The organism is Chelativorans salis, assembly GCF_025336525.1.
Taxonomy (GTDB): Bacteria; Pseudomonadota; Alphaproteobacteria; order Rhizobiales; family Rhizobiaceae; genus Chelativorans; species Chelativorans salis.
Map to the genome: position 1 here is coordinate 226982 of NZ_JAOCZP010000006.1, position 43500 is coordinate 270481.

The 43500-nt window shown below is 63.2% G+C and carries 41 protein-coding genes (1 of these 41 running past the window's edge); 21 read left to right on the forward strand and 20 right to left on the reverse strand.

Annotated features, from left to right (window positions below; all coding sequences use genetic code 11):
• Both N5A92_RS19475 and N5A92_RS19480 read left to right on the forward strand, forming a co-directional pair.
• A protein-coding gene (locus tag N5A92_RS19475) for an amino acid ABC transporter permease (protein WP_260905592.1) crosses the window boundary here: on the forward strand, positions 1 to 232 show its final stretch. It extends 449 nt beyond the left edge of the window; the window shows 232 of its 681 coding nt (coding positions 450-681); the start codon falls outside the window, past its left edge; its stop codon occupies positions 230 to 232.
• The gene (locus tag N5A92_RS19480) at positions 229 to 987 is read left to right on the forward strand and encodes an amino acid ABC transporter ATP-binding protein (RefSeq protein WP_260905593.1); all 759 of its coding nucleotides are present in this window, start codon (positions 229 to 231) and stop codon (positions 985 to 987) included. The genes N5A92_RS19475 and N5A92_RS19480 overlap by 4 nt, the downstream gene beginning before the upstream one ends.
• An 80-nt stretch (positions 988 to 1067) precedes the next feature.
• Here the strand turns inward: N5A92_RS19480 and N5A92_RS19485 are convergent, their stop codons facing one another.
• Positions 1068 to 2138: an aldo/keto reductase gene (locus tag N5A92_RS19485; protein ID WP_260905594.1), complete on the reverse strand. Its 1071-nt coding sequence runs from the start codon at positions 2136 to 2138 to the stop codon at positions 1068 to 1070.
• Between the two features lie 95 nt (positions 2139 to 2233).
• On the opposite strand from N5A92_RS19485, the gene N5A92_RS19490 reads away from it, so the two are divergent.
• The 4 genes from N5A92_RS19490 (at position 2234) to N5A92_RS19505 (ending at position 5164) form a co-directional block, all read left to right on the forward strand.
• Positions 2234 to 3136, forward strand: a complete 903-nt coding sequence (locus N5A92_RS19490; RefSeq protein WP_260905595.1) for a LysR family transcriptional regulator — start codon at positions 2234 to 2236, stop codon at positions 3134 to 3136.
• Positions 3137 to 3442: 306 nt separating this feature from the next.
• A complete protein-coding gene (locus N5A92_RS19495; RefSeq protein WP_260905596.1) occupies positions 3443 to 3691 on the forward strand; it encodes a helix-turn-helix domain-containing protein in 249 nt (82 codons plus the stop codon).
• 415 nt (positions 3692 to 4106) lie between these two features.
• Entirely contained in the window at positions 4107 to 4436 is a 330-nt protein-coding gene (locus tag N5A92_RS19500; RefSeq protein ID WP_260905666.1) for a hypothetical protein, read from the forward strand.
• A 98-nt stretch (positions 4437 to 4534) separates the two neighbouring features.
• Entirely contained in the window at positions 4535 to 5164 is a 630-nt protein-coding gene (locus tag N5A92_RS19505) for a glutathione S-transferase family protein (RefSeq protein WP_260905597.1), read from the forward strand.
• 76 nt (positions 5165 to 5240) lie between these two features.
• On the opposite strand, the gene N5A92_RS19510 is transcribed toward N5A92_RS19505, so the two are convergent.
• The 4 genes from N5A92_RS19510 to N5A92_RS19525 form a co-directional block, all read right to left on the reverse strand.
• A complete protein-coding gene (locus tag N5A92_RS19510) occupies positions 5241 to 7205 on the reverse strand; it encodes a TRAP transporter permease (RefSeq protein ID WP_260905598.1) in 1965 nt (654 codons plus the stop codon).
• A gap of 105 nt (positions 7206 to 7310) precedes the next feature.
• The gene (locus N5A92_RS19515; protein ID WP_260905600.1) at positions 7311 to 8255 is read right to left on the reverse strand and encodes a TAXI family TRAP transporter solute-binding subunit; all 945 of its coding nucleotides are present in this window, start codon (positions 8253 to 8255) and stop codon (positions 7311 to 7313) included.
• Positions 8256 to 8300: 45 nt separating this feature from the next.
• The gene (locus tag N5A92_RS19520; protein ID WP_260905602.1) at positions 8301 to 9377 is read right to left on the reverse strand and encodes an Ldh family oxidoreductase; all 1077 of its coding nucleotides are present in this window, start codon (positions 9375 to 9377) and stop codon (positions 8301 to 8303) included.
• Positions 9378 to 9560: 183 nt separating this feature from the next.
• Positions 9561 to 10391 carry an alpha/beta hydrolase gene (locus tag N5A92_RS19525; RefSeq protein WP_260905604.1) on the reverse strand — a complete coding sequence of 277 codons (831 nt, stop codon included), beginning with the start codon at positions 10389 to 10391 and terminating at the stop codon, positions 9561 to 9563.
• Between the two features lie 217 nt (positions 10392 to 10608).
• Between N5A92_RS19525 and N5A92_RS19530 the strand changes: the two genes are divergently transcribed.
• The 7 genes from N5A92_RS19530 to N5A92_RS19560 all read left to right on the forward strand — a co-directional run bounded on the left by N5A92_RS19530 (position 10609) and on the right by N5A92_RS19560 (position 17690).
• Entirely contained in the window at positions 10609 to 12234 is a 1626-nt protein-coding gene (locus tag N5A92_RS19530; RefSeq protein ID WP_260905605.1) for an AMP-binding protein, read from the forward strand.
• Positions 12231 to 13067 (forward strand): tryptophan 2,3-dioxygenase, encoded by an 837-nt coding sequence (gene kynA, locus N5A92_RS19535; protein WP_260905606.1) that lies wholly within the window; start codon positions 12231 to 12233, stop codon positions 13065 to 13067. The genes N5A92_RS19530 and kynA overlap by 4 nt, the downstream gene beginning before the upstream one ends.
• A 47-nt stretch (positions 13068 to 13114) precedes the next feature.
• Positions 13115 to 14254 carry an ABC transporter substrate-binding protein gene (locus tag N5A92_RS19540; protein WP_260905607.1) on the forward strand — a complete coding sequence of 380 codons (1140 nt, stop codon included), beginning with the start codon at positions 13115 to 13117 and terminating at the stop codon, positions 14252 to 14254.
• Between the two features lie 110 nt (positions 14255 to 14364).
• On the forward strand, positions 14365 to 15285 hold the full coding sequence (locus N5A92_RS19545) for a branched-chain amino acid ABC transporter permease (RefSeq protein ID WP_260905608.1): 921 nt from the start codon (positions 14365 to 14367) through the stop codon (positions 15283 to 15285).
• Positions 15282 to 16265, forward strand: coding sequence for a branched-chain amino acid ABC transporter permease (locus tag N5A92_RS19550; RefSeq protein WP_260905609.1), 984 nt, complete (start codon positions 15282 to 15284; stop codon positions 16263 to 16265). The genes N5A92_RS19545 and N5A92_RS19550 overlap by 4 nt, the downstream gene beginning before the upstream one ends.
• Positions 16258 to 17007, forward strand: coding sequence for an ABC transporter ATP-binding protein (locus tag N5A92_RS19555; protein WP_260905610.1), 750 nt, complete (start codon positions 16258 to 16260; stop codon positions 17005 to 17007). The genes N5A92_RS19550 and N5A92_RS19555 overlap by 8 nt, the downstream gene beginning before the upstream one ends.
• Entirely contained in the window at positions 17004 to 17690 is a 687-nt protein-coding gene (locus N5A92_RS19560) for an ABC transporter ATP-binding protein (protein ID WP_260905611.1), read from the forward strand. Before N5A92_RS19555 ends, N5A92_RS19560 begins: the two co-directional genes overlap by 4 nt.
• Before the next feature lie 9 nt (positions 17691 to 17699).
• Here N5A92_RS19560 and kynU read toward each other — a convergent pair whose 3' ends face one another.
• The 8 genes from kynU to N5A92_RS19600 are packed head-to-tail and all read right to left on the reverse strand — an operon-like array spanning position 17700 to position 26868.
• Complete coding sequence (kynU, locus tag N5A92_RS19565) at positions 17700 to 18947, reverse strand: kynureninase (protein WP_260905612.1); 1248 nt, start codon at positions 18945 to 18947, stop codon at positions 17700 to 17702.
• Positions 18944 to 20929, reverse strand: coding sequence for a 3-hydroxyacyl-CoA dehydrogenase NAD-binding domain-containing protein (locus N5A92_RS19570; protein WP_260905613.1), 1986 nt, complete (start codon positions 20927 to 20929; stop codon positions 18944 to 18946). The genes kynU and N5A92_RS19570 overlap by 4 nt, the downstream gene beginning before the upstream one ends.
• Before the next feature lie 6 nt (positions 20930 to 20935).
• Positions 20936 to 21331, reverse strand: a complete 396-nt coding sequence (locus N5A92_RS19575; protein WP_260905615.1) for a RidA family protein — start codon at positions 21329 to 21331, stop codon at positions 20936 to 20938.
• A gap of 48 nt (positions 21332 to 21379) precedes the next feature.
• A complete protein-coding gene (locus N5A92_RS19580; protein WP_260905617.1) occupies positions 21380 to 22528 on the reverse strand; it encodes an acyl-CoA dehydrogenase family protein in 1149 nt (382 codons plus the stop codon).
• Positions 22528 to 23331, reverse strand: coding sequence for an enoyl-CoA hydratase family protein (locus N5A92_RS19585; RefSeq protein WP_260905665.1), 804 nt, complete (start codon positions 23329 to 23331; stop codon positions 22528 to 22530). The genes N5A92_RS19580 and N5A92_RS19585 overlap by 1 nt, the downstream gene beginning before the upstream one ends.
• Before the next feature lie 11 nt (positions 23332 to 23342).
• Positions 23343 to 23819 carry a MarR family winged helix-turn-helix transcriptional regulator gene (locus tag N5A92_RS19590; RefSeq protein WP_260905618.1) on the reverse strand — a complete coding sequence of 159 codons (477 nt, stop codon included), beginning with the start codon at positions 23817 to 23819 and terminating at the stop codon, positions 23343 to 23345.
• Entirely contained in the window at positions 23813 to 24577 is a 765-nt protein-coding gene (locus N5A92_RS19595) for an SDR family NAD(P)-dependent oxidoreductase (RefSeq protein WP_260905619.1), read from the reverse strand. The genes N5A92_RS19590 and N5A92_RS19595 overlap by 7 nt, the downstream gene beginning before the upstream one ends.
• Positions 24577 to 26868, reverse strand: a complete 2292-nt coding sequence (locus N5A92_RS19600) for a bifunctional salicylyl-CoA 5-hydroxylase/oxidoreductase (RefSeq protein WP_260905620.1) — start codon at positions 26866 to 26868, stop codon at positions 24577 to 24579. The genes N5A92_RS19595 and N5A92_RS19600 overlap by 1 nt, the downstream gene beginning before the upstream one ends.
• 361 nt (positions 26869 to 27229) lie before the next feature.
• Between N5A92_RS19600 and N5A92_RS19605 the strand changes: the two genes are divergently transcribed.
• Both N5A92_RS19605 and N5A92_RS19610 read left to right on the forward strand, forming a co-directional pair.
• Positions 27230 to 27637: a DoxX family protein gene (locus tag N5A92_RS19605; protein ID WP_260905621.1), complete on the forward strand. Its 408-nt coding sequence runs from the start codon at positions 27230 to 27232 to the stop codon at positions 27635 to 27637.
• Positions 27638 to 27801: 164 nt separating this feature from the next.
• Positions 27802 to 28734: a shikimate dehydrogenase gene (locus tag N5A92_RS19610; RefSeq protein WP_260905622.1), complete on the forward strand. Its 933-nt coding sequence runs from the start codon at positions 27802 to 27804 to the stop codon at positions 28732 to 28734.
• Positions 28735 to 28755: 21 nt separating this feature from the next.
• On the opposite strand, the gene N5A92_RS19615 is transcribed toward N5A92_RS19610, so the two are convergent.
• From N5A92_RS19615 to N5A92_RS19645, 7 genes are all read right to left on the reverse strand, one after another.
• Positions 28756 to 29643: an amidohydrolase family protein gene (locus N5A92_RS19615; protein WP_260905623.1), complete on the reverse strand. Its 888-nt coding sequence runs from the start codon at positions 29641 to 29643 to the stop codon at positions 28756 to 28758.
• Positions 29644 to 29659: 16 nt separating this feature from the next.
• Positions 29660 to 30673, reverse strand: coding sequence for a xanthine dehydrogenase family protein molybdopterin-binding subunit (locus tag N5A92_RS27305; protein WP_313958437.1), 1014 nt, complete (start codon positions 30671 to 30673; stop codon positions 29660 to 29662).
• A 3-nt stretch (positions 30674 to 30676) separates the two neighbouring features.
• Positions 30677 to 32044, reverse strand: a complete 1368-nt coding sequence (locus tag N5A92_RS27310; protein WP_313958438.1) for a xanthine dehydrogenase family protein molybdopterin-binding subunit — start codon at positions 32042 to 32044, stop codon at positions 30677 to 30679.
• An 11-nt stretch (positions 32045 to 32055) separates the two neighbouring features.
• The gene (locus tag N5A92_RS19630; protein ID WP_260905624.1) at positions 32056 to 32538 is read right to left on the reverse strand and encodes a (2Fe-2S)-binding protein; all 483 of its coding nucleotides are present in this window, start codon (positions 32536 to 32538) and stop codon (positions 32056 to 32058) included.
• A gap of 45 nt (positions 32539 to 32583) precedes the next feature.
• Positions 32584 to 33381 carry an FAD binding domain-containing protein gene (locus tag N5A92_RS19635; protein WP_260905625.1) on the reverse strand — a complete coding sequence of 266 codons (798 nt, stop codon included), beginning with the start codon at positions 33379 to 33381 and terminating at the stop codon, positions 32584 to 32586.
• Between the two features lie 15 nt (positions 33382 to 33396).
• Positions 33397 to 33837 carry an SRPBCC family protein gene (locus N5A92_RS19640; protein ID WP_260905626.1) on the reverse strand — a complete coding sequence of 147 codons (441 nt, stop codon included), beginning with the start codon at positions 33835 to 33837 and terminating at the stop codon, positions 33397 to 33399.
• Between the two features lie 116 nt (positions 33838 to 33953).
• Entirely contained in the window at positions 33954 to 34784 is an 831-nt protein-coding gene (locus N5A92_RS19645; protein ID WP_260905628.1) for a helix-turn-helix transcriptional regulator, read from the reverse strand.
• A gap of 271 nt (positions 34785 to 35055) precedes the next feature.
• Between N5A92_RS19645 and N5A92_RS19650 the strand changes: the two genes are divergently transcribed.
• The 6 genes from N5A92_RS19650 (at position 35056) to N5A92_RS19675 (ending at position 43047) form a co-directional block, all read left to right on the forward strand.
• Positions 35056 to 36555 carry an efflux RND transporter periplasmic adaptor subunit gene (locus N5A92_RS19650; protein ID WP_260905630.1) on the forward strand — a complete coding sequence of 500 codons (1500 nt, stop codon included), beginning with the start codon at positions 35056 to 35058 and terminating at the stop codon, positions 36553 to 36555.
• The gene (locus N5A92_RS19655) at positions 36552 to 39719 is read left to right on the forward strand and encodes an efflux RND transporter permease subunit (protein ID WP_260905632.1); all 3168 of its coding nucleotides are present in this window, start codon (positions 36552 to 36554) and stop codon (positions 39717 to 39719) included. Before N5A92_RS19650 ends, N5A92_RS19655 begins: the two co-directional genes overlap by 4 nt.
• A 154-nt stretch (positions 39720 to 39873) precedes the next feature.
• Positions 39874 to 40116 carry a type II toxin-antitoxin system VapB family antitoxin gene (locus N5A92_RS19660; RefSeq protein WP_252409693.1) on the forward strand — a complete coding sequence of 81 codons (243 nt, stop codon included), beginning with the start codon at positions 39874 to 39876 and terminating at the stop codon, positions 40114 to 40116.
• On the forward strand, positions 40116 to 40568 hold the full coding sequence (locus N5A92_RS19665; protein WP_260905635.1) for a type II toxin-antitoxin system VapC family toxin: 453 nt from the start codon (positions 40116 to 40118) through the stop codon (positions 40566 to 40568). The genes N5A92_RS19660 and N5A92_RS19665 overlap by 1 nt, the downstream gene beginning before the upstream one ends.
• Positions 40569 to 40989: 421 nt before the next feature.
• Complete coding sequence (locus N5A92_RS19670) at positions 40990 to 41850, forward strand: tyrosine-type recombinase/integrase (RefSeq protein WP_260905637.1); 861 nt, start codon at positions 40990 to 40992, stop codon at positions 41848 to 41850.
• Positions 41851 to 41862: 12 nt separating this feature from the next.
• Positions 41863 to 43047 (forward strand): IS91 family transposase, encoded by a 1185-nt coding sequence (locus tag N5A92_RS19675; protein WP_260905639.1) that lies wholly within the window; start codon positions 41863 to 41865, stop codon positions 43045 to 43047.
• Positions 43048 to 43500 lie beyond the last annotated feature (453 nt).

Below are 43500 nucleotides of genomic sequence, written 5' to 3' on the forward strand. Positions count from 1 at the left end.
GTCGAACACCTTCATCTCCCTGGTGAAGGATACCTCGCTGGCTGCCGCCATTACCGTGCCGGAGCTGTTCCAGGCCGCGCAACGCATCGTGGCAACGACGTATGAACCGCTGATCCTCTACATCGAGGCAGCACTGATCTATCTCCTGATGAGTTCTGTACTGTCGCAGCTCCAGGTGCGTCTCGAACAGCGTCTCGGTCGCTATGGTGGTTTTCTGGAGGCGCGGGCATGATCGAGCTCACCGACATCGAGAAGCGCTTCGGCGACAATCTCGTCCTGAAGGGCGTCAACCTGCGGATTCCGGAAGGCTCCGTCACGGCCCTGATCGGCCCCTCCGGCGGTGGCAAGAGCACACTGCTTCGCTGCATCAACCTTCTCGAGATCCCAACCTCCGGAAAAATTCGTGTTGGTGAAGAGACGCTTGAATTCCACCCCGGGATGAAGCTTGGCTGGAGGGACATAAGACGGCTGCGTAGCCAGACCGGCATGGTCTTCCAGAATTTCCAGCTGTTCCCGCATCGCACCGCGATCGAGAATGTGATGGAGGGGCTGGTCGCCGTTCTCAAATGGCCGAAGGCGAAGGCGCGGGAGCGCGGCCTGGAGCTCCTTGAGAAGGTCGGCCTCGCACACAAGGCCGACGCATGGCCGGCGACGCTCTCGGGTGGTCAACAGCAGCGCGTGGCCATCGCCCGCGCGCTCGCACTTTCGCCGCGGGTCCTCTTGTGCGACGAACCGACCTCCGCACTTGATCCGGAACTTGCCGGCGAGGTTGTGGAGGTCCTGACCCAGCTCGCGCGCGAGGGAACGACCATGGTGATCGCCACCCACGACCTGCGTCTCGCCTCGCGCATCGCCCAGCAGGCCGCCTTCCTCGATGCCGGCTCAATTGTCGAGATCGGTTCCGCACAGCACATCTTCTCCAATCCTGAACGCGAACGCACCAAACGCTTCGTGGCGACGCTGCTGCAGGATGCGAATGGGCAGTAGCTGCCGGCTCCGCAGCTCATCGTTTCAAGCGCTCCTGCGTGGCCGGTTGGATGGAGTATCAGCCGGTTAACCGAACGGCCTCATCGCGCCGCAATCTTCACGTCGCCGAACGTGACGTTTCGCGTCATCGGCCGTGCCAGAAACTCATGCGGAAAACCGAGGTCGATCGCGCTCACGTCGTCCAAGCGGGCTCGCTGATCGTCGGTCAACGTCACGTCAAGGGCGCCAAGGTTGTCCTCGAGCTGCGCCAAGGTCCGCACGCCCATGATCGGAGCCGCGACCGTCGGATTGAGAAGTGTCCAGGCGAGCGCCACCTGTGACGGGGACTTGCCGGCCTCGGTGGCGATTGCCTTAACCACATCCGCAACTGCCAGGCCACGTTCGCTGAGCGCGCCATTGGCGGCAGCAACGTTCTTGCGCGTACCAACGGCGGAAGCACTGCCGGTGCCGATTTTAAGGTCAGCTTTGCTGTATTTGCCCGTCAAAACACCACTGGCAAGCGGCGACCAGGGTATCACGCCAAGCCCCATCTCACGCGCCATGGGAACGAGGTCACGCTCCACAGTTCGCTCAATGAGGCTATACTCAATCTGCAGCGCGATAAGCGGCGCCCAGCCGCGCAGGTCGGCGATCGCCTGCATGCGCGAAATCTGCCAGGCCGGCGCGTCGGATATGCCGACATAGACGATCTTCCCCGCGCTGATGAGATCATCCATAGCACGCAATATCTCCTCTACCGGCGTCGTGAAATCCCACAAGTGAAGGTACAGAAGGTCGATGTAGTCGGTCTTCAGGCGTTCCAGGCTTTCTTCTACCGAGCGCACCATGCTCTTGCGGTGGTTGCCGCCGGAATTGGGATCACCGGGCCGAGAGGGCAGCGTATACTTCGTGGCGATCACCAGCCCATCGCGCTTCCCTTTCGCGAATTCGCCGATGAAGCGTTCCGACGTGCCGTTCGTGTATTGGTTGGCCGTGTCGATGAAATTGCCGCCACGACCGACATAGGCGTCGAAGATGCGGCGCGCTTCGTGCTCGTCGGCACCCCAGCCCCAATCGGTTCCGAAGGTCATCGCGCCGAGTGAAAGGGGGGAGATCCGGAGGCCGGAGCGGCCGAGAAGGCGATAGGTGTCCAAGGAAAGGGATATGGTCATGGTTATCTCCGGTTATCGAGACCGGCAAGATGCCATATTGCATTCGTTTGAAAATGCGCCATTATCTGCATTAGCTATGAAGAAACAGAAATAGAATGCGCGGTAGCGATTATGCCGAGTTGAGGGCCTTCGCCGCCGTGGTCGAGCATGGCAGCTTCGCTCGCGCAGCCGCCCATCTCAGCATGTCCCCCTCGGCTTTGAGCCAAACCATTCGCCGTCTGGAAGAGCGGCTCGGAATTAGACTGCTCAACCGAACGACTCGCAGCGTGGTACCAAGCGAAGCCGGAGAGCGCTTCCTCGACCGCCTCCTACCTGCATTCGCGGATCTCGACGCAGCCGTTGCGGAACTTCGCAGCCTGCGCGATGTCCCATCGGGTCTGCTGCGGATAAATACAACCCGCATCGCCGCAATGCATTATCTCGCGCCGATGATCGGTCCGTTCCTGGGCAGCTATCCGGAGATAACGCTCGATATCGTCATCGACGACAAGCTGGTCGACATCGTCGCAAGCCGTTTCGACGCCGGTATCCGGCTCGGCGAGAAGGTGGAGAAAGACATGATCGCCGTCCGGATCAGCGGCGAGCTAAGGCAGGTGGCGGTGGCAGCACCTTCCTATCTTGACCGTTTCGGCGCGCCCGCCACGCCACACGATCTGCGGCACCATCGGTGCATCAACTTCCGCTGGCCGACCGACTTCAGCCTCTATCGCTGGGAGTTCGAGCGCGACGGTGAGGAGCTGGAGGTGGCTGTAGAGGGTCCCCTTATCGTGAACGAGCCGGAGATGGTGACGTCCGCCGTCCTCGATGGCGTCGGCATCGCTTATCTTTTCACTCATCAGGTCGAATTCCTGATAGCAGCCGGGAAGCTGGTGCATCTGCTAAAGGAGTGGTCGCCGGCCTTCCCGGGCTTCTATCTATACTACCCAAGTCGCCGGCAGATGGCTCCGCCGTTGCGCGCCTTTCTGGATTTTGTTCGAAAGGCTGCAGCCGCCAGCTAGCTGCGAGCTGATCCGGGCATACAGTTGACGGCTTCAGCGGGCATCCGTCTTTGGCTAGAGGCAACACGCTGGACCAACTTCACTTGATCGACTAATAGTCGATAACCATATAAGGTGGTGCCGCACCTGTTATCGTAGGGCGGCAATCTTTTTAGTTGGGGTCCGTTCGGGCCGTTTGTCATCCGACACCTACACTGGCCAAGACTGCGTACGCGCTCGTGTCAGGCCGCGCTTAAACGATAGATCGCCGATGGTGCGGAAGAGTTTTCCGCCACTGGCTGATACTTCGATTTTTCGGAGGGACGTATGAACGATATTACCAAGATCCAACTTCCTGACGCCGTTCTTGCGGCCATGTCTGAAGGAAAGCACATCATCCGCGCCTACCGTGAATTTCTGGGGTATTCGGTCGAAGAGCTGGCCGTGGCTTGTGGCCTTTCAATCGAAGAAATTGACAACATCGAGGCTGGCCGCAGATACGACAAAGGCTACCGGGAAAGGATCGCCAGATCCCTGTCGTTGCCTGAAAATACGTTTTCGGTGGATGCGGCCTGAGGGAGTTTCAGGATCAACCGATCGATCGGACCAGAAGCACGGTGATGCAGGCACTATGCCGGATCCACAGCGTTCGCCGTTGTGCGCGGCTGTAACATTGCCAATGGAAACCGGGGCCTCGAAACGGCTGAGCTTCCCGCGATCGCAACAATCTTTTTGGAATTAACCAATCTCGAATGTGGGAACATTCGCTCGGTAAGCGCGTTTTATAATCGCTTCGCAAGAAAGGAGCGCTGTTAGGACACTGATCTCAGGATCAGTACCTCAGCCTCCAGACTTGCGGAGAAGGCGGGGCCGCGTCAGTCAATGACGTGGCCTCGCGCCTTTTTCCACCCTCCTCCCGGCGGAACCGTTCAGCCCTAAACCTGTTAAGCGGAAGAGAGAATGTCACGCCAATCGCGGGACAGAGCTGTCTATGCCTCATAAGTCAAAGATCACTACGGGCGCGAACGATCGGCCGGTCGATGAGACGGTCGCACAGACCGGAGCCGGTCTACCTGACGACACATCCAAGCAGATGGACGTCGATCAACGGCAGGTCGATGAGACACGCGAGGTTCTCGAAAAGGGTCGGAAGAGCCGGCCTGGCGCCGAATCAGAAAACCCGGAGACGGTGCCGGAAGGCACGCCTGGTGCTGGTGAGAACATCTGTCGGCAGTGCGAAGGAGCCGGATTGATCAAGGGAATGACCTGTCCAGACTGTCGCGGCACCGGCAAGGTCATTACGCCTGTGGGCGGGGCATGACGCTAAGCGGACGCTTGGTGCCTAAAATGATATGAGGGACAAGTCGGCTATGAACTGGCCGCGCTTCCCATTCTACGGCAGCAAGGGTCTGATGCTCAATGATCGATCTCTACACCTGGACGACACCGAACGGCCGCAAGGTCTCCATCGCGCTTGAAGAGATGGGCCTCGATTACGCGGTTCATCCCGTCGACATTGGCGACCGCCAGCAGTTCGAGCCCGACTTCCTCGAGGTCTCACCCAACAACAAGATCCCCGCCATCGTCGACCGTGATAATGGTCTCAGTCTGATGGAATCAGGCGCGATCCTCCTCTACCTGGCCGAAAAGACCGGACTGCTGATGCCGCGTGAGGGGGTGGGTAGGCTCAAGACGATCGAGTGGTTGATGTGGCAAATGGGCGGATTCGGTCCGATGCTCGGCCAAGCCCATCAATATCTGAAATTCAATCGAGGCAAGGCTCCCTTTGCGGAGGAGCGATTTGCCAAAGAGGCACGCCGTCTGTACGGCGTGCTCGATCGGCAGCTCGGCAGGGAGGGCTTCGTCGCCGGCGACTATTCGATTGCCGACATCGCGATATGGCCGTGGGTGTCACGCTACCAGTGGCAGGATATTGCACTTGGCGAGTTTCCGCAGGTGAAGCGCTGGTATTTAGAGATCGCCGCGCGGGAGCCCGTGGCAAAAGGATACCACGTTCCCAAATTCACGCAGGACATCCCAATGCCCTGAGCATGCCCGCTGCGCAGCCAGTGCGGGCTTTTTTGCCCCGCTGGTCGGCGCAAAGGCATACCGCCGGCATTAAGCGTCATGGATCCGGCAGTTTCCGCGGCGGATGCGCAGCCGGAGCTTGGAAAATGTCTGCCGGGTCGATCGGGGCGGCGGTGGGCGCCTCGACTGGCCCCAGATGTGGTTTGCCACCCCCGGCCTCCAGCCGCACCGCTGCCGGCCAGCGCAGATTGATCAATAGTGCCGCCATGCCCAGGGCCAGCCCCGAAAGGTCGGTCCAGACTCCGGGCTTGATCAACGTGAATGCCGCGGCGATGAACAAAATCCGCGTCAACACGTTTGCCGGCTTCACGAAAAAGCCGCTCAATCCGCCAGCGAGCAACGCGACACCCGCGGTCGCCGTAACGGCGGTCAGAGCGATCACGTGCCATTCGCCGATGAGAAGCAGCGACGGCCCGAAAACGAACATGAAGGGAATAATGTAGCCCGTCAGCCCAAGCTTCACCGCTGCCCAGCTCGTCGCCCAGACGGCGGAGCGGCTGATGCCGCAAGCTGCATAGACCGCGATCGCCACTGGTGGCGTGATCGCGGACAGGATTGCGAAATAGAAGACGAACATATGTGCCGCTTCGACAGGGATGCCCAGGCGCACGAGCGCCGGCACCAGCAGCGCGACCTGGACGATATATGCAGGGGTCGTGGGCATGCCCATGCCGAGTATGATCCCCGCCACCATTGTCAGGATGAGCGCCGGCAACAGCAGGTCCTGGGCCGCCGCCCGCACTACGCCGGTGAAAGTGAGGCCGAGGCCGGTCTGGGCAATGACGCCGATCACGATACCCGCGGAGGCGCACGAAAGGGCGACGATGACCGAATTGATGGCGCCTGCTTCGAGACCGTCGATAACCCTGGCGATGGTGAGTTCGCCGCGTGTCGTGCTGCGCATGAGTACGACGGGCACGATCGAAAAGATGCCCATGAGAGCGGAGTACGGCGCCGAGAACCCGGACATCAGCGTGCCGATGATGATTGCCAGCGGCAGGAAAAGATGGCCACGCTCCCTGAGCACCTGGCCGACTCGCGGAAGGTCGGCCTTGGGCAATCCCTGTAGCCCCTGCTTGCGGGCCTCGAAATGCACTGCAAGGAAGACGGCGAGATAATAAAGCAGCGCTGGCAACAGCGCAAAAGCGGCCACGTTGAGATAACTCGTTCCCAAAAACTCGGCCATCACGAAGGCGGCGGCGCCCATGATCGGCGGCATGATCTGGCCGCCCGTGGAGGCGACCGCCTCGACCGCCCCGGCAAAGGGAGCGGGATAACCGATCCTCTTCATCAGGGGAATTGTGAACGTTCCGGTCGTCATCACATTGGCGACAGCCGAGCCCGATACGGATCCGAACAGGCCAGAGGTCACCACCGCAACCTTGGCTGGGCCGCCGGCCCGGTGTCCCGTCAGGGCCAGGGCAAAATCCATGAAGAGCTTGCCGATACCCAGCCGCTCGGCCAGGGCGCCGAAAATGACGAACAGCACCACATAGGTCGCCGAGACCTGCGCAGGGATGCCGAACAGCGCATCGGTCGTCATGTACTGGTATTCGAGGAGGCGGACGATGCGGGTGTTGGTGAAGAAGATCTGATAGCCGAGGAAAGCAAGCGCCGTGAGCGGCAGGATCGGCCCGATCGCGCGGCGCGTGGCCTCCAGCACGACGATGATCATCAGCACGGCGAACGCCTGATCGGTGGCCGAGACCGGCCCAACATAGGCCATGCGGGTGTTGAAGTAGGTCTGTTCGATAATCGGATAGGCCGAGGCGGCCACCGAGACGACGAGAAAAAGCCAGTCCAGGAGACCTGGTGCCTTGCCCTGGCGCGAGCGCAGGATTGGCAAGGAAAGATAGGCAAGAACCAGGGCAAAGCCGAAATGGGTCGCGCGCAGGGTGAACGCGTTCGGGGGCCCGAAATATGCCACGTAGAGGTGGAACAGGCTCATGGTCACGGCCACGACCGTAATCAGCCGCTTCAGCCAGAACTCGTAGCGAATCATCGCGTGCTCCGATGGCTAGGCGATCATGCCGGCAAACGGCAATGTTCTAGGCAGGCAGGAAAGGTTGGGGGCAGCCGCAGTTGGCTGCCCCCTTGGCACGCGCTTCTACTGCGCAACTCCGTTGGCCGCGTAGAATGCCTTGGCGCCTTCATGCATCGGCACGCCCACATCCTGCGCCATCTTTTCGAGGGACATGTCTTTCATGGCCGAGGCAATGGTGGCGAGGTCGGAACGGTTCTCCCACATCTGGGTGAGCAAGCCCTCGACGATCTGCGCGTCAAGATCGCAACGTGCAATGACATGGGTCGCGTAGCCGACCGTAACGACATCCTCGTCCTGCTTGGGATATGTTCCGGCCGGAATGGTGATCGAGGTGTAGCCCGGATTGATCTCCTTCCTCATCTTGTCGATGAATTCCGGCTCGAGAGGCACCAGCTTGATGGCGGTGCTGTTTGCCAGGTCCATGATGGCCGAGGACGGGATGGTCGTGCCGAGCGCGAAGACCTCGGAATTGTTGTCTTGCATCAGGGCAACACCATCCGAATACGACACGAAATCGACGGCTTTCAGATCCTCATATGAGAGATCCGCCGCCTGCAGCACAGCCCTCGTTACCTGCTCTGCCGTGTTGCCGACGGGCTGGGTATTCAGCCGCTTTCCTGCAAAGTCATCGACCGACTCGATGCCGCTGTCTGCGGTGACGACCATCTGGAAATATTGCGGATAAAGGGTCGCCACGTTGCAGACATTGTCGGCTTTGCCCTCGAAGGGCTCGCGCCCCTCGATGGCATCCACTGTGGAAATGGAATTGCCAAATCCCAGATCGGCATCGCCGTTCTGCACGCCCTGTACATTCGCCACACCGCCACCTGGCAGGACCTGTATCGAGACGCCGAGCGCTTCGGACGCCATACCCTGAATGGCGCCTCCCAGAGGATACCAGGCACCGCCTTGCGGGCCGGTCATCATTCGCAACTGCTGCGCTTGCGCCGGCACGGCAACCGCCGCCCCGGCTGTGACCAGCGCGAGTGTCAGGATGATCTTTCGCATTCCTCATTCCTCCCTTGTCAAATCAGTCGTTCAAAAAACCTTCATTCACGTCGATGCGCGCTCCTCCTTCAGTAGAAATGCAGCGTTCGCCTGCTCGGCAATGCCACGCAGTTGCTCGGCAAGCTTCGCAGGCAAGGGAATGCCGTGAGAGAGGCGCTCGGCCTCGCAGGCATATTCGGGATCGCCGGCGACCATGACCGGACGCGCGGGGTTGGCCGGCGGCGTCTGCCGGAGCGCGTCGGTCATCCGGTCGAGATCCGCCTCGAATTCGGCGCGCGAGCCGCGCATCATCGCCGGATCGAGCGCCAAGACGAAGTGCCCGACATCGTGCCGCTTGCCAGGCTTGCCGCGCAGTGGCGTCAACGCCGCGCCGGACAGCACGCTCGAGAGCACTTCGACCATGGCCGCAAGACCGTAGCCCTTGTGACCGCCGAGCGGGACGAGAAGCGTGTCAAGCAGCGCCAAGTTCGGATCGCGCTGGGGCGAGCCCTCGCGCGTCAGAGCCCAGCCTTCGGGGATGTCCGTTTCGGCGCGCTGCGCCAGCTTCAACTTGCCGATCGCTGCAGTAGAGGTCGCCATATCGAGCAGGAACGGCTTTCCGCGGGCGGAAGGCGCCGCGAATGCAATGGGATTGGTGCCCAGTCGAGGCTCAAGGCCTCCGGTCGGCACGATTGCCGCACGCCATACGGACGAGGTCGAGATGCCGATCAGACCTTGTTCGGCCAGGCGGCGCACATAAACGCCTGCCGCGCCATAGTGATTGGAGTTGCGGATCGCCACGGCGGCGATACCGAATTTTTCGGCCCGCTCCGCCGCCAACTCGACCGCCATCATCCCCGGAACCTGTCCGAACCCGGCATCGCCGTCGATCAGAGCCACCGCCGCCCGGTCATGCACAACGCTGATGATCGGGGTCGCCGTCGCACCACCGTCTTGGATCTGCTGGTGATAGAGCGGGAGCAGAGCCATCCCATGCGAGTCGATGCCCATCAGGTCCGCGGCACCAAGTACGTCTGCCGTTACCTGCGCGTGAGCATCGCTCATGCGCCAGGCGCGCAGGATTTCCAACATCTGGCGCCGCCAGAGCGCGGCTGCGACGTATGGGCCGAGTTCGGGTCGCATGCCGTTTCCTCGGGCGGTTCTGGCGCGGCCCCTGCCATGCGGCCGACCGCTTGATCATCAGCGCATCATGAAGGCGCCTAACTTGTCAAGCACACCGACACTATTGGCTCAACCGCCTCCTCTCCTGGCTCAACCATTGATCCTGAGCGCAAAGCCAATTCCGGAGCGCTCGCGGGAGTGGCTCTACTCTGCCAGAAGACACCGAATGAGAGGGTGGCGTGGATCTGTGAGACCGTCGATGACGGTGAAATGGTGACGGTCGGGCTCCACCACCGCTGAGGTGATCGCGCCGAGGCCCGTCCACACGTTTGCCAGAAGCTCGTTCTGGCGCAGGAATTCGGCACGCTCGTTCCCGCCCACCCAGCAGGTGACGCGCGCGCCTTCCATCGGGCGCAGCAGCGCCGGACTTTCGGCCCCTGCCTCCGCTTCGTCGATAAGGAGCTCTGCATTCATGGTCGTGCGCATCAGCGGGCGCAGATCGTGCACGCCGGAAATCGAGACGACACGGCGGATGCGTTCCCGGACGGGAGACGCAAGCGGCGTGGTGGCTGAAACCATGCGGCCGACGAGGTGACCGCCTGCCGAGTGCCCCGTCAGCATCAGCGGACCCTCGACCATGGCCGCGGCCGCTTCGATGGCGGCGGATACCTCCCGCACGATGCCGCCGATACGGACTTCCGGGCAGAGCGTGTAGGACGGCATCGCCACGGCATAGCCGCTTTCCAGAGCGCCTGCGGCTAGATGTGACCAATAGCTCTTGTCGAAACGCAGCCAGTAACCTCCGTGGATAAAGACGACGAGGCCCTGGGGCTTTTCAGGGGGATGGAAGAGGTCCAGCCGGTTGCGCGGCCGGTCGCCATAGGCGAGATCGAGCTTTGCGCGGCCTGCCGCGAGAAGGCTCTCGCGAAAGCTTCGCGCCGGCTCCACCCACGCCTCCGGCCACCGATCCCCGCCCGGAATGTTGGGTCCGTTGGCGTAAGCATCGTCCCAATCGGTAATCAGGCGCTCGAACATCATGCTCCTCCCTCTTCAGCATAGAAGCGTGAGAAGGGGAGGCAGAGTCAACCTTCCCGCCAGAAATTTTAGGCTTGAAGTAAATGGCGCCCGGTGCCATCCTTGATTGGCTTCGACGAGGATGGGAGGCCGTCGTGCTTTTCGCTGTTTCCGCTATATTCAGGTGCTATGCACAAGCGCATTTCCGCGACACCCCCGCGACGAAGGAAGCCGCGTGATGCTCGGGCCGACGGCACATGTCGACACCTTCACGCGCGACAACCTTCCGCCCGAGGATGCGTGGCCGGATTTCCTGCTCGAGGGGTTCGAGTATCCCGAATATCTCAATGCCGCCGTCGAACTGACGGACCGTATGGTGGAGAAGGGTTTCGGGGACCGCACGGCGCTGATCGGCAACGGCCGCCGCCGCACCTACAAGGAGCTTTCCGACTGGACGAACCGGCTCGCCCATGCGCTGGTCGAGAATTACGGTGTGAAGCCAGGCAACCGGATCCTCATCCGCTCGGCGAACAATCCGGCCATGGTGGCCTGCTGGCTGGCCGCCACCAAAGCCGGCGCCGTCGTCGTCAACACCATGCCGATGCTGCGCGCCGGCGAACTGGCAAAGATCATCGACAAGGCCGAGATAGGCCTCGCGCTTTGCGACACCCGCCTAATGGACGAAGTCGTCGCCTGCGCCAAGGACAGCCGGTTCCTGAAACAGGTGGTGGGCTTCGACGGTACGGCGAACCACGACGCGGAGTTCGACCGCATCGCACTCAACAAGTCGGTCGTCTTTGAGGCTGTGAAAACCGGCCGCGACGATGTCGCCCTTCTCGGTTTCACCTCTGGCACCACGGGCGTGCCGAAGGCGACCATGCATTTCCACCGCGACCTGCTGGTCATCGCTGACGGCTATGCGAAGGAGATCCTGCGGGTGACCCCCGACGATATCTTTGTCGGCTCCCCTCCCCTTGCCTTCACCTTCGGCCTTGGCGGACTGGCGATCTTCCCGCTACGCTTCGGCGCCGCCGCCACACTCCTGGAGCAGGCAACGCCGGCGAACATGATCGATATCATCGAGACCTACCGCGCGACCATCTCCTTCACCGCACCCACCGCGTACCGCGCCATGCTGAAGGCAATGGACGAGGGGGCGGACCTCTCCTCCCTCCGGGCGGCGGTCTCGGCGGGGGAAACGTTGCCGGGACCCGTCTTCGAAGAGTGGATGGCGAAGACCGGCAAGCCGATTCTCGACGGCATCGGCGCTACCGAAATGCTGCACATCTTCATTTCCAACCGGTTCGAGGATCTGAAGCCCGGCTCGACCGGCCGCCCGGTCGGAGGCTATGAGGCGCGTATCGTCGACGAAGAGATGAACGAGCTTCCGCGCGACACGCCCGGCAGGTTGGCGGTGCGTGGGCCGACCGGCTGCCGTTACCTGGCCGACACGCGGCAGCAAGATTACGTGCGCGACGGCTGGAACATTACCGGCGATACGTTCCTTGAGGACGAGGACGGTTTCTTCCACTTCGTCGCACGTTCCGACGACATGATCGTCAGCGCCGGCTATAACATCGCCGGTCCCGAAGTGGAGGCGGCGCTGCTGTCTCATGCCGATGTCGCCGAATGCGCCGTGATCGGTGCGCCTGATGCTGAGCGCGGGCAGATTGTGGAAGCCCATGTCGTTTTGGTTCAGGGCATTGCACGCGATGAACTATGCGTGAAGCGCCTGCAGGACCATGTGAAGGCCACCATCGCGCCCTATAAATACCCACGCTCGGTGAGGTTCGTTGACGCCCTGCCCAAAACGCAGACAGGCAAGATCCAACGGTTCCGGCTGAGGACGGAGAGGGTGCATTGAGCAAACCATACGATCCCTCCGAAGAAGGCGCCAAGATGTCCTTCCGGGACCGCATGTCCTATAGCGACTATCTGCACCTGGAGAGCGTGCTTGATGCGCAGGAGCCGCTTTCCACCGCCCATGACGAGATGCTGTTCATCATCCAGCACCAAACATCGGAACTCTGGATGAAGCTGGCGCTGCACGAGCTGGGTTCGGCCATGCGGATGATCCGCACCGACCAACTTGAGCCCTCCTTTAAGATGCTGACGCGGGTGGCTCGCATCTTCGAACAGCTCAATAATGCCTGGGACGTACTGAGGACGATGACGCCCAGCGAATACACCGAGTTCCGGGATGCGCTCGGCCAGTCTTCGGGCTTTCAGTCCTGGCAATACCGCGCCATCGAGTTCACGGCCGGGAACCGCAACCCCGCGATGCTGCGTCCCCATATGCATAAGCCTGAACTCGTCGCGAAGCTGGAGGCGATCCTGGAGGAGCCTTCACTCTATGACGAAGCGATCCTGCTTCTTTCGCGCAACGGCTTCGACGTCGGCGCGGACGCCAGGCGAACCGACTGGCGCGAGGCGCGGGCCGAGAGCGAGGAAGTGCTGGGGGCCTGGCGGATCATCTATCAAGAGCCCCTGCGCTACTGGCAGTTCTATGAGCTTGCCGAGAAGCTGGTCGACTTCGAGGACTATTTCCGCCGCTGGCGCTTCAACCATGTGACGACGGTGGAGCGCATCATCGGCATGAAAAGGGGTACTGGAGGCACGTCCGGCATTTCCTATCTCAAGAAGATGCTGGAGGTTGAACTGTTTCCCGAACTCTGGAAAGTTCGCACCAGCCTCTGAGCCGCCAATCCGGAGGAAACAAAATGAAGAATAAGGAGGGGAATAAGATGAAGGAAATTCTCGCAACCGGCCTCATCGGCCTGTCACTGGCGGTATCGGGCTATGCCCATGCCGAGCCGGTCAAGATCGGCGTCATCACCACGCTTTCGGGCGGAGGTGCAGGACTCGGCATCGACATGCGCGATGCCTTCACGCTGGCCATCGAACAATCCGGCAACGAGGAGATCGAGCTCGTCATCGAGGACGATGCACAGAAGCCCGAGCTTGCCGTTCAGATCGCCGAAAAGATGATCCAGAGCGACAAGGTCGACCTCATGACCGGCATCATCTGGTCGAACCTGGCCATGGCCGTTGTGCCCAACGCCGTGGCGCAGGATGTTATCTATCTTTCGCCCAATGCCGGCCCTTCGGTGCTCGCCGGCGCCAACTGCCATCCGAACTACTTCAACGTCGCCTATCAGAACGACAATTTCCACGAGGCGATGGGGCAGTACGCAAACCAAGATTACAAGAACACCTTCATCCTCGCCCCCAATTATCCGGCCGGTAAGGATTCGCTCACCGGCTTCAAACGTTTCTACAAGGGTGAGCTCGCCGGCGAGGTCTACACGCAGGTCGGGCAGACCGACTATGCGGCCGAGATTGCGCAGATCCGCGCCTCCGGCGCCGACTCTGTCTTCTTCTTCCTGCCGGGCGGCATGGGTATCGCCTTCATGAAGCAGTACGCCCAGTCAGGTGTCGATATCCCCGTCATGGGGCCCGCTTTCTCGTTCAGCCAGGATATCCTTCCCGCCGTGGGTGACGCGGCACTTGGTGTGAAGAATTCGGCCACTTGGGCGAAAGACCTCGACAATGAGGCCAACAAGGCGTTCGTGGAGGCCTTTCAGGCTGAATACAACCGCCTGCCCTCTGTCTATGCGGCACAGAGTTGGGATACGGCGAACCTGATCCTCTCCGCGCTCTCCAAGGCGAGTGTGAAAGACAAGGAGGCTTTCCGTGCGGCGCTGAAGGAGGCGGACTTCGACTCGGTTCGCGGTGAGTTCAAATTCAACACCAACAACCACCCGATCCAGAACGTCTATATCCGCGAGGTGGTGAAGGAGGACGACGTCCTCACCAACAAGATCGTCGGCACCGCGTTCGAAGACCACACAGACGCTTACGCCGAACAGTGCAGCATGCAGTAAGCATAGAGCTGTCTCCATGCCGCGCCGTCACTCATGACGGCGCGGCCACTCCGCCAGCTTGACGCTGAGGAAACAGCGACGCGTCAAATCGCAGCTCCGGATCGGCCTCCTTGTCCACCGCACTCTTGATCGAGCAACTGCTGAACGGACTCCAGCTTGGGGTCATGCTTTTCCTGATGGCGGCGGGGCTGACGCTCATCTTTGGCGTCATGGGACTGATCAACCTCGCCCACGGCTCGTTCTACATGATCGGCGCCTTCGCGTGCGCGACTGTCGCAGCAGCCACAGGCTCCTTCTGGACAGGGCTGGTTGCGAGCTTGATCGCTGCGGCAGCCGCCGGCGCAATCGTTGAGATGGCTGTCATCCGAAGGCTCTATGAGCGCGATCACCTCGACCAGGTGCTCGCCACGTTCGCGCTGATCCTGATCTTTTCGGAAGGCACGCGCTGGCTGTTCGGCTCCTTCCCGCTCTATCTCGACATCCCTCCCCTGCTCCATGGCGCGGTCCCCCTGCCGGGAGGCGGACAATACCAGCTCTACCGGCTCGCCATCATCGGCGTCGGCATCGTCGTGGCGGTCGGGCTCTACCTGCTCATCTCCCGCACGCGTCTCGGCATGCGCATCCGCGCCGGCGAATCCGACCGTGAAATGATCGCCGCACTGGGCGTCGACATCTCGACGCTCTATACGGTCGTCTTCGCGCTGGGCGCCGCACTTGCCGGCCTTGCGGGTGCGCTGGTCGGTGCACTGCAATCGGTGCAGGTCGGCATGGGCGAACCGGTGCTGATCCTCGCATTCGTGGTCATCGTCATCGGCGGCATCGGCTCCATCAAGGGCGCACTGTTCGGTGCCGTCCTGGTCGGCGTGGTGGACACACTGGGGCGGCTTCTCCTGCCGCAAGCACTGACGCTGATGCTCCCTCCCTCCCAGGCCGCTTTGATCGGCGGCGCACTGGCATCCATGTTGATCTATATCGTCATGGCGCTCATCCTCGCCTTTAGGCCGAGCGGCCTCTTTGCCGCGCAGTCATGAGAAAGGTCGTGACACGCGAAGCCATCGCCAACGGGAGCCTCGCCCTCCTGCTGCTGGCGGTGCCGTTCGCGGCGATCGCCATGGATGAACCCTTCTACGTGACGCTCGCGACGCGCATCGCCATACTGGCGCTGGCGGCGGTCGGCCTCAACATCGCGCTTGGCCTCGGCGGCCTGGTCTCTTTCGGCCATGCGGCCTTTTTCGGCCTCGGCGGATACGCTGCGGGCATCCTTGCCACCCACGCCTTCAACGCCGAACCGCTTCTCCTCGGCATCCCCGCCACCACGTCTATGCCGGTGATCTGGCTGGTGGCGCTCGTCGTTTGTGGCCTCGTGGCGCTTCCCATCGGCGCGGTGAGCCTGCGCACCTCCGGCGTCTATTTCATCATGATCACCCTCGCCTTCGCACAGATGATCTACTACTTCGCCATTTCCTGGCCCGCCTATGGCGGCCAGGATGGTCTTTCGATCTATGTCCGGAACAGCTTTCCGGGTGTGAACACCGCCCTGCCGCTTCCCCTCTTCCTGATCTGCTACGGTTTGCTTCTTCTGGGGCTTGTGCTCTTCTGGACGCTGCGCAACTCGCGCTTCGGCGCCGCACTTCAAGCGGCACGACAGAACCCCACCCGGCTGGCGGCTGTCGGCATTGCACCCTTCAACATCCGGCTCACGGCTTTCACCGTCTCGGCAATGATTACCGGACTTGCCGGCGCGCTCTTTGCCGACCTCAACCGGTTTACGAGCCCGTCGATGCTTTCCTGGCACATGTCGGGCGAGCTGATCGTGCTCATCATCCTCGGCGGCAGGGGCCGGCTGTTCGGCCCGGTGGCGGGTGCGATGCTCTTTGTGCTCTTCGAATTTGCACTTGGCGGCATCACCGAACGCTGGCAGCTCTTCCTCGGTCTTATCCTGCTCGGCGTCGTGCTCTTTGCGCGCGGCGGGCTCATGGGCTTCATTGCGGGAAGGGAGCGGCATGGCTGAACCGGTGCTGGAAATTCGCGATCTCAAAAAGAGTTTCGGCGCGCTGAAGGCCACCGATGGCGTGAGTCTCCATCTCGCGTCCGGCGAGATCCACGCCCTTATCGGTCCCAACGGCGCGGGCAAGAGCACGCTCATCCACCAGATTTCCGGTTCGCTGACGCCGGACAGCGGAAAGATCCGCTTCCTCGGTCAGGACATAGCCGGCCTGGACATGGCCGCACGGGCGCGGCTGGGACTGGCACGCAGCTTCCAGACCTCCTCGCTGGCGCAGGAGTTTTCGGCGCTGCGCAACGTCATGCTCGCAGTGCAGGCGCGGCAAGGAACGAGCCTGCGCTTCTTCCGCCCCGTGATGCGCGACAGGAGCCTTACCGAACCGGCCATGGCCATGCTGGAGCGCGTGGGTCTTGCAGGCCGTGCGCACGTCCCGGCGGCGGAATTGTCGCATGGCGAGCGCCGGCAGCTCGAGATCGCCACTGCTCTGGCGCTCGGACCGAAGGCGTTCCTACTGGACGAACCGATGGCCGGGATGGGTCCGGAAGGCGCGAAGAACCTCACGGGATTTCTCGATACCCTGCGCCAGGAGGCACCGATCCTTCTCGTCGAACATGACATGGATGCGGTCTTCGCGCTCGCCGACCGCGTGTCCGTCCTCGTCTATGGCCGCATCATCGCCACGGGCGATGTGGACGAGATCCGCAACGATCCCGAAGTCCGCCGGGCCTATCTCGGAGAACCCGCGTGAGCCTGCTCGAACTTGAGAAGGTGGAGAGCTTCTACGGCGCCTCACAGGCGCTGTTCGGCGTGAGCCTCGACGTGAAGGAGGGGGAAGTCGTGGCGCTCATGGGCCGCAACGGCATGGGCAAGACGACGACGATTGGGTCGGTCTTCGGTCTCGTGCGCCTGCACTCGGGCTCTATCCGCTTTGCAGGACGGGAAATCGCCGGCCAGCGGCCGCACCGCATCGCACGGCTGGGCCTCGGGCTGGTTCCCGAAGGCCGCCGCTGCTTCCCCAATCTCACGGTCTCCGAAAACCTGGTTGCGGCAGCACGCGCCGGCGAATGGACGTTCAAAAAGGTGGTGGAACTCTTCCCCCGCCTGGCCGAGCGGCGCGATCAATACGCATTCACACTCTCGGGCGGCGAGCAGCAGATGCTGGCGATCGGCCGTGCTCTGATGACGAACCCGCGCCTTCTGATCCTCGACGAGGCGACCGAGGGTCTGGCGCCGGTGATCCGCCGTGACATCTGGGCAGCGATTGCCAAGCTCAAGGCCGGCGGCCAGTCGATCCTCGTGGTCGACAAGACGCTCTCCGAGCTCCTGCCCGTCGCCGACCGCTGTTTCGTCCTGGAGAAGGGCACGACGGTGTTCGAGGGACCGTCCGAGGCGCTCACACCGGAGCTTCAGGATCGCTACCTGGGGGTATGAGAAGCGCCCTCAGGTCACTGCCGCGCGGGCTGCAAAGCGCTCATCCTTCCAGACCTCCGTCCGCAGCGCCTCTTCCAGAATCTCCACCGCCTGCCAGACATCCAGATAACGGAGATAGAGCGGCGCAAAGCCGAAGCGCATGATAGCGGGCGAGCGGAAGTCGCCGATCACGCCGCGAGCGATCAGCGCCTGCACGATCTCATAGGCGTGGTCATGGGTGAAGGAGACCTGGCTGCCGCGTTTCGCACCCCCGCGCGGACTTTCGAGCGCCAGGCCGAATGGGGCGCACTTGGCTTCGACGAGACGGATGAAGATATCAGTGAGCGCAAGGCTTTTTTCCCGCACGGCCGCCATATCCACGGTGTCCCAGATGTCGAGCGCCGCCTTCAATGCCCGCAGCGAGAGAACTGGCTGGGTGCCGCACTGGAATTTGCGGATACCCGCGTCGGCATCGAAGCGCGGTTCGAAAGCGAAGGGCCGCGCGTGTCCCCACCAGCCGCTGAGCGGTTGGCGCGCCTCGGCCTGATGGCGCTGGGCGACATAGATGAAGGCAGGCGAGCCGGGACCGCCATTCAGATATTTGTAAGTGCAGCCGACGGCGAAATCGACTCTCGCGCCATCGAGATCGACAACCAACGCGCCGGCCGAATGGCATAGGTCCCAGACGACCAGAGCGCCGGCCTCATGTGCCCTCTGCGTCAGCGCTGCCATGTCGCGCAACTCGCCGGTCTTGTAGTTCACGTGGTTGACGAGGACGACGGCGACGCGATCATCGATCAGTTCCTCGATCGTCGGCGCATCAACCCCTTCGAGGAGCAGCCGCGCATCCGGCTGCGTGGAGATGACGCCTTCCGCCATATAGAGATCGGTGGGAAAACTGCTCCCTTCGGCGACGATGACCGAGCGGCCACGCCGCAGCCCCATCGCTGCATGTAAAGCCTTGTAGATGTTGATCGAGGTCGTGTCGCAGACGACGGTCTGGCCCGGCGTGGCACCGATCAGCCGGCCGATCCGGTCGCCGAGTTCGACCGGCAAGTCGAACCAACCGGCGCTGTTCCAGCTGCGGATCAGGCCCTCGCCCCATTCCTCTCGTGCGGCCTTCGCCAATTCGTTGAAGACGGCGGGGGATGCCGGCCCCAGCGAATTGCCGTCGAGATAGATGACGCCCTCGGGCAGGCTGAACTGATTGCGCATCGAGCGCAGTGGATCGGCGTCGTCCATCGCCTTGACGGCGGCGAGATCCGGAACCTGGCTCATGGGAGCAATCCTTCCTTCGCAACGTACATCGGACCGCCCCGATGCGCGGGAAAGCCATAGCCGTTGATCATGACGAGATCGATATCGCTCGCCCTTTCGGCTATGCCCTCGGTCAAGAGGGCATCGCCCTCGGCAGCCATGGCGGCAAGCAGGCGCGATACGATCTCCTTTGAGGAAACGTCTCGCAGTGCGATGCCCTTCGCTTTCCGGCACGACTCGATCAAGGCCGTCACCTCCGGATCAATGGTACGCTTCCCGTTCGCGTAATCGTACCAGCCGCGGCCCGTCTTCTGGCCAAACCGTCCCATCTCGCAGAGCCGGTCAGCAATCTCGACATAGCGCTCCGAAGGATCGCGGGTGGCCGCCTGGCGCTTGCGCCGCGCCCAGGCGATCTCGAGGCCCGCGAGATCGAAGACGGCAAACGGCCCCATGGCGAAGCCGTAGTCCTCCATCGCCGCGTCGATCTCCTGTGGCCAAGCGCCGTCTTCGACCAGAAACTCGGCCTCGCGGCGATATGCCGAGAAGATGCGGTTGCCGATGAAGCCTTCGCAGACGCCGCACACGACGGGCAGCTTCTTGAGCCGGCGCGCGACGGCAACTCCGGTCGCAAGCACGTCTGGAGCCGTCTTGGCGCAGCGCACGACCTCGACCAGCCGCATCACATGCGCAGGCGAGAAGAAGTGGAGGCCGCAGACGCGCTCCGGCCGGGATGTCGCCGCCGCGATGGCGTCGGGATCAAGATAGCTCGTATTGGTGGCAAGAACCACCTCCGGCCGGACGATCCCGTCCAGCGTCGCGAAAAGCTCCGTCTTGACGTCAAGGTCATCGAAGACCGCTTCGATGACGAGATCGGCAGCGGCAAACTCTTCGATATCACTGCCCACCGACAGCCGCTGCAGGCGCTCGGTGCGGCCTTCGGCATCGATACGTCCCGACTTCACCGCCCGGTCGAGGAGCCCGGTGATCCGGTCGAGGCCCTTCGCTACCGCCTCGGCCGTCTTCTCGACGACGATAACGCGATAGCCCGCATCGAGGGCGCAGACGACGATGCCGGAGCCCATCAGGCCGCTTCCGACCACGCCGACCGTATGCACCTTCCGCGGTTCAACACCTTCGAGTCCGGGCACTTTCGCCGCCGCGCGCTCGGCGAAGAAGACCTGACGCAGTGCCTTGCCCTGATCAGAGTCGCGCAGCCGCAGGAACGTGGCACGCTCGTCGGCGACCCCCTCCGCAAACGAACGGTCGCCGGTGCTTGTCACAAGCCGCACCGCTTCGGCCGGGGCCTCCCGTCCGCGCGCGCGAGACAAGGCCTTGTCGATCGCTTTATCGACGGCCCCCGGTTCCGCCGCCGGCACGCTCAGGTCTCCTGTCCGGCGCAACGGCTGTGGTGCGAAATTCCGCGCGGCGGCGATCGCCGCGGCGAGGGGATCGTCCTCCACGACTTGGTCGACGATACCGAGGGAGAGGGCTTCGCCCGCGGACACGTTGCGCCCGGTAGCAATCAGTTCCACAGCCTTTGCGACACCGATGAGACGCGGGAGGCGCTGTGTGCCCCCTGCCCCCGGCACGATGCCGAGTTTTACTTCAGGCAACCCGAGACTTGCCCTACCACTGGCGATGCGGCGATGGCAGGCAAGCGCAATCTCGAGACCGCCCCCGAGAGCGGCACCATTGATGGCCGCCACCACGAGTTTTCCGCTCTCCTCGATCGCGTCGACAACATCAGGCAGGATAGGTTCGGTTGCCGGCTGCCCGAACTCCTTGATGTCGGCGCCGCCGACAAAGGTGTTCCCCGCGCCGGTGAGGACCACAGCACGGACTTCCCCCTCGGCGCTGGCGTGGCGGATCGCCGCCAGCAGGCCGGAACGCAGGTCTGCCGAGGCGGCGTTGACCGGTGGATTGTCCATGGTGAGGACGAGAACCCCGTCTTCCATCCTTGCTGAAACGGTCGCGGAAAAACGGATTGGTGACGCTTCGCCCATGGAACCCTACTCCGGTACGACGGCCATCGCCTGAATCTCTACCTTGGCGCGGTCTTCCATCAGCGCCACCACCTGCACGGCGGTCATGGCGGGATAGTACCAGCCCATCACCTCGCGGTAGACGACGCCGATCTTCTTGAGGTTATCGAGATAGTCGGCCTTGTCGGTAAAATACCAGGTCATGGAAGTGATATGTTCCGGCCGCGCATCCGCCTCCGCGAGCACGGCCGCCACATTGAGAAGGGTCTGCCGCACCTGCGCGACCAGATCGTCGCTCTCGAACTCACACTTCTCGTTCCACCCGATCTGACCGCTGACGAAGACGAGCCTGCCGTGGGCGGCGATGCCGTTTGCATAACCTTTGGGTCTTGCCCATCCCTTGGGCTGCAGAACGCTATGCATGAAACTCCTCAATCTAGGAAAACCAACCTTTCAAATCGGCGAGCGGCGTCACGTCATACCCAGCACCTGTCGGGCGATCACCACCTTCTGCACGTCCGACGCGCCTTCATAGATGCGCAGCGCCCGGATCTCACGATAGAGACTTTCAACGATATGCCCGCGCCGCACGCCATCGCCGCCGTGAAGCTGCACGGCACGGTCGATCACTTCTTGCGCCCGGTCGGTGGCGAAGAGCTTCGCCATCGCCGCCTCGCGGGTGACGCGGGCAGCGCCCCTATCCTTCGTCCAGGCCGCGCGGTAGACGAGAAGTGCCGCCGCGTCCACATCCAGCGCCATATCCGCCAGATGCCCCTGCACCATCTGCAACTCGGCCATCGGCGCGCCGAAGAGCTTCCGCTCGGCCGCCCGCTTCACGCTCTCATCGAGCGCACGGCGGGCGAAGCCCAGAGCCGCGGCACCCACCGTCGAGCGAAACACGTCGAGCACCGACATGGCGATGCGAAACCCCTCGCCCGGCTTGCCGATCATGGCGGAGGCTGGAACACGCGCGCCATCAAACGAAAGGCGTGCAAGCGGATGCGGCGCAATCACCTCCAGCCGCTCGGCGATTTTCAAGCCCTTGGTGTCCGCTGGCACCACAAACGCGGAGATGCCCTTGGAGCCCGGCGCCTCGCCGGTACGGGCGAATAGGACGTAGAGATCAGCAATGCCGCCATTGGAGATCCAGGTCTTCTCGCCCGTGAGGACGTAGGAGCCGCCGTCCAGCGTCGCGCTCATTTCCATGTTTGCCACATCGGAGCCCGACCGCGGCTCGGAAAGGGCGAAAGCGGAGATCGCTTCGCCGGCACGTGTCTTGTCGAGCCAGCGCTGCTGCTCCGATGTCCCGTAAAAGCTGATGGCACCGGTGCCGAGCCCCTGCATGGCGAAGGCGAAGTCGGCAAGTCCATCATGGCGTGCCAGAGTCTCGCGGGTGATGCAGAGTGTGCGCACATCGAGGGGCGCGGGATCGGCAGGATCGACCGCCGTCGGCTTCAGCCAGCCGTCACGCCCGAGCGCCCGCACCAGCTCGCGGCAGGCGGCATCCACATCGTCATGGGCGACCGGCAGGTTCGCCGCACACCAGGCTTCGAGCCGCTCGGCATACTCGCGGTGGCGGTCTTCGAAGAAGGGCCAGGTGAAGAAGCTTTTGTCCGCCATCAATCGCCCCCGAACACCGGCTTTTTCTTGGCGACGAAGGCGCGGTAGGCGCGTTCGAAGTCGCGGGTCTGCATGCAGATTGCCTGCGCCTGGGCTTCGGCTTCGATGGCTTGGTCGAGGCCCATCGACCATTCCTGATTGAGCTGCGTCTTGGTGATGCCATGGGCGAAGGTCGGGCCGGAGGCGATGCGGGCGGCGAGATCGAGGGCCTCCGCCTCCAGCGTGTCGGCGGAGACCAGCCTGTTGTAAAAGCCCCAGCGCTCTCCTTCCTCCGCGCTCATCGTGCGACCGGTGTAGAGAAGCTCCGCCGCCCGCCCCTGGCCGATGATGCGCGGCAGGATCGCACAGGCGCCCATGTCGCAACCGGCAAGGCCGACGCGTGTGAAGAGGAAGGCGGTTTTGGCTTCGGGCGTGGCGAGGCGAATGTCCGAGGCCATGGCGAGGATCGCGCCGGCGCCCACCGCAACACCGTCCACCGCGGCGATGATCGGCTTGCCGCAATTGAGCATCGCCTTGACGAGATCGCCCGTCATGCGGGTGAAGGCCAGAAGCTCCTTCATCTCCAAGCCGACCAGTGGGCCGATGATGTCGTGCACGTCGCCGCCGGAGCAGAAATTGCCGCCGTTCGGCAGAAGCACCACGGCGTCGACATCCTCGGCGTAGGCGAGATTGCGGAAGGTATCGCGGAGTTCCGCATAGGAGGCGAAGGTGAGCGGGTTCTTCCGCTCGGGCCGGTCGAGCTTCACCACCGCAACCCGGTCCTCCATGCGCCAGAGGAAGTGTTCGGGCACAAGGCCCGCCATCTTAGTCGGAGTCAATGCTCGCCCTCCCAGTTGCTGCGGAATGCGTGGAGCATTTCGGAAAGCCGGTGCACTTCGAATGTGTCTACGCCGCCGAGGAGTTCGGCGATCCAACTTTCATGGGCGGCAGCCATCTTCTTGAAGGCGCCCATGCCTGCCGGCGTCAGGCGCACCACCGAGGTGCGCTTGTCCCCCTCGCGCTTGGTGCGCGTCACATAGCCGTCAGCCACCAGCCGGTCGATGATGCCCGTGACGTTGCCGTTGGAGACCAGCAGGAAACGCGAGAGGTCGCTCATCAGCATACCCTCGCGCTCGCGATAGAGCGCCGACATGACGTCGAAACGCGGCAGGGTGGAATCAAACTCGCGTTTGAGCCGCTCGCGCAACTCCGCCTCCACGATGCGCGTGGTGCGCAGCATGCGGATCCAGAGGCGCAGGCGCTCCTTGTCACCCGGTCCTGCATCGGCCACCGCCAGCGGCGCGCTCACCATGTCTCACCCCCCGAAATCGATATGGTCTGGCCGGTAACCGAGGCCGCACCCGGGCTGCAGAGCCAGAGCACTGCCGAAGCCACCTCCTCCGGCTGAATGAACCTGCCCTGCGGATTGGCAGCCATCAAGCTTGCGCGGGCTTCTTCCTCAGAACGCCCGGTCTTTTCGACGATGCGGGCGACAGATTCGGCGAGCATGTCCGTCTCCACGAAACTTGGGCAGACGGCGTTCACCGTGATCTCCGTCTTGGAAAACTCCACCGCGAGCGCGCGCATGAGGCCGACCACACCGTGCTTGGAGGCAACGTACGGCGCAACATAGCCATAGCCTTTGAGACCCGCGACGGAGGCAACAAAAATGATGCGGCCCTTCTTCTGTGCAGCCATTCCCTCGAGCGCGGGTTGGACGGTGACGAACGCGCCAGTGAGGTTGACGTCCATCGTCTTCTTCCAGGCATCCAACGTGGTCTTGGCGGCTGGGGCGCTTGACGAAATTCCGGCATTTGCGATGACAATATCGACTGGTCCGCGCGCTGCCTCGGCATCCCGGTAAAGCCGGTCCATTGAGGCTTGATCGGTTACATCCCCGGCAATCGCGTGGATATGCGGGTGCTCCCCAGCAACCATTTCCAGCGCCTCGATACGCCTGCCGCAGATGGTGACCTGGATGCCGGCATCGGCTAGCGTCAGGGCGATCGCCTTTCCGACGCCCGAGCCACCGCCGGTCACTAGCGCGTGCTTGCCGACGACCACCGCCATCACACTTTTCCCAGCATGGCATCCCGCCGTTCGGCAAGCCGGTAAGCCTGCTCACGGCCCCGAAGATAGGGATCGGGCCATCTGACGTGGCGATCGCCGAGCTCGACGGCGGCATGAAGCGTCCAATAGGGGTCTGCGAGGTGCGGCCGTGCGAGGCACACTAGGTCGGCACGTCCCGCCATCAGGATCGAGTTTACATGGTCCGGCTCATAGATGTTGCCGACCGCCATGGTGGCCATGCCGGTCTCGTTGCGGATGCGGTCCGAGAACGGGGTCTGGAACATGCGGCCATAGACGGGCTCGGCCCGAAGCGAGGTCTGTCCGGCCGATACGTCGCAGATATCGACGCCAGCCGCCTGCAGCATGCGGGCGATCTCCACCGCGTCCTCGGGGCGGATGCCCTCCTCGCCAACCCAGTCGTTCGCCGAGATGCGAACCGAAATCGGCTTTTCATCCGGCCATGCCGCACGCACCGCATGGAACACCTCCAACGGGTAGCGCATACGGTTTTCCAGGCCGCCCCCATAGTCATCGGTGCGCCGATTGGTGAGCGGCGTGATGAAGGCCGACAAAAGATAGCCGTGCGCCATGTGGAGTTCCAGCATGTCGAAGCCGGCGCGGTCGGCCATCTCGGCAGAGGCAACGAAGGCGTGGAGTACGTCGTCCATATCCTTGCGCGTCATCTCCTTCGGGATCTGATGGAGATTGCTCCACGGGACCGCCGAAGGCGCGAGCAGCGGCCAATTGCCGGAGACGAGCGGCGCTTCAGAATCCTCCCAGGGAACCTGGGTCGAGCCCTTCGGGCCGGAATGGCCGATCTGGGCGCAAATCTTCGCTTCGGTCTCGCGATGGACGAAGTCGACGATCCTCTTCCAGGCGCTCTCGTGCTCGGGCTTGTAGAAGCCGGGGCAGCCGGGCGATATACGCCCATCGGGCGTCACGCAGGTCATTTCGATATAGACCAGCCCCGCCCCGCCCTTTGCGCGCTCGGCATAGTGGACGAAATGCCAGTCGGTCGGGCAGCCGTCGACCGCCCTGTACTGGGCCATGGGCGAAACCACGATGCGGTTTTTCAGCCGCATGTCGCGCAGCCGGAAGGGCGCGAACATCGGCGGGCGGGCGCCGTTCACGTTGCTCCCCGCCCGGTGCTGGAACCACGCCTCGGCACTCCCCAGCCATTCCGGATCGCGCAAGCGCAGGTTCTCGTGGCTGATGCGCTGCGAGCGGGTGAGCAGCGAATAGTTGAACTGCACCGGATCGAGATGGAGGTAGCGCTCCACGTCCTCGAACCATTCGAGCGAGTTGCGCGCCGCCGACTGCAGCTTCAGCACCTCCGTGCGGCGGGCGTCCTCGTATTTCGCAAAGGCGGCCTCGCGCGTCGGCTCGGAGTGAAGGTAGTCCGCCAGCGCCACGGCGCTTTCAAGCGCGAGCTTTGTGCCCGAGCCGATGGAAAAATGCGCGCTCGCCGCCGCGTCGCCCATGAGCGCCAGGTTCTCGTGGGACCAGCGCGCGCACAGCACACGGGGGAAATTGATCCAGGCCGAGCCACGGATGTGGCTGGCGTTGGACATAAGCTTGTGACCCCCAAGGTGTGCGGCGAATAACCTTTCGCAGGTGGCGATGGACTCTTCTTTCGACATCTCGCCGAAGCCGAACTTTTCCCACGTCTTCTGAGAGCACTCGACGATGAACGTGGCCGTGTCATTATCGAACTGATAGGCGTGCGCCCAGACCCATCCGTGTTCCGTCTCTTCGAAGATGAAGGTGAACGCGTCGTCGAATTTCTGATGCGTGCCGAGCCAGACGAACTTGCACTTGCGGATGTCGATATCGGGCTGGAAGGCTTCGGCGAAGACGGTGCGCGACTTGGAGTTCAGGCCATCGGCAGCGAGGACGATGTCATGGCTTTCCATGAAGGGGCGTGGATCATCTATCTCCGTCTGAAAGCGCAGATCGACGCCGAGTTCGCGCGCCCGCTCCTGCAGGAGAACGAGCAGCTTTTTGCGGCCGATGCCGCAGAAGCCGTGGCCGGTCGAGACCGTCCGCGTGCCGCGGTAGAAAACGGCAATGTCGTCCCAATAGGCGAAATGCTCGCGGATCGCAGTGGCGCTCACGGGGTCGTTGGCTGTCAGGTTGGTAAGCGTCTCGTCCGACAGGACGACCCCCCAGCCGAAGGTGTCGTCCGGACGATTACGCTCGTAGACAGTGACCTCGTGGCCGGCATCCCGCAGCTTCATCGAGATCGCAAAGTAAAGGCCGGCCGGACCGCCTCCCAGAACCGCAACCTTCATTCGATATCCTCACTCTCGACGAAAGCCTGAGGCAGGATCGCACCGGAGCCTATATATTTCAAGCCTAAAATATCTGGGCTGACAGCCGGGATAGCTATCGTAGCGTATGGCAGTCAATATCGACGCATCGCGGCCTTCCGCCACACGGGATCGGCGTTGGAACCGATCACAGCGAGTATTGGAGCTTCGTATACCAGCCCGCCGCCCCGTGCGGATGTCACGCGACTGTGAAAGGGCTTTGCTTGGTTTGCGGCTCGTGCTGTGCATCATGTCATTCTCCGTAGAGGCGTGCAAATCGCAAAACCATGGGTATCCACCCCTGCTAGGTGGCATTACCGGTGGCCACAAAGGAGGCGATCTGATGAATATCGACCGGATTTCGGCCTGGGCGCCGCAGTGGCTAAGCGTTGTGAGAATCATGTCGGCGCTACTGTTCCTGGAGCACGGAACCCAGAAGCTTTTCAATTTTCCGCCCGCCCCCGAGCCCATGGAACTGTCCGGGCTTTTCGTGGTTCAGGGCCTGATCGAGGTGATCGGCGGCATACTGCTCGCGGTCGGGTTCTTCACGCGGCCCGTTGCGTTTGTTCTGTCCGGCGACATGGCTGTCGCCTATTTCATGGCGCACGCACCGCAAAATTTCTATCCGATTCTCAACCAGGGCGACGCGGCAATCCTCTTCAGCTTCATCTTCCTCTACTTCTTCTTCGCGGGAGGCGGAGCGTGGAGCGTCGATGCTGCCCGAGGCGGACGTGGCCTTGCGGCGCCCTGAGCACAAGAGAGAGTTTCAACCCGTACTCCTTCCTATCTGGATCCCGTCGTGTAGATATCCTCCGCGATTGCACTAGAGTGGGCTTTTGCCGACAACGTGGGTCTGAGTGCTTGCGCGGCGGGCGACCACAACTGCGGTCAACGCGCTGAGACAGGAGCGGATCGATGATGGGAGGAGAGCGCTTGGAGGCGGCACGGGCAAGCGAGCCTTTCTCGACCACGGGACGTGTGTACGAGCATGGCTGTGCGATACTTGTCGGCTTGCTCGGTCGGGGTATCCAGCTCTCACGCACTCCGGCGATGCACGAGGCGGAGGCGCGCGCACGCGGCATCTCCTATATCTATCGTCTCCTCGACACCGAGCTGATGGGCGAGCCGCAGCCTTCCCTCGCAGATCTCCTGACCTTCGCCGAACATCTCGGCTTCTCCGGCTTCAACGTCACTTTTCCATACAAGCAGGAGATCCTGCCGCTGCTGGATGAGCTGTCGCCAGCCGCGCGCGAAGTGAATTCGGTCAACACCGTGGTGCTCAGGAACGGCCGCCGCTTCGGCCACAATACGGACGTATGGGGCTTCCGCGAGAGCTTCCGCCGCGGCATGGACGGGGTGGAACGCGACCAAGTGCTGCTACTTGGTGCCGGCGGCGCCGGCGCTGCCGTGGGGCATGCGCTGCTGGATTGCGAGATTGGCCGCCTGCTGATCGTTGATGCCGAGCCGCAGCGCGCCGATCAGTTGGCGGCGCGTCTCAAGGCCCGCTTCGGAGCGCAGCGGGCAGAGAGCGTGCAGGATGTGGCGGCCGCAGCGGGCGCAGCCGCCGGCATCGTCAACGCGACCCCTGTCGGCATGGCCAAGCTGCCGGGAATGCCCTTGAGGCCCAAGCATGTCGCCCCGCGGCACTGGGTTGCGGACATCGTCTACTTCCCGCTGGAAACCGCGTTGCTGCGCCATGCCCGCGGCCTCGGATGCCGCACGCTGTCGGGCGAAGGAATGGCCGTGTTCCAGGCGGTGCGCGCGTTTGAGCTTTTCACTGGCATCCAGCCGGACGTCGAGCGGATGAAGGCCGCCTTTGCGGGCTTTGACCCTATGCCCGCCGCATAGCGGCAGTCCGGAAACCGACCCTCACACCGGCCGATAGACGCGCTCGGCAGTGTTCCAGAAGATGTTGGCCTGATCTTCCGCAGAGTATGATGCGGCCGCGTCACGGTAGGCGTTCATCATCGACAGATGATCCGTCCACAGCTTCTCGATCGGAAAGTTCGAGCCGAACATCAGCCGTCTGCTGCCAAAAATGTCCATTGACCTGGTGACAACGAAGGAAATGAGTTCAGGGGCGTTCCTGTGTATGAAGGTGCCGAGACCGGAAAGCTTGGCAGAAACGTTGGGGTGCGCAGCCAACATTCGCAGCCCTGCCTCCCATTCGGCGATCGTCTCGGGCCGCATGTCGGTGAGCATGCCCGTATGCGTCAGGATGAACTGCGTTTGCGGGTTCTCGGCGACCAGGGCGGCACCATCGCGCATCTGCCCCGGAAAGAGCTGGAGATCGAAGGAAAAGCCGTAGTCCTTCAGACGCGCGATGTTGGCGCGCAACGCAGGGTCGACGACCTGGTGCGGCGAGGGGGCGAAGCGGTATTCCGGCGTCTCGTGCCAGTGAAGCTGCATGCGCACACCGCGCACGAGCGAGTATCGCTTAAGGCGGTCGAGCTGCGGGCGAATGTCATCCACGGTCATATCGGCATAGCCGACGATGGCGTGCGGCCATCCCGTCTCCTCCGCCGTCGCCTGCACCCACGCCGCCTCCTCCTCGAAGTGCTCCCTGGCCCAGTTGGTCTGCACATAGACGGCCTTCTCGATACCCGAATCCTTCTGGTCGTCGAGGAACTCGCCGATCGTGTAGTCGCGCCGGATCGGCTCGTAAGGGCCGAAGATGCGCGGCACCATGGGGCCGGCGAGCCAGGGGAGGTCCTCCTGCCGCCAGATGTGGAAATGGGCATCGATGGCTTTTTGCATTACGTTCTCCGTCGACTCAGCCCGCCCCTGCCGCTTCCATCTCCTTCAGCGCCCGCAGCACGCGCTCCGGCGTGATGGGCAGCGTGTCGACGCGTACTCCGACGGCATCGAAGATGGCGTTGGCAACCGCCGGTATCTGAGGGTTGGCGCACATCTCGCCGGGCCCCTTGGCGCCGAAAGGGCCGTCTCCGGAGGGACGCTCCAGAACGGCGATCTCAGTCTCGGCCAGATCTCCCGGCCCGGGCATCAGATACGCGTTGTAGTCGCGCGGCCCTTGCGTCCGGTTGGGATAGTAGGGCTCCGTCGTCTCATAGAGCGCGTGGCTGATCCCCATCCACGAGCCGCCGATAAGCTGTTGCTCGACCATTTTCGGATTGAGCGCGCGGCCGATCTCGAAGACGTTCTTGACGGAAAGGACAGAGACCTCGCCGGTCTCGTCGTCCACCTCCACCTCGGCCACCGTGCAGGCATGGGCGTAGCAGGTGGAGGGTTTCATGGCGCCCGTCTCGGTCTCGGGATAGGAGCGCGGGACGAGGAACATGCCGCGGCCGGAAATGGAGCGGCCCTGTTTGAAATGCGCGGCGAGCGCGGTGTCGAAGATCGAGATGTTAAGGTTCGACGCGCCTTTCACGCGGATGTTGCCCTGGCCGTCTGTTTCCAGATCGGCAGGGTCAACCTCCAGCTCCTCGGCGGCTACCTCCAGCATCACCTGCCGCGCCTCGCGCGCCGCCTGGACGACGGCGTTGCCGACGCGGTGCGTGCCACGCGAGGCGAAGGTGCCCATGCAGTGCGGGCCGGTGTCGGTGTCGGCCGTGTCGATGGTGACGCTCTCGGTGGGCACGCCCATCGTCTCGGCGCATATCTGCGCAATGACGGTCCTCAGCCCCTGGCCGAGGTCGACGCTGGACAGCGTCACCATGAAGCTGCCAGTGGGGGTGGAGTGGACAAGCGCCTGGGTGGGATCGCCGCCCAGGTTCATACCGGTTGGATAGTTGACTGCCGCCACGCCGCGGCCGCGTCTCAAGGCCATGGCTCAATCCTCCCTTCCACGCGAGGACATCTTCATGAACCGCTCGTCCACCGGCCAGTCGGCGATGACCGAAGCCTCCTGCATGCATTCGATCAGTGCGGCACCTTCCGTCGGCTGGCGATGAGCCTTCATGTCGCCGTCGCGATAGGCGTTGATGAAGCGGAATTCCAGCGGGTCCATACCGATCAGCCGCGCCAGCTTGTCCGTCTGCACCTCGAGCGCGAAGTCGCCGATCGTCACGCCGAAGCCGCGCATGGCGCTCGACGGCGTGCGATTGGTGTAAACGCAGTAGCTGTCGATCGCGACATTGGGGATCGTATAGGGCCCTGGGAAATGCGCCGCCGCCTTCTGTGCTCCGTAAGGGGAGTGGCGGGAGTAGGCGCCGGCATCCACATAAGCCGTGACCTGGCGCGCGACGATGCGCCCGTCCTTCATCACCCCGTCCTTGATGACGATCTTCTCCGCCGCACGCGGCGAGGAGACCTGCATCTCCTCCTCTCTCGAATAGATGAAAGACACCGGCCGTCCGGTGAGTTTGGCGGCAAGGATGGCGATCGGCTCGACGGTCACGTCGACCTTGCCGCCAAAGCCGCCGCCCACAGTGCCGCCAACCATGTGCAGTTTATGGCCGGGCATCTGCAGGATGATGGACGCGTTGTCGAGGGTGAAGAACATCGCCTGAGTGTTGGTGTAGCAGGTGAAGCGGCCATTCGCCTCGGGGGCGACAATGCAGCCGCTGGTCTCCAGCGGCGCATGCTCGATGGGGCTGGAACGGTAGGTTTCCTCCAGGATGTGGTCGGCCTGTGCGAAGCCTTCCTCCACATCACCGAAAAGCACCTTGCGGCATTCGCCGCTGTCATAGAGATAATAGTTGCGGCCGTGATGCTCGTTGACGATGGGCGCGTCGGGCTTCAGCGCGTCCTCGATGCTGAGCACCGGGTCGAGCACTTCGTAGTCCACCTTGACCTTGGCGGCCGCCTCCTCCGCCGCGCGCGCCGTTTCTGCGAGCACGGCCACCACCGCCTCGCCCTTCCAGCGCACCTTGTCCTCGGCGAGCACGTGCTCGTCCTCCGGCCCCACCTGGATCAGGATCAGTATGGTGTAGAGGTTCTGCGGGACGTCCTTGGCCGTGATGACCCTGGCCACACCCGGATGCTTCTCCGCCTCACTGGTGTCAATGCTGCGGATGCGCGCGTGATGGTGCGGGCTGCGCACCATCTTCAAATGGAGGAGGCCTGGGAAGGTGCGGTCGGCGAAATAGGCGGTCCTGCCGGTGACGTGGCCCCTGATATCGGAACGCGGGCGCGGCTGACCGATCTCGACCAAGTCGTCGTCGCGTTCATCGGCAAAATACTTTTTTGACAGCTTCATTGCCGTCTCCCTCAAGCGGCGGAAGTGGAGTTGGCGCGCGCGGCAGAAAGGACCGCCTGGATGATCGGCTCGTAGCCCGTACAGCGGCAGATGTTTCCGGAGATCGCCTCCACCACATCGTCCCGGCTGGGGTTCGGATTGCGCTCGAGCAGGGCCGCGGCGGCCATGATCATGCCCGGCGTGCAAAAGCCGCATTGCGCGGCGAACCCGTTCTCGAAGGCGCGTTGCAGGGGATGCAGCACCTCTCCGTTGGCAAGTCCCGCCGTGGTGCGGATATGCGCGCCGTTGCACGTCTCCGCCATGGTTAGGCACGACAGCCGCAATTCCCCGTCGACCATCACCGTGCAGGCGCCGCAGGTGCCCTGATGGCATCCGCCCTTGGGCGAGGTGTCGCCCATCTTGTCGCGCAGGGCGGCGAGCAGTGTGGTTCCGCTTTCCACGAACTCGGCCCGCTCGCTGCCGTTCAGCGTGAATTGAACCGGAATCTTTGCCATCGCTTCCTCCCCGTCGATGTAGTGGCCAGGCTTTCCAGATTACCCCTAGCCGAGCAGCAGCCTGCCCAGATGCACGGGCAGAACCTCGCGCCGGTACCAGGCGCTGGCGATCGCGTCCGTCGGCGGATCGATGCCCTCGAGCGCCGCGGCAAGCGCCGGCGCGATGCCTTCCTGAGTGCGCGGGCGCCCGACGAGCGCGGCTTCGGCCCTGCGCGCGCGGATAGCGCGGTCAGCCATGCAACCAAGCGCGATCCGCGCCCGGGCGATCGATCCGGTTTCCTCGCGGATGTCGGTGGCGATGGTGAGCACGGCCGCGCCCTTCGGATGCACACGGCTGATCTTTAGGAAACGGAAGCTGTCCGGCGGCGGTGCAAAGGAGACAGCCGTCACCAGCGCGGAAGGGTCGAGCCCCTCGCGCTCCTGCAGAAAGGTTTCAAGCGCCATCTCCCCGCTGCCAGCAACGGACACGTTCGCCTCGAGCGCGAGAAGCGCGACCGTGAAATCGCCGTAGGGGGCGGGCGCGAACAGATTGCCGCCCACCGTCGCCATGTTGCGGACCGCAGGGCCGCCCACCGCGCGCGCGGCTGGGGCAAGATAGCTAAGCTGCGGATGTGCCAGCACCATGCCCATCGTCGCGGAAGCACCGATCCTGACGCCGGCCTCGGAAGTTTCGATCTCCGATAGCGCGGGATCGGTCGTCCTGACGATGGTCGAGAAGGACAAGTCCCCCTCGTTGGCGGCCCGGACCACGAGCGTTCCGCCACCCATGTAGCGGACATTGGACGCGGCGAGCGCGGACTGCGCTTCGCTTGCCGTTGGATAGGTCTGAAGGCTCAAGCCCATCGCTGCTCCTCCCGTTCAACCTTCCGCAAAACGCTTCTTCAGCGCATCGAACCCGCCCTGAAAGACATTGGCCCCCATCCCCTTGGCGATCTTGTCGGCCTCTTCGGCGGGCGCGTCGAAGCTCGCCGTCCAGACGGCACAAGTGCGCTCGCCGTCGGTGACGGGAATGAGCTTCAGCGTGGCGACGTGATTGGATATCGGTTGGGGCGTTTCCAGGATGGAGTAGGTAACGGAGTAGTCCCGGTCGGAAAGGCCCAGCAGTTTCTCCCTGATCATCGCGCCGCTGGCGATCTCGAACTTGCGCACGCACCCGATCTCGCACGACGGCCGGCCGCCCTCGATCTCGCTCTTCACCATGCGTGGATGCCAGTCGGGAAGGCCGTTGAAGTCACGGATGCAGGCCCAGACCTCGGAGGCCGGTGCATCGATGACGCTTGAGACGGTGACGGTTGCCATGAATAACGCTCCTTGCTGCCAAGCCTTCACGGGAAGCATAGCCCGCCCGCTGGGTGGCACTTATCAATGCGTCTGGAACGCCTATCAAACAGTCTGAAAATGTGCGCCGGGCAGCGCTATTGCCGAAGTTTGCGCGCCGCCGAACGGTAGGCGTTGGGCGGCACCCCGAAATGGTCGCGGAAGAAGCGCGAGAAATTTCCCTGTGTGGAGAAACCGAGCCCGCAGGCAATGTCGATCAGCGACTGCTCCGAGGCGCGCAACTGACGCGCCGCCTCGGCCATGCGCATCGAGTTCCAGTACACATTGGGGGTGAGCCCCATCTGCTCCTTGAACAGCGCGAAGAAATGCGGCCTTGACAGGCCGACGCTGCGCGCGACCTGGTCGAGGCAGGTCCGCTCGCAGACGTGGCTTTTCATCAGCGCAGCAGCCTTTCGCACGCGATGATCCCGTGCGGCCACGCGAGCGCGCGCACTCCTGCGCCGTTGCTGCGAGGTGGCAGTATCGAACATCAAGTCGATGAAGTGCTCAGTCTCGTATTCAACCAGATGAGCGGGCATGTCGCCGCCCGTCAGGCTTTCGAGGAGATTGAAGGCGGATTCGTTCAAGTGCCTGTCGGTGGGAATAGCACTTGCGGCAAAGACACTTTCCTCGCGCTGGCTGCCCCTGCGGCCGGCAATCCAGTCCGGATCGATATAGAAGGCAAGAAATCGCCCTTCCTGGCCGTTGGCCGGAAAGTCATGACAATGCGGCTGCAGCGAATTGACGCCCACTGCGACATGCTGGCCGGGCCGCACGCGCTCGTTCCCGACCGTCATCTCTCCGGCCGCGCCGGCGAGCCAGATGATGATGTGAACTTCCTCGTGGGCGTGAGTCACCAGATCGCTCGCCACGTTCAGGATCGAGACATAGCCGAACGCGCCATCAAACAGCTTGATAGAGCTGGTCATTGTTTCCTCCCGGGCCTCTCAGAGCCGTTTTGGCGAAATTCTCGTCGCGCTTCGGGAATCAGTCAAGCCGGGGAACAAGCCGCCGGATGCAGCCTATCGCGGCTTGAATCCGCCCCATCCGGCGGCATCGAAACGGTGCACCCAATTGCGCGGTATCTGGCGATCCATGCCGCATCAGGACGACTTGTTGCAATAAGCTTCGCGGAACCGACGAGGGAGGTGGCGGTTAGACTGCAAGGTTCACCGTTTTCGGCGCCAAAGAGGCCCTTTCTTGAGACGTTCCACCTGGATTGCGATCGGTATTGCGGCCGCGGTCGCCGCGTGGCTTGCCAGCGGGCTGTTCATAGGGACTGACGTGGAAGAGGATGAGGCACCCTCGGCGGAGGCTCCGCAGCCGACGTTGGTCGAGGTGCGTTCGTCGGCGGCCGAGGCGGTTCCACAGTACCTCTATGCACAAAGCGTTGCTCAGCCATACCGCACCGTCGACGTCATATCGTCCACCGAAGGCACACTGGCGGAAATCGAGGTGGACGAGGGCGACGAAGTCGAGGCCGGCACAGTGTTGGCGCGGGTGCGGCCGGAGGCACGGGAGAGCGAACTTGCAAGCGCCGAGGCCCAGGTCGAGAGCCTGGAGGCGGATTTGGCCGCAATACGCGAGCTGGAGGCCCGAGGGTTCGCCACCCAGTCACGGGTGCGCGAGCTGCGATCGCAGCTCGAAAGCGCACGGGCGACGCTGGAAAGTGTCCGCTCCGACATTCGCGACACGACCATAGAGGCGCCCATTCCAGGCATCGTCAGCGACTTGTACGTAAACAGCGGGCAGACCACGCCGGTGGGAACCAACATTGTCCGTATCGTCGACAACGCGCCGCTGCGTGTCACCGCCCAAATCTCGCAGCGCGACGTCGGCCGGGTCGATGTGGGGCGCGAGGCGGTGGTGAGCTTTGCCACCGGGGCGCTTGCCAAGGGGCGGGTGTGCTATGTCGCGCCGGCGGGTGACCCGGAGACGCGCACGTTCCGCGTCGAAATCCGCGTGCCGAACGAGGAGAGGAAAGTCCCGTCGGTGGTCAGCGCCGAGATCCGCTTACCGACGGGAGAGGCTCAGGGGCATTTCGTTTCGCCGGCGATCCTGTCGCTGAGCGAGGCGGGAGAGCTCGGCGCGAAGTCCGTCGACACGGAAAACGTCGTGCGCTTTCACCCCGTCGAGATGGTGCGCACTGGCAAGGACGGCATCTGGATTGCCGGACTGCCGGAGGAGGTGCGTCTGATCACCACCGGGCAGGGCTTCGTGCGCGAAGGTGAGCGCGTGCGCGTGCAGGAGGGCGAGGACGGGCCGGAACGCCAGATCGGACGCGCGCCGCTGCCCACCTCTACCGTTGCGGATGAGGAATTCGACGGGGTGGAAGAGCTTGCCGAAGCGCCGCCTGCCGAGGAACTGTGCAGGGGTCCGGCTGCCAATGCGGCTATGACCAGCGCGATCTCATCCGGAAACGGGGCGGCTTCCGGTAGCGGTGCCGAAAGCCCACTGGGCGGAACGCAGCCCGGCGGGGCAGTAGCCGCAGAACAAGAGGCGCCTAACACCGAAGTGGAGCCCGGAGCCGCGACGGGCTCCGGTTCGACACTAACGAATCCGGCGCAAGAGGCCTCGCCTACCGCGCCGGCCGTCCCGGCACCGCCGAACGAGCAGCCGGCGCAGACCCCAGGTGCGACCGGCCAGCAACAGGATCAGGGAGGGGTAGATGGCGGCAGCGCGGAGGGCGGCGCTCCATGAGGACCGTCATAGACGCGGCCTTTAATCGCAATCGGGTGGTGGCGATCCTGTTCGTGATGATCCTCATCGTCGGCTCGTTTGCTTATGTGGTCATCCCCAAGGAATCGGCACCCGACGTCCCTATCCCCATCATCTATGTGTCGGTGCCGCACGAAGGTATCTCGCCGGAGGATGCCGAGCGCCTCCTTCTTCGGCCTCTGGAGACCGAGTTGCAGTCGATCGAGGGTCTAAACGAGATGTCCTCGGTCGCGGCCGAGGGGTACGCTGCCGTCACGCTCGAATTCACGGCTGGCTTCGATGCCGACCAGGCAGAAGAGGACGTGCGCCAGGCGGTCGACCGTGCCAGCGCAGAGTTGCCGCAGACGGCTGAGGAGCCGGTGGTGCAGGAGGTCAATGTCGCGCTCTTTCCGGTGATCACCGTGATGCTTTCCGGCCCGATCTCCGAGCGTGCGCTGATCGATCTTGCGGAGGAGTTCCAGGACAGGCTGGAAGCACTCGGCGACGTCCTGGAGGTGGATATCGGGGGTGCCCGGCAGGAAGTGCTCGAGGTGCTGGTCGATCCCACCGCGCTCGAAAGCTACGGTGTGCCTTTCGACCAGCTTCTCACCAGCATCCAGCGCAATAACCAGCTTGTCTCCGCCGGCTCGATCGACACGGGCGCCGGCAGGCTCACCCTCAAGGTACCTGGTGTCATCGAGGATATCGACGACGTTCGCGGAATCCCGATCACCGTGTCGGGTAACGCCGTGGTGACCGTGGGCGACGTGGCGGTCGTGCGTCGCAGCTTCGAAGATCCCACGGGCTTTGCGCGCATCGACGGCCAGCCTGCGGTGGGGCTGGAAGTGAAGAAGCGTATCGGCGCCAACATCATCGAGACCGTGGAGGCGGTGAAGGCGGTCATCGAGGAAGGGCAGGATCTCATCCCTGAAAGCGTGGTGGTCACCTACCTCCAAGACCAGTCCGAGGAAGTGCGCGAGACGCTGAGCAGCCTGCAGAACAACGTGCTGGCGGCCGTGTTGTTGGTGATGATCATCATCGTCGCTTCGCTCGGCTGGCGCAACGGCCTGCTCGTGGGCCTTGCTATCCCCGGCTCGTTCCTTGCAGGCATCATTATCATCTGGGGGATGGGCTATACGCTTAACATCATCGTGCTGTTCAGCCTTATCCTGGTACTCGGCATGGTGATTGATGCCGCTGTTGTTTCGACGGAACTCGCCGACCGCCGAATGGCCGGCGGAATGCCGCCAAACGAAGCCTACCGGGCCGGCGCCAAGCGTATGTCCTGGCCCATATTCGCCTCCGCTCTGACGACGCTTACCGTGTTCTTCCCGCTGCTCTTCTGGACTGGCGTGGTGGGCGAGTTCATGAAGTTCCTGCCCATCACCGTCATCATCGTCTTGACCGCCTCACTCGCCATGGGGCTGATATTCATTCCCGTCCTCGGCGGCCTCATCGGCCAGCGCACCTCGCGCCCGCCCGAGGAGGAAAGAGCGCTGGCCGCGGCCGAAAGCGGCGATTTCGCCGAAGTCGGCGGTTTCACGCGATCCTATGTTTCAGCCCTGCGCCGGCTGCTCGACTGGCCGGGCACAACGCTCGCGGCGACTTTCGCCGTCCTCGTATTGGCCGTGGTGGGCTACACATTCCTCGGTCGCGGAGTCGAGTTCTTTCCCGAAATCGAGCCGCGCTTCATTCAGGCCACGGTGAAGGCGCGGGACAATCTGTCCGTCCACGAGAAGGACGCACTGGTGCGTAAAGTGGAGAATGCCATTCTCGGCACAAAGGGAATCCGGCACATCTACGCGCGCACAATCGAGAGCGGAGCGAGGGGCGGGACACAGATGGGCAACGTTTCGGTCGATACGATCGGCGTCCTGCAACTCGATCTGCTCGACTGGGACAGGCGTCGTCGCGCTGCCCAGATCATCGATGAGGTGAGAACCCGCGTCGCCGATATCCCCGGCATCGTCATTGCGGTGAACGAGCAGCAGACGGGACCGGCCGAGGGCAAACCTATCGAGCTGCGCCTTCTCGGCTCCGACATGGCAACGATGGAGCAGGCGGCGGCGCAAGTACGCGCTCTCATGCAGGAACTGGGCGGCTTCACCGACGTCGAGGACGATACCACCGTGCCGGGTGTTGAATGGCGCATCCAGGTCGACCGCAGGAGCGCTGCGCGCTTTGGTGCCGATGTGACTACGCTGGGCCAGGCCGTGCAGCTTCTCACCCAGGGCCTTAAGCTTGCCGAGTATAGGCCGCCGGACGTGGAGGAGCCAGTCGACGTTCGCGTGCGCTTTCCTGCACGTGAGCGCACGCTGGACGACCTCACGCGGCTCACCATTCCCACTGAGCGCGGCCAGGTTCCAATCACCAACTTCGTCACCATTGAACCAGCCAGCAAGACCGGGATCATCAACCGCGTCGATTCCCAGCGCGTCGTCACGGTGGAGGCAGATGTGGCCGAGGGCGAGCTGCCGGCCGACAAGACCGAGGAACTGCGCCAGGCCATCAACGAGGCTGGCCTTCCCGAAGGCGTTGAGGCGCACTTCGCCGGTCAGGAGGAGGAGATCAACGAGGCACGCAACTTCCTGCTTTCCGCATTCGCCACGGCCATCGCGCTCATGTTCCTGGTGCTCGTCACCCAGCTCAACAGCATCTTTCAGGCGGTTGTGGTGATGAGCGCCATCGTCTTCTCCATTGCTGGGGTGCTGATCGGACTTCTGATCACTGGCCGGCCCTTCGGCATCGTCATGAGTGGCATCGGCGTGATCGCTCTCGGCGGCATCGTCGTCAACAACAACATCGTGCTGATCGATATGTATAATGAAATGCGCGCTAGGGGCCTTGACGTCGTCGAAGCGGCGATCCGCACGGGGGCCGTGCGCTTGCGCCCCGTGCTGCTCACCACCGTCACCGATATCCTGGCGCTCATGCCGCTGGTGTTGGGCCTTAGCATCGACCTCATCGGGCGCCAGGTCCAGTACGGCGCGCCCTCGACGCAATACTGGACGGAGCTTTCGACGACAGTCGCCGGTGGCCTCGCCTTCGCCACCTTCCTCACACTGATGTTGACCCCCTGCATGCTGCTCCTCGGCCATCGCACGCATGAGCGTCTGTCCGGTCTTTACCGGCGCTGGCGCGGTCGAGAGGCGGAGGCCGCGGAATAGCTCCTGCTCATATTGGTTGTCTTCGCTTGCCACCGCGTTGGAAGTCTGCATCGCACCCACTTGTCGCAGTGGATCGCCGCCCGCGGGGCTGTCCTGTTTCCATTGCGGGAATATCTATTTTGGGATATACGGATATCTCTTAGGAGATATCCACATGCCGCTCTTCATTCGTGATGACGACGTTGACGCCCTGGCGTCCGAGCTTCAGAAGCTTACCAAAGCACGCACCAAGACGGAAGCCGTGCGCGTAGCGCTGCAGCATGAGATCGAGCGCAGCCGCCAAAGCATTCCGCTTGCTCAGCGCCTCGCCAAGCTTCAGGACAAGGCCGCAGCTCTCGGCCTGCCGAATCCGGATTTCGATATGAAGAAATACACCGACAAAATGTGGGGCGATTGATGTTCATTGACGCCTCCGCGATCGTGGCGATCCTCAACAAAGAGCAGGGCTGGCAGGAAATCGCCAAGCGCTTCCAGGATGTGCAAGGCCAATGCTATATCTCGCCGCTCGTCCGCTTCGAGGCATCGCTTGCCGTCGCCAAGGCCGTCGCCGGTGCCACCGCACGCGCGGCCGGCGATCGCCGGCGCGCAAACGTTAAGCCGACGGCCGACATGCTCGCCGCCGCGCACGATTTGGTCAACGAGTTCGTGACCGAGATCGCCGCGCGCGAAGTCGCCGTCGCCGACGAGATCGGCAACAAGGCGATTGAAGCGGCCATGACCTACGGCAAAGCCGTCGGGCACCCGGCCGACCTCAATTTCGGAGATTGCTTCGCCTACGCCTGCGCCAAAGCCTACCGCATAGGCTTGATCTACAAGGGCGACGACTTTGCGCAAACGGACCTCGCATGAGCGTATGGGCTTGAAACTTTCTCGCTGCTAATAGGTCGGGTTCTACTCGATCCTTGAGAAAGATTCCTCCCCGCCCGACGGCGCACATTGGCGCCACTACGGTTAGCCGGCGTATTTTCATGGGTGGCGCTAATCCGGGGGCGGCACCAAAGTAGGGTAGCTCTCACTACCGGCGCATGGTTCTAATGAGCCGCGACTACCTCCCTGTCACACCGTCTTGCCCCTGTCTTGGCCGGGGCATTTTTTTCCACGGGGCGACACCCACGCATCAGGGGAGCTAGAGCGGTTCACTGGTTGTCTGAATCGTTTTGGGATTGAACGAAGCCGCTAACGCGGCAGTTGGTGGGACGGTTTGCGGTTGAGGCTTCTGTTGGAAGGATTGCGGCTGTTGAAGCGCAATCTTTGGAACAGGAGCACTGAGATGGCCGAGTTGAGCCCTCTTCGCCGGCGCATGATCGAGGACATGACGATCCGCAATCTGTCGCCGGCCACGCAACGATCCTACGTGCATGCGGTGGCAAAGTTTTCCCGCCATTTTGGCCGCTCGCCGGACCGGCTTGGTCTGGAGGACGTCCGCGCCTTCCAGGTTCATCTGGTCTCGACCGGGGTCTCGTGGCCGGCGCTGAACCAGACAGTGTGCGCGCTGCGGTTCTTCTACGGGGTGACGCTCGGCCATGCCGAGATCCCGGAGCGGATCGTCTATGCCCGCTCGCCGCGCACGCTGCCGGTGGTGCTGAGCGCCGACGAGGTCGTCCGGTTCCTTGAGGCCGTGCCGAGCCTGAAGACGCGCACCGCGCTGACGACGGCCTATGCCGCGGGCCTTCGTGCATCGGAGACCGTTGGGCTGAAGGTCGGCAACATCGACAGTGAACGCGGCGTGATCCGGGTGGAGTACGGCAAGGGCGGCAAGGATCGCACCGTGATGCTGTCGGCGCAGCTCCTGCGCATCCTGCGTGTCTACTGGCGGCTGGCCAAGCCGCAGGGTTGGCTCTTTCCCGGGCGCAGCGCCAATCGCCCCATCGACGTGCAGGTGCTGTATTCGGCCTGCCGCTCGGCGCGGGTCGCCGCCGGCATCGACAAGCGCGTGACGGTCCACACGCTCAGGCACAGCTTCGCCACGCATCTTCTGGAGAACGGCACCGATATCCGCATTATCCAGGTTCTGCTCGGCCATAACAATCTGTCGAGCACGGCCCGCTACACCAGGGTGTCGAACGGCCTGATCCGGCGCACGACCAGCCCGCTCGATCGGCTGAACATCGAGGTCGTGCCGCCGGGCTGATCGGTCCCGCCCATGTCGTCGAGACTGGAGGTGGCGGACATCTTCCGCCGCCATGGCGATGCGTATCGACATTCCAATGACGGCCGTCTCGGACGCGTCGAGCGGCGTGTGATGAGTGCGATCGAGCTTTGCCGGACGGCCCAACTCGGCGGCCATGTCGAGGGCTGCCGCTCCTGTGGAACGATCCGCGTGGCCTACAATTCCTGTCGCAACCGGCACTGCCCCAAATGCCAAGGTCAGGCCTGTCGGGAATGGCTTGCCGCTAGGCAGAATGAGCTTCTTCCGGTTCCCTATTTCCACGTGGTGTTCACCCTGCCGGCCGAGATCGCCGCCATCGCCTTCCAGAACAAGTCGGTGGTCTACACGATCCTGTTCAAGGCTGCGGCCGAGACGCTGCGCAGGATCGCCGCCGATACCAGACATCTCGGCGCCGAGATCGGCCTCATCGCGGTGCTGCACAGCTGGGGCCAGAGCCTCACCTACCACCCCCACCTCCATTGCATCGTGCCGGGTGGCGGCATCTCCTTCGATGGAAGGCGCTGGGTCTCATGCAGGTCGGGCTTCTTCCTGCCCGTGCGCGTGCTGTCGCGCCTGTTTCGTCGACTCTTTCTCGAGGAACTGCGAGCGGTCTATGATAGCGGGCGGCTGGGCTTCTTCGGCGATCTCGCGCACCTGGCAAGGCCCGATGCCTTCGCCCGCTTGCTTGCCGAAGCTCGCAGCCGGGAATGGGTGGTCTATGCCAAGCCGCCCTTCGGCGGTCCAAAGCAGGTGTTGGCCTATCTCGGCCGCTACACCCACCGCATCGCCATCGCCAATTCCCGGCTGATCAGCATGGAGGACGATCGCGTCGCCTTCCGCTGGAAGGATTATCGCCGTGGCGGCAGGACGAAGGTCATGACGCTCGACGCCCACGAGTTCATCCGGCGCTTTCTGTTGCACACATTGCCCGATGGCTTCCATCGCATTCGCCACTACGGCTTCCTCGCCAACGGCCATCGCGCCGCCAGGCTCGACCTGTGCCGCAGGCTGCTGGCCACGCCGCAGCAAGACGACGTTGAACCCGGGACTGAAAGTGCCGTCGCAGAGCCCTTTGGCCCAGCGCATCGCTGCCCTTGCTGCGGAGAGCCGATGATCACGCTCGCCATCTGGCGGTGCGGGCAACCGCCGCCGAGCCCGTTCTGGAACGATACCTCATGATCATGCCGGGCGCGTCCACATCACCGAAGACCCCACCCGACGCCATCCGCGTCGGCATGGCTGATCTCGATCAGTGCGGCGGGCCGCGGCAATTTCGCCCCGGTCGCGCCGCCGGCAGCCGCCGGATAGTCCCACATCATCGCCCAAGGACGCTGCCGCCGCCAGGCACGGGCCCTGCCACGCCGTCGCACTTTGCTGGCAACCGTCAATCTCGAACCGCGACATCGCTCCGCTCCCGCTACAATCCCCATAGCGCCAGTCCGGCCTGCGGCTCCGTTCAATCCGGCTTGCAATGAGGTCCGACAACCCAGCCCGGCCGCTCCGTCGTGCCTGCGGACCTCACAGAAGCCTCCAGATTCCCGTGGCTGTTGTTTTGTGATTCAAGATGCTGGCTGGAGAGGAGGCCAGCATCTGATGACAGCACCTCTTTCCAATGATCTTCGCGAACGTGTT

Bases quoted from the DNA above. Each gene is read 5' to 3' on its own strand.
- N5A92_RS27305 (WP_313958437.1), bottom strand. From the start codon at position 30,673: ATGGCCTTGAGACGCGGCCGCGGCGTGGCGGCAGTCAACTATCCAACC.
- N5A92_RS19485 (WP_260905594.1), bottom strand. From the start codon at position 2,138: ATGACCATATCCCTTTCCTTGGACACCTATCGCCTTCTCGGCCGCTCC.
- N5A92_RS19595 (WP_260905619.1), bottom strand. From the start codon at position 24,577: ATGGCGGTGGTCGTCGGCAAGCACGCGCTAGTGACCGGCGGTGGCTCG.
- N5A92_RS19495 (WP_260905596.1), top strand. From the start codon at position 3,443: ATGAACGATATTACCAAGATCCAACTTCCTGACGCCGTTCTTGCGGCC.
- N5A92_RS19510 (WP_260905598.1), bottom strand. From the start codon at position 7,205: ATGATTCGCTACGAGTTCTGGCTGAAGCGGCTGATTACGGTCGTGGCC.
- N5A92_RS19675 (WP_260905639.1), top strand. From the start codon at position 41,863: ATGTCGTCGAGACTGGAGGTGGCGGACATCTTCCGCCGCCATGGCGAT.
- N5A92_RS19575 (WP_260905615.1), bottom strand. From the start codon at position 21,331: ATGCATAGCGTTCTGCAGCCCAAGGGATGGGCAAGACCCAAAGGTTAT.
- N5A92_RS19525 (WP_260905604.1), bottom strand. From the start codon at position 10,391: ATGTTCGAGCGCCTGATTACCGATTGGGACGATGCTTACGCCAACGGA.
- N5A92_RS19480 (WP_260905593.1), top strand. From the start codon at position 229: ATGATCGAGCTCACCGACATCGAGAAGCGCTTCGGCGACAATCTCGTC.
- N5A92_RS19515 (WP_260905600.1), bottom strand. From the start codon at position 8,255: ATGCGAAAGATCATCCTGACACTCGCGCTGGTCACAGCCGGGGCGGCG.
- N5A92_RS19635 (WP_260905625.1), bottom strand. From the start codon at position 33,381: ATGGGCTTGAGCCTTCAGACCTATCCAACGGCAAGCGAAGCGCAGTCC.
- N5A92_RS19580 (WP_260905617.1), bottom strand. From the start codon at position 22,528: ATGGCGGACAAAAGCTTCTTCACCTGGCCCTTCTTCGAAGACCGCCAC.
- N5A92_RS19670 (WP_260905637.1), top strand. From the start codon at position 40,990: ATGGCCGAGTTGAGCCCTCTTCGCCGGCGCATGATCGAGGACATGACG.
- N5A92_RS19600 (WP_260905620.1), bottom strand. From the start codon at position 26,868: ATGAAGGTTGCGGTTCTGGGAGGCGGTCCGGCCGGCCTTTACTTTGCG.
- N5A92_RS19555 (WP_260905610.1), top strand. From the start codon at position 16,258: ATGGCTGAACCGGTGCTGGAAATTCGCGATCTCAAAAAGAGTTTCGGC.
- kynU (WP_260905612.1), bottom strand. From the start codon at position 18,947: ATGAGCCAGGTTCCGGATCTCGCCGCCGTCAAGGCGATGGACGACGCC.
- N5A92_RS19610 (WP_260905622.1), top strand. From the start codon at position 27,802: ATGATGGGAGGAGAGCGCTTGGAGGCGGCACGGGCAAGCGAGCCTTTC.
- N5A92_RS19540 (WP_260905607.1), top strand. From the start codon at position 13,115: ATGAAGGAAATTCTCGCAACCGGCCTCATCGGCCTGTCACTGGCGGTA.
- N5A92_RS19570 (WP_260905613.1), bottom strand. From the start codon at position 20,929: ATGGGCGAAGCGTCACCAATCCGTTTTTCCGCGACCGTTTCAGCAAGG.
- N5A92_RS19645 (WP_260905628.1), bottom strand. From the start codon at position 34,784: ATGACCAGCTCTATCAAGCTGTTTGATGGCGCGTTCGGCTATGTCTCG.
- N5A92_RS19605 (WP_260905621.1), top strand. From the start codon at position 27,230: ATGAATATCGACCGGATTTCGGCCTGGGCGCCGCAGTGGCTAAGCGTT.
- N5A92_RS19490 (WP_260905595.1), top strand. From the start codon at position 2,234: ATGCGCGGTAGCGATTATGCCGAGTTGAGGGCCTTCGCCGCCGTGGTC.
- N5A92_RS19590 (WP_260905618.1), bottom strand. From the start codon at position 23,819: ATGGTGAGCGCGCCGCTGGCGGTGGCCGATGCAGGACCGGGTGACAAG.
- N5A92_RS19615 (WP_260905623.1), bottom strand. From the start codon at position 29,643: ATGCAAAAAGCCATCGATGCCCATTTCCACATCTGGCGGCAGGAGGAC.
- N5A92_RS19520 (WP_260905602.1), bottom strand. From the start codon at position 9,377: ATGCGACCCGAACTCGGCCCATACGTCGCAGCCGCGCTCTGGCGGCGC.
- N5A92_RS19655 (WP_260905632.1), top strand. From the start codon at position 36,552: ATGAGGACCGTCATAGACGCGGCCTTTAATCGCAATCGGGTGGTGGCG.
- N5A92_RS19665 (WP_260905635.1), top strand. From the start codon at position 40,116: ATGTTCATTGACGCCTCCGCGATCGTGGCGATCCTCAACAAAGAGCAG.
- N5A92_RS27310 (WP_313958438.1), bottom strand. From the start codon at position 32,044: ATGAAGCTGTCAAAAAAGTATTTTGCCGATGAACGCGACGACGACTTG.
- N5A92_RS19630 (WP_260905624.1), bottom strand. From the start codon at position 32,538: ATGGCAAAGATTCCGGTTCAATTCACGCTGAACGGCAGCGAGCGGGCC.
- N5A92_RS19660 (WP_252409693.1), top strand. From the start codon at position 39,874: ATGCCGCTCTTCATTCGTGATGACGACGTTGACGCCCTGGCGTCCGAG.
- N5A92_RS19550 (WP_260905609.1), top strand. From the start codon at position 15,282: ATGAGAAAGGTCGTGACACGCGAAGCCATCGCCAACGGGAGCCTCGCC.
- N5A92_RS19505 (WP_260905597.1), top strand. From the start codon at position 4,535: ATGATCGATCTCTACACCTGGACGACACCGAACGGCCGCAAGGTCTCC.
- N5A92_RS19500 (WP_260905666.1), top strand. From the start codon at position 4,107: ATGCCTCATAAGTCAAAGATCACTACGGGCGCGAACGATCGGCCGGTC.
- N5A92_RS19585 (WP_260905665.1), bottom strand. From the start codon at position 23,331: ATGGCGGGCCTTGTGCCCGAACACTTCCTCTGGCGCATGGAGGACCGG.
- N5A92_RS19640 (WP_260905626.1), bottom strand. From the start codon at position 33,837: ATGGCAACCGTCACCGTCTCAAGCGTCATCGATGCACCGGCCTCCGAG.
- N5A92_RS19530 (WP_260905605.1), top strand. From the start codon at position 10,609: ATGCTCGGGCCGACGGCACATGTCGACACCTTCACGCGCGACAACCTT.